Below are 56517 nucleotides of genomic sequence, written 5' to 3'. Positions count from 1 at the left end.
CGGCCGCGGGGCGCTGCGCGAGCTGCGGGGTGCCAGGCGGAGCGCGGCGGACGAGATCCTGGCGCCGCTGACGGATGTGGAGCGGGCGGTGTTGCGGACGTTGCTGGATACGTTGGTGGATGGGGCGGCGGGAGAGCGGGTGGGGGATGGGGAGCACGGGCGGCACGGAGAGCGTGGTGGGCCTGGGGGTCACGGGGAGCACGGGGAGTTCGAGGGGCATGGAGAGCGTGCGGGGCATGAGGGGCGCGCGGGGCGTGAAGCGCGCGAGGGGAATGGGCTTGGGGGGACCTGCTGACGCGGGTGCCTGTGGGACTGCCGAGCCGTTGCCGCGAGGGGCTGCTTGACCGACTGGCCGACCAGTCGACTGGCCTGCCGACCCGCTAACGCGCCGTTCCGCACACCTAGTTGACTCGTTGGCCCACCAACCCACCCACCTGCCTGGCTCCTTCGTCCGCCGACCGGCTACGCCACCGGGCCGATGACCTCTGCGGCCTACCGGGCGGGGGCAACGCGGGTCCGCTGATTCGCGCGGCCCTTAACCCGCCAATCAGCCGATTCGCTGGGCCCCTTGAACGTCGCTTCCTTTGGTTGGCTGAGGCGTTGGACTTGGTGTGGAGGGTCTTGCTGAGCGTCTGGTGCCTGACGAGTTGCGGGAGTTGTCCCGGCGGGTGGTTCCGGAGACGGTCGTCCGGCGCCCTCAGGGAGGTGGTCGGCGTCGTGCCGAGGACCGGGAGACGCTCGCCGCGATCGTCTTCGTAGCCACCTCGGGCTGCACCTGGCGGCAGTTGCCGCCGGTGTCCGGGCCGTGCCGGCAGACCGTGTACCACCGCTTCGCCCAGTGGAGCCAGGGCCGTGTCCGGGCACGGCTGCACCGAGTGATCCTGGACGAGCTCGGCAGTCACGGAGGGCTCGACCGGTCCCGGTGCGCGATCGACTCGGTGAGCATCCGCGCCACCCAAGGGGGCACCTGACCGGACCGAATCCGACCGACCGGGGCAAGAAGGGATCGAAGATCCACCTGATCTGCGACCGTAACGGTCTACCGATCCCGCTCGGCATCCCAGCCGCCAACACCCACGACAGCCTGGCCCTGCCGCTCCTTCGGGGAATCCCACCGGTCCTTTCCCGGCGGGGACCACGCCGGCGACGACCGGGCACGCTGCACGCCGACAAGGGATACGACTACGACTACCTGCGCCGATGGCTCCGAGGCCGAGGGATCCAGCACCGGACAGCGCCGCGGGATCGAGCCCTCCGTTCGCCTGGGCCGCCACCGGTGGGTGGTCGAGCGGACGGTGTCCTGGCCGGCCGGTTGCCGACGGCTCCACCGCCGCTATGAGCGCGAGTCCGAGCATTTCCTCGGCTTCGTAGGCATAGCCTCCGCCGTCATCTGCTTCCGGCGTCTGGCCGCTGCCTGATCAGAGCCGCTCAACGCCCAGCGCACTCGGAACGTCCCGGATCCAGGCGGCACGGTCCCGCTCCGCTGCGGCGACACGCTCAAGCACCTCGAAGAACCACCGGGTCTCCTCCGAGTCCATCTCGCTGAGCTCAAAGCCGATCTCTTCCAGGGCGCTCAAGGCCATCTGCGAGTCCGGTCCGACCTGGACGAGATCCTCCAGGGTCGCCACCGCCGCCAGAAGAGCACGGACTACGCCATCTCCCCGAAGCACGACTTCACCCTTCTCTGACGCCAGCAATGACGACGCGATGCTGCCACTCCGCGTGCTTCCAGGACACCTGCCGCACGACACCAACCGTGATCAGCAGGCCAAGAGAAACAACGTCTTAACCTGCCGACCAGCCGATTGCTGACCAACTGACCAGCCGATCCATCGCTTCGCGGGTCTGCTTGAGCCGCTGAACTCCTTGGTTCACCGGCAAGCTGGCCCAGCAACCCGCTGACCTCCGCGACCTGATGACCGGCTGCCCCACGGGCCCAACGATCCACCGGCCTTCTCGATCCTGGCCTTCTCGATCCGCCGACCGGCCCACACGATGACCAACCAACCCGCCTTCTCGCAGGACCACTTGACCCGCTAGCGAGCGGCCCAGCTGGCCTGTTGACCAGTGAACTCAGTTGACCCCAGGGCGACTTGACCCGCCAGCCGGCTGCCCCTCATGCCTGCCGACCAACCCACTTCCATCAGGCTTACTTGCCCCACCGACCGACCGGCTGATCGCCCCGCTCGTCAACGACCCACCGACCTCCGGTGACCTGCGCACCCGCCAGCCTCCATGACCTGACGGCCAGGTGCCCACCCCGCAGGCCTACCGCTCCCCTGGCCTCCTCGGCCCACCGACCGGCCGACCCGGGATTCATCGACGCGTTGGAGCCCCGACCCGCTGACCTGCCCGACCCGCTGAGCCACCGGCTCGCCGACTTACCGACCCAGTGCCGGGCTGCCCCCCTGCGTCCCATCGCCCGGCCACCCAACCCGGCCACCCAATAGCCACGTCACCCGGCACCCCCGCAGCCCGACGCCTCACCGCACCACCGCACCCCGCACCCCGCACCCCGCACCCCGCACCCCGCACCAAGGCCCACAAACCCCCACCCCTCACTCCCCCCAGGCCGACCCCTTGATCCGCTCAACGAAATCCCCCCGCACAAACCCCGGCACAAAGTGCTCCAGCACATCCGCCTTGATATTGCCGAACGTGGTCTCGGGTCGGTCCTTGATGCCCTCGGTGAACGCGGCGAGGATGCCGTTCTTGAAGTCGGGGCGTGGGTGTGCCGCCACGACGGCCGCGCGCTGTTCGTCGGTGACGGCGTCGTAGCCGATGCCTACGACGTCCAGTCCCACGCCCCGGTTGACGAGGGCGATCTCGGCGGACATGTGCAGCGGGATCTCCTGCGTGGTGTGCAGCGCGATGCTCGCCCAGACCCGGTCGGCCGGTTCGCCTGTGATGCCGTGGGCGTGCAGGAAGCGGCGGGCCTCGTCGGCGCCGTCGATCTCGAAGCGCTGGTCGGTGCGGCGGTACTTCTCGGTGAGCCCGAGGTCGTGGAACATCGCGGCGACGTAGAGCAGTTCGGGGTCGTAGTCGAGGCCCTGATCACGGCCGCGCAGGGCTCCCCAGAGGAACACCCGCCGGGAGTGGTCGAACAGCAACGGCGACGCGGCCTCCCGCACCAGCTCGGTCGCCTCCCGCGCCAGGGCGGTGTCCGGGATCTCCACACCTGCGATCACTTCACTCATCGTTCTTCCTTCTCCTCGGTCTCCTCGGTGCCGCACGACCCGATGCCGTTGCCCACGGCTCGGCGGCGTCGTCCGGCTCGATGTCCTGTCCTTCCACTCTCGTCGTCGGCGTACGCTGGAGCCATGTCCTCACAGCCAGGAAGACCACAGATTCGGACATGCCTCCACCCACGGCTCCCTTCGCAGATCCGCACGCGACCCCACACCCGCCTCCGGACACTCCCCTGCGCGTCACCCCAGGCGACCTGCCTCCCGGCATGACGACACACCGCGTCGCCTTCATCGTCTTCGACGGCGTCACCATGCTCGACGTCAGCGGCCCCGCCGAGGTCCTGCACCAGTCCGGCAAGCTCGGCCACCCCTACGAACTCGTGCTGGTCTCCCCCCACGGCGGCACCGTCACCGCCGCCAACGGACTGACCCTGACCGGCACGGTGACCGCGGCCGACGCCGGTCCGGTCGACACGGTCGTGGTCGCCGGAGGCGACAGTCTGGCCCAACAGCCCCTCGAAGAAGCCCTGTTGACCGCGACCCGCGCCCTCACCGAGCGCGCCACCCGCGTCACGTCCGTCTGCACCGGCGCCTTCGTCCTCGCCGAACTCGGCCTGCTGGACGGCAGGTTGGCCACCACGCACTGGCGGCAGGCCGCGACGCTCGCCCGCCGTTACCCCCTGGTGCGGGTCGAGCCGGACGCCATCCACATCCGGGACGGGCGCTTCGTGACGTCCGCGGGCATCAGCGCCGGCATCGACCTGGCGCTCTTCCTCGTCGAGGAGAACCACGGAGCGGACGTGGCCCGGGACATCGCGCGCGAACTGGTCGTCTTCATGCAACGCCCGGGCGGACAGTCGCAGTTCTCCACCGCGACGACCACTCCACCACCGCGCACCGATCCGCTACGGTCCCTGATCGCATCGGTGCTGGCCGACCCGGCCGCCGATCACAGCCTGCCCACGATGGCGGCGGCCGTCGCCGTCAGCCCCCGGCATCTGACCCGTCTCTTCCGCACCGAACTCGGCACCACACCCGCCCGCTGGGTCGAACGCGTCCGGCTCGACCGCGCCCAGCACCTCCTCCTCGAAGGCCACAGCGTCACCTCCGCCGCCCACCACAGCGGCCTCGGCACCGACGAGACCCTCCGCCGCGCCTTCGCCCGCCACTTGGACACCACACCGACGCACTACCGCAGCCGTTTCGCCAGCACTCGGCACCAGGCTCCAGACACCGGCGCCGTGAGCGGCGCCCCTAGCGATCCGCCGGCGCAGCGCACAGCCCCGTGAGCAACGCGGCCAGGATGCGCGTCAGTTGGGGCTCGACGTCGACCAGCGCGTGCGCCAACTCGGGCCGGGCTTCGTACAGTTCACGGAGTCGCGTACCCGGAGCCGCCATCTGCCACAGCGCTCCGGCCATGCTGGTAGCCGTGGCGATCACATCGACGGCCGCCCGCTCACTGATCGCGAACAGTCGGCACAACTCCGTTGTCAGCGCGGCGACTTCGCCGAGCGCGACGGTCTTGAACGCGTACGCCGCCTCCAGCGAGACATTGCGCTCCAGGTTCAGCGGCGCCTGAGCGAGCAGGTCGCAGAAGAGCGGCCGGGCGACCAGCGAGCGCGCGATGACGGCGGCGACTGCCTCAGGGTCACCGTCGGTGAACTCCCCGGTCCGCGCGCGCAGTTCGGCCGACCACTCGCGCCAGCCCTCGGCGGTCAGCGCGAGGAAAATCTGCTCCCGGGTCTCGAAGTACCGCAGCATGGCGGACTTGTGCATACCCACGGCGGCGGCGATGTCCGTGAGCGTGACCTCGCGCACGCTGCGCTCGGCGCCGAGGGACCGGGCGGCGTCGAGGATCGCCTGCTCGCGCTGCTGCTTGGCCGCCGCACTGCGGGCGCGTTGGGGAACGGGCGTGCTCATGACCCAGAGCATAGCGCAACCCGGTTGCACTAATAACGAAACAGTGTTTTGCTAGCACCATGACTCAGACATGGTTCATCACCGGTTCGTCCCGCGGTTTCGGCCGCAATCTCGCCGTCGCCGCTCTGGAAGCGGGCGACCAGGTCGTCGCCTCGGCCCGCAGGCCGGAGCAGCTGGACGATCTCGTCAAGGAGTACGGCGACCGCGTGCTCCCCGTCGCGCTCGACGTCACCGACCGGTCGGCGGCAACAGCAGCCCTGCAAGCGGGAGTTGACCGCTTCGGCCGGATCGACGTGGTCGTCAACAACGCCGGGTACGGCAACGTCTCGCCGGTCGGGACGACACCCGAGGACGACTTCCGCCGACAGTTCGACACGAACTTCTGGGGCGTCTACAACGTCTCGACGGCCGCGCTCCCGATCCTCAAGGCGCAGGGCGCGGGCACCGTCGTACAGTTCTCGTCCATCGGCGGCCGGGTCGGGGGGACGCCCGGGCTCGGGTCGTACCAGGCGGCGAAGTTCGCGGTCGACGGCTTCACCCGTGTCCTCGCGGCCGAGACCGCGCCGTTCGGCATCAGGTACCTGGTCGTGGAACCGGCCGGGTTCGCCACTGACTGGGCCGGCTCGTCGATGCGGATCCCGGAGGTCCCGGCCGACTACGACGAGACCGTGGGCGCGCTCGTCCGCCTCTTCGACGGCCCCGTGACCGCCGCCGGCGACCCGAAGCGCGCCGGCGAGATCCTGGTCCGCATCGTCAAGGAGCCGAAGCTTCCCTCGCATCTTCTCCTGGGCGCCGACGCCGTCGAGATGGCGCAGGCCTACTCTCGCGGCCAACTCGTGGAGGCGGCCACCTGGGAGGCGGTCAGCCGCTCGGCCGACTTCGGCCAGGAGTACCCGGTCGGCCTCCCGGACATCGACGCGTAGGACACCGTACCGACGGAGAAACGGGGGCGGCTCCCCCGCCGCCGTATCGACGGACAGGCGGGCCGACGGACAGCGGGCCGCCACTCCCCCGCCGTACGGACGGATCAGGAGTCACGGCCCGCCGCGATCAACCTCAACCGGCCTCTGAGGCAGTCTCCTTGACGAGCTGCGCGGGGACCCTCGCCTCGTCCTGGTCGTCGCCCGCGGTCTCCTCCGCCGCGTCCGTGAACTCGCCGTCGAGGACCTTCTTGGCCCGCTCGATGTCCAGGGCGCCCTCCCAGCGGGACACCGCGAAGACGGCGACGCAGTTGCCGAGGAGGTTGGTGACGACGCGCATCGAGTCCATGATGCGGTCCACGCCGAGGAGCAGGGCGACCGCGCCGGCCGGGATCGCGCCCAGCGAGGACGCGGTCGCGGACAGGGCGAGGAAGGCCGAGCCGGGGATGCCTGCCATGCCCTTGCTGGTGAGCATGAGCACCAGGACGACGGTGATCTGCTGGCCGAGGCTGAGGTCGACGCCGACGGCCTGGGCGATGAACAGCGTGCCGATGGAGAGGTAGAGGGAGGCGCCGTCGAGGTTGAAGGAGTAGCCGGTGGGCAGCACCAGGCCCACCGCGTCGTCCCGGGCGCCTGCCTTGCGCAGCTTCTGCATCACGCGCGGCATGACGGACTCGGTGGAGGCGGTGCCGAGCGCGAGGAGCATCTCCTCCCGGATGTACCGGAGGAACTTCCAGAGGCTGAGCCCGGTGACCAGTCGTAGCGCGACGGCGAGCAGCGCGAGGAAGAGCGCGGCGGCGACGTAGCAGAGGATGATCAGTTTGGCGTAGGTCTTCATGACGCCGAGGCCGTACTGGCCGACCAGGACGGCCATCGCGCCGAACACGGCGAGCGGTGCGAGGCGCATGACGAAGCCGACGATCGCGAAGATGATCTCCTGGGCCTGTTCGATCGCGGGCAGCACCTGCGGCACCTTGGTGTGGCCGAGGTGGAGCAGCGCGGCGCCCACCAGGCAGGCCAGGATGAGGACTTGGAGGAGCGAGTTCTCGGCGAAGGCCCCGATGAAGCTGGTGGGCAGCGAGTTGACGATGAACTCGGTCGTCGAGGGCAGCGCGGCGCCGCCCGTCTTCGCGTCCACCGCCGAGGTGTTGAGGGTGGCCGGGTCGACGTGCATCCCGGAACCGGGCCGGACCACGTTGGCGAGGACGAGCCCGATGATCAGCGCGGCGGTGCTCGCGACCTCGAACCAGATCAGCGCCTTGAGGCCGATCCGGCCGAAGGCCTTGAGGTCACCGGCCTTGGCGATGCCGACGACGACCACGCAGAACACGAGCGGCGAGATGATCGTCTTGATGAGCCGGGTGAACCCGTCGCCGAGGGGCTGGAGGTCCGTGGCCACGTCGGGCCAGAGCTTCCCGACGAGGATGCCGAGGACGAGCGCGCAGGCGACCTGCGCGAAGAGTGAGGTACGCAGTATGCGTGCGACGCGTCGCGGCAGGGGCGGGACGGACGGCGGCACGGGCACTCCTTGAGGGGGGACGGTCGCTCGCGGATGTCGAATGAGGGGGCGACTTCTGCGATGCGGAAAGCGGCTTCCGACTGGACACTCTGAAGCCGTTGTTGATCGTCCGGAAAACCTCCGTGTGACGGCCGTGTAAATCACGCACCCGAGTGACGCATCGCACGCACAGCAGGTCAGCAGCCGCTGCGGTCCTCGGTGAGCACCCCCTGCGCGGTCGCCAGCGAACGGTCGTAGCAACCGCCCGAGCCGTACAGCCGATAGCGCTCACTCGACGTCCCGACCGCGTGCCGCTGGTCGCGCGGCACGTTCAGCGTGTACGTCGCGTCCCCGCGGTAGGTGTCGTCGAGCCGCGACCACCCGGTCCGCCGCCCGTCGCGCGTGTCGACGACCGCCGCCCGGTCGCCGAGCGTGAGTACGGTACGCAGCCGGTCGTCCGTCCCGATCGTCGTCGCGCCGTTCATCGTGTACGTCCGGTGCGTGGCCGTCGTCCGCGCCGGCCCCCGCCCGTCTACGGTCACCGACTCGTCGTCCGTCCAGGTCGCGTCGAGGCCGTCCATGTTCTCGCCGTCGATCCAGCGGTGCACGGAGGTGTTCGCGAGCGTCCGGTCGACGGTGGTCCGCACCCGCCCGTGCGAGGTGTCGACGTACCCGGCGGTGGTCAGCCGATGGCCCGCGTCGGTGTCCACGCGCTCCTCCGAACCGGGCGTGTACGTCGAGGAGTTGGCGAGTTCACCGGCCTTGTCGAGGGCGAGCTTCCCGGGGACGTGGGCGCGCCGCGCGTCCTGCCAGACGAGCACGTTCACCGGCGCGCTCCACCCGCTCTGCCCCTCGGGCACGCCGACGACGGAGACGTCGATGTGGTGGGGACGGCCGTCGTTAAGCAGCCCTGCGAAGGGGGTGAGGTCGTATTCGATCGGCTTCACGTCGAAGGCGCGCGGCGCCGGAACGACGTACCAGAGAAAGGGATTTGACCAGCCGCCGGTCCACACGTTCGGGAACGGGGCGGCGATTCCCGCGAGTTGGCCGTCGACCTTGATCTGCACCTCGCGGTAGGGGCCCTTGTCGGCCTGGCAGGAGTACGGCGCCGAGCCGGGCACCGCGAGATACCAGAACTCCTCGCAGCCGCCGCCGGATCCGGTGGCGTAGACCTCGGCGACGATGCGTTCGGTGTTGCGCGGGGTGGTGAGCGTCGCGTCGGTGGCGAGGGTGAGGACGCGGTCGGGAGTTTGTGCGGCCGGGGGTCTGCCCTCGTAGAACGTCAGCGTGGCCTTGACGCCGATGACTCCGGTGTAGGTGCTGTCGACGACGTTGCCGATGAGCATCTCGACGTCCTGCGTGCTGCGGAAGGTGGCGCTGTACCGCGTGACGTCCTTCTCCACGGACCACTTGATGCCGTCGGGCGAGGGCTCGGGGGTGGAAGTACGGAGGATCTCGACACCTCCGACGTGCAGATAGCCGAGCCGGTCGTATTGCCGTCCGGCGACCGTCCCGTCCAGTCTCAGGACGACCTTGCTCCAGCGGTCACCGCAGGCCTTGGGCGGGGTGTACGTCCCCTTGTACGGGGTGAAGTCGCGGAACTCGGTGTCGGCGAGGGTGACTTGGCAGGACTTTGTCGCGGGTCTGGCGATGGGCGGGGCGGCGGTGAGGGGGTCGTGCCAGTCGGTGCCGAACTCGGCCGGTACGTCCGCGACTTGGGGTTCCGCGGTGACCGTGTGCGCCGTCAATGCGGTCAACTGGGCCTGCGAGGAACGCACTTGGGCTTGCACGGCGGGCACGTGGGCTCGCGCGGCCGGCACGTGGGCTTTCGCTATGGCCGCTTGGGCCGGGCTCGCTGCGAGGAGGGTGCTCGCCAGGAGGGTTCCCCCGGCGAGCATGGACATGACTATCCGGCTTCTCATGGGCGGTGTTCTACCCCTTGAGGTCCACCCTGTCCCCCATCAGCACCACGGGATGCCGGGCCGGTTCGAGGGTCCGCAGCAGGTACTCCATCGCGTCCTTGGACATGCTGACGCAGGCCGACGTACCGCCGCCGTGGTCCAGGTGCAGCCAGATCCCGCCACCCTTGTCCTCGCCCATGGGCTGCGCCGCGTCGTCGGGCGGGGTGCCCGGGACGCGGTTGTAGTCGATGGCGATGACGTAGTCGAAGTCGTGCCAGTGCGACTCGTCCCAGTCGCGCGGCGCCTCGAACGACTCGTCCTGGGTGTACGGCAGCGCCGTGCCCGGATCGTCGAGGACACCGCCCGCCGCGGTCAGCGTGAACACGCCGACCGGGCTGCGCTCGTCGCCGAGATGGTGGTCGGTGGTCCAGCCCCGCTTGCCGTTGTGCGTGGGCCAGTCGGCGATCCGCTCCCAGGTCGAGCCGCTCTTGGTGAACAGGACGGCGGTGGAGTTCGGGGAGTCCTTGCCATCGCCGTACACCGCGAGGACCTGGGTCGTGTCGGTGGGAATGGCGCGCTGGAGCCGGTCGCCCACATCCGGGATGCGGGTCGGCGCGGAGGGGGTGACGACCGGTCTCGGGTGGGTCGCCTGAGCGCCGGGTCCTCCTTCCTTGCCGCCGGGGTGTCCGGTGTGCGCGCTGCCGCACGCGGACAGGGTCGTCATCGTCAGGAGGGAACCGAGAGCCGCCATCGCGACCGTCGCACGTCGTGTGCCGCCACTCTGCATCGGGCCATGGTCACACCGCATTCCATGCCATCACGTGAGGTCACGGACATCTCACCCCTGATGGGTGAACGCCGGTTCTGACCCCCGGCAAGGAAAACCGCTTGCTTCCGAGCACGCTGCGACGCGAACCTTTCACGGTTTGTTGCCGTACTCCGCTCGCGGTGTGTCGCCGCGCTCCCCCGTTCCCTCATCCCCTTCCCGCCTGAACAAGATCCACTGGGACGTCATGCAGATTCAAGACCTTCCGTATCCCGACCCGGGTGTGCCCGACGCGCGCTCGGGGCCCCGATTCCTGTGGTGGCTCGGCCGGAATCAGCTCGGTGGACAGTTCAGATCGCTGGCCTGGGGGCTGCTGCACTTCGTGTCGGTCTCCGCGCTGCCGTTCTGTGTGGGGTTCGCCGTGCAGGCCGTGGTCGACCGCTCCGGGAACCGGCTGGCCCTGACCGGCGGCCTCCTGGTGCTGTGCGGGGCGGGCATCGCCGTGGGCGACACCTTCCTGCACCGGGCCGCCGTCACCAACTGGATCACCGCCGCCGCCCGCGTCCAGCAGCTGCTGGCCCGCCAGGCCGCCCACCTCGGCTCGGCCCTGACCCGGCGGGTCGCGGCCGGCGAGGTGGTGGCCGTGTCCACCGGTGACGTCGAGAAGATCGGCTGGTTCGTCGAGGCGCTCTCCCGCTTCCTGGCCGCCGCGCTGACCATCGTCATCGCGTGCGTGGGCCTGTACCTGTACGAGCCCGCGCTCGGTGTCGTCGTCGCCATCGGTGTGCCCGTGCTCGCGGTCTCCGTGCTGCCGCTGCTGCCCCGCGCCACCCGGCGCGCCGACGTGCAGCGCGAGAAGGCGGGCCGCGCCACCGAGCTGGCCTCCGACACCGTCGCCGGACTGCGGGTGCTGCGCGGCATCGGCGGTGAGGAACTGTTCCTCGACCGCTACCGCCGCGCCTCCCAGGAGGTCCGCCACGCGGCCGTGCGCAGCGCCCGGATGTGGGCGGTCATCTCCGCGATCCAGGTGCTGATGCCGGGCCTGCTGCTGATCGCGGTCGTCTGGTACGGGGTGCACCTGGCCCGCCAGGGCCGGATCACCGTGGGCGAACTCGTCACCGTCTACAGCGCGGTGATGATCATGTCCTATCCGCTGCGGCACTTCGAGGAGATCGCCATGGCGTACTCCTTCTCCCGGCCCTCGGCCAGGCGCGCCGCACGCGTGCTGTCCCTGGAACGGGTCACCGACACCGTGGGCACGCGCGCCGCCGAGGTGCCGAGCGGGGATCTGTTCGACCCCGACACCGGGCTGCTCGCCCCCTCCGGCCTGCTCACCGCCGTGGTGTGCGGCGACCCGGACGCGGCCGGCCGGCTGGCGGAACGACTCGGCGGACACCCCGCCGAGGCGGGCACCTCCGTGCTCCTGGACGGCGTACCGCTCGACGAGCTACCCCTCGACTCGGCCCGCACCGCCGTCCTCGTCCAGGACAAGGACCCGGTGCTGCTGTCCGGTTCGCTGCGTGAACTCCTCGACGTGCCCGCATCGGGTGCGGTCGGCGCGGAGGAGGCCCTGGCCGCCGCGCAGTGCGGGGATGTGCTGGTGGCGCTCGCGCAGGGTTCGCTCGGCGCCGACGACCCGATGGACGCCCGCATCACCGAACGCGGACGCTCCCTCTCCGGCGGCCAGCGCCAACGGCTCGCCCTGGCACGGTCGTTGATCACGGACCCGGAGGTCCTCGTCCTGGACGAACCGACCTCCGCCGTCGACTCCCACACCGAGGCCCGGATCGCCGACGGCGTACGGGAGCTGAGGACCGGTCGGACCACCGTGGTGTTCACCTCCTCGCCCCTGCTCCTGGACCACGCGGACCGCGTCGTGCTCGTCCACGAGGGCAAGGCGGTCGCGGTCGGCACACACCGCGACCTGCTCCGGCGCGAACCTCGGTACCGGGTGGTGGTCACGCGCGAGACGGAGGACGAGACGGCTTCGCGTGGCGACCTGGACGGTGAAAAGAGTTCCCTGCGGGGCGAGTCGGACCATGACGAGGCTCCTCTTCGGGGTGCTTCGGGCGACGGGAATGCGCCGCTCCAAGGCGCCTTGGGCGATGGCGAGGGTCCGCGCCGGGGCGTCTCGGGCAACGGCGAGGCTCTGCGGCGCGGCACCTCGGACAACGGCGAGGCTGCTTCTCATCGGGGCGCCTCGGACGACCGTGAAGCTCCGCTCCGCGACGCCCTGGGCGACGACAACGACCTGGACGACGAAGCCGCTCTGCGGAGCGCACTGGAAGAAATCGAGGAAAGCGCATGATCGGCGTGGCGCCCCCGGCCTACGACCCGGCGGCCCCGACCACGGCGAGCACCCTGCCGGTCGGCGCCCCCGCGACCGTACGCGCCTACGTGTCCGAACTGTTCCAACGGCACCGCCGTGCCTTCCTCCTCCTCGTCACCGTGAACACGGTCGCCGTCATCGCCTCGATGGTCGGCCCCTACCTCCTCGGCGACCTCGTCGAGCGGGTGTCGGACGGGGCGCGGGAGCTTCATCTCGGCCTGACCGTCGGGGTGTTCGTGGTCGCGCTCGCCGTCCAGGCCGTGTTCATCCGGCAGGTGCGGCTGCGCGGCGCGATGCTCGGCGAACGGATGCTGGCCGACCTGCGCGAGGACTTCCTCGTACGGTCGGTCGGACTGCCCCCGGGCGTCCTGGAGCGGGCGGGCACCGGTGACCTCCTGTCCCGTATCACCACCGACATCGACCGGCTCGCCAACGCGATGCGCGAGGCCGTACCGCAACTGGCCATCGGCGTGGTGTGGGCGGCGCTGCTGCTCGGTGGACTGGTCGTCACCGTGCCGCCGCTGGCCCCAGCCGTGCTGATCGCGGTGCCGGTGCTGGTGATCGGCTGCCGCTGGTACTTCAAGCGCGCACCGGCCGGCTACCGCTCCGAGGCCGCCGGGTACGCCGCCGTGGCCGCGGCCCTCGCCGAGACCGTGGACGCCGGACGCACCGTCGAGGCGCACCGTCTCGGCGACCGGCGCATCGCCCTCTCCGAGCGCCGCGTCAAGGAGTGGACCGCCTGGGAGAACTACACCCTCTGGCTGCGGTCCGTGCTCTTCCCGGTCATCAACGCCACGCACGTCACCGTGCTCTGCTCGGTGCTGATGCTCGGCGGGGCGTTCGTCCTGAAGGGCTGGATCGGGGTGGGCGAACTGACCACGGGTGCCCTGATCGCGCAGATGCTCGTCGACCCGGTGAACCTGATCCTGCGCTGGTACGACGAGCTCCAGGTCGCCCAGGTCTCGCTGGCCCGGCTGGTCGGCGTCCGCGACATCGAGCCCGACGCCGGGGACGCCGCGCTGTCGCCCGAGGGCCGGGACGTGCACGCGGACCGGGTGCATTTCGGTTACCTGGAGGGCGTCGACGTGCTCCGCAAGGTGTCCCTGGAGGTCGCGCCCGGCACCCGGCTGGCCCTGGTCGGCCCTTCGGGCGCGGGCAAGTCCACCCTGGGCAGGCTGCTCGCGGGCATCTACGCGCCCCGGGACGGCCGGATCACCCTCGGCGGCGCCGAACTCTCCCTGATGACCGCGGAACACGTCCGCTCCCATGTGGCCCTCGTCAACCAGGAGCACCACGTCTTCGTGGGTTCCCTGCGCGACAACCTCCTGCTCGCCCGGACCGACGCGGGGGACGCGGAGCTGTGGGGGGCGCTGGGTGCGGTCGACGCGGACGGGTGGGCGCGGGTGCTGGACGACGGCCTGGACACCGAGGTCGGCTCGGGCGGGCTCGTGCTGACCCCGGCCCAGGCCCAGCAGATCGCGCTGGCCCGGCTGGTGCTGGCCGATCCGCACACGCTGGTCCTCGACGAGGCGACCTCGCTGCTCGATCCGCGTGCGGCTCGTCATCTCGAACGGTCCCTGGCCCGCGTCCTCGACGGCCGCACGGTCGTCGCGATCGCGCACCGGCTGCACACCGCCCATGACGCGGACGTCATCGCCGTCGTCGAGGACGGGCGGATCAGTGAGCTGGGCAGCCATGACGAACTCGTGGCGGCGGAGGGGGCGTATGCGGCGCTTTGGCGGTCGTGGCACGGGTAGCTCCGCTGGTTGAGCGGGAGTGGGGTGCGGGTGGCTCCGCTGGTCGACCGGGAGCGGCGTGCGGGTAGCTCCGCTGGTCGACCGGGACTGGGGTGCGGGCCGGTGAGGGAGCCGGTCGGGGGTTCGGCGGACCTGTGGGCCGGTGGGGGGCTGATCGGAGGGGCTGTGGCTGATCTGTCGGTCGGTGGGGGCCGGTCGGAGAGGTTGTGACTGATCTGCCGGTTGGTGGGGGCCGGGCGCGCCGTTCCCCGCGCCCCTTTTGGGGCGTCTTGGCGTGCCGGGGCGGATGCGTGCCGTTGCGCGGGGGGAAGGAGGGGTGGAAGGGTGGGGGAGAACGGGGCGGTCCCCATCACCTGGAGGTATCCGTGAACAGCGCCGACGGATGGGGAGACGACGTCTACCAGCCCGACGGGTCCGAGGTACAGGACGACGCGGGTCTGCTCGACGGTGAGGACACCCTGGTGGCCGACGGTGTCGAGGACCCCCTCGACCGCGGCTGGTCCCCGCCGGAGCGCCCTTGGGCGGTGGAACGCGACGACGTCACGGCCGCCGGGCGCGAGCACGGGGAGACCCTTGACCAGCGCCTCGCCGAGGAGATCCCGGACCTCGCGATGTCCGACGGCGACGGCATCGGCGACTCCGAGGACACCGATGGCGAACTCCTCGACATCGAGGTCGGCGACACCCGCTCGGGCCGGCTCGTGGCGCCGGACGAAGGTGCGCACGAGGACGAGGAGAGCGCCCTGGTCGCCACCGACGTGGGCATCGACGGTGCCGCCGCGTCCGCCGAGGAGGCCGCGATGCACATCGTCGACGAGGACGAGGACTCCCTCTACGGCTGACCTCGCCGCCCCTTCGCCGTCCATCGCACCACCGCAGGAGGAGCAGCCATGCAGCAGGACAAGCAGCCTGACTACCACCCCGTGGTCTTCCGGGACCGCGCCGCCGGATACGCCTTCCTGACCCGGTCCACCGCGACCAGCGAGCGGACCATCGAGTGGGACGACGGCCAGACCTACCCGGTCGTGGACGTGGAGATCTCCTCGGAGAGCCACCCCTTCTACACCGGCAAGGCGCGGACGGTGGACACGGAGGGCCGCATCGCCCAGTTCGAGCGGCGCTACGGCGGCGGGGCGGGCGAGAGCTCCGACGGTTCCGGTGGCCCCGGTGGTTCCGGCGGGGCGTGAGCCGTCACGGGGACGTGAGCCGGCGCGGGTGGTGTGTGCACGAGCGCCGGCCCCGGGACTGAAGCCGGGCCTCAGATCACGTTGAGCGCCGCCGCGCAGCCCACTCCCCCGAGGAGTATGAACACCGGCATCAGCACCTTCAGCTCGACCCAGCTGCCCGCGCGGAACCGCATCACCTTCGGCGGCCCGATCGGGTACCAGCGCTTGCGTCCCAACGGGATCGGCCACAGGATCGGGCAGCCGGACACGGTCAGCGCGTCCCCGATGTCGTGCACCAGCGCACCCAGCACGATCGGCAGGCCCAGCCACAGGTACTGCTGGTGCGGCTCCGTGAACAGCCAGTTCGAACCGTTGCCCGGCTTGTCCAGCACGCCGGCGAGGATCCACGCGCTGGTCGCTGCCAGCAGCCACACCAGGACGTCGCTGCTGGAGCCGCGGGCCGCTCGCCACAGCAGACCCTCGATGGCCAGCACCATGTGCACGAAGAGGATCGCCAGCACGCCCCAGCGACCGCCCACCAGCGCCACCGCCGAGCTGCCCGCCCCGATCAGGACCGCCCACAGCCAGGTGTGCGTGAGGGTGCGGTGCCCACCGGAGCGACGCGGGTCGCCCTGCTTCCTGGTGCCCTTGTAGACGGCGTAGGAGAGCTTGTCGACGATCTCGCACAGGCCCCGGGAGAGAGGTCCGAAGGCCCGCGAGATGGTGGCCGCCTTGTGGTCGAGGTCCGGGGCGAGCGCGGCACCGGCACAGATCAGGGCACCGACCAGGATCACCGGCCAGGGCATCGGGTGCCCGGCTGCCGCGGTCGCGGCTCCGACGCCTAGCCAGGCCGCCGCTCCCGACAGTGAGTGTGCTGGTCCCATCATGGCCGTTCCCCGCCCCATTCCTCTTACGCCGCCGGTCAGTTGCTCGGGCGCCCTGACACTCCGTCGGCGACACAGCGTAGCGGTAGCGATCTTCGTCCTCGCAGCCGATTCCCCCATCGGCCGGGCGGACAGGCAAGATGGGGTCGTGACCCTCATCGACCAGTTGCCGCCGACCGCAGATCCCGACGCCCTCTACGAAGCCTTCGAGTCGTGGGCCCGGGAGCGCGGTCTCACGCTCTACCCCCATCAGGAGGAGGCGCTGATCGAGGTGGTCTCCGGTGCGAACGTGATCGTGTCGACGCCCACCGGCTCCGGCAAGAGCATGATCGCCGCCGGTGCGCACTTCGCCGCGCTCGCCCGGGACGAGGTCACCTTCTACACCGCCCCGATCAAGGCGCTGGTCTCGGAGAAGTTCTTCGAGCTGTGCAAGATGTTCGGCACCGAGAACGTCGGCATGCTGACCGGCGACGCGTCCGTCAACTCGGACGCGCCCATCATCTGCTGCACCGCCGAGGTCCTCGCGTCGATCGCGCTGCGCGACGGCAAGCACGCGGACGTCGGTCAGGTCGTCATGGACGAGTTCCACTTCTACGCCGAGGCGGACCGCGGCTGGGCCTGGCAGATCCCGATCCTGGAGCTGCCGCAGGCGCAGTTCATCCTGATGTCGGCCACGCTCGGCGACGTCGCGATGTTCGAGAAGGACCTCACCCGGCGCACCGGGCGCCCCACGTCGGTGGTCCGCTCGGCGACCCGGCCGGTGCCGCTGTCCTACGAGTACAAGCTGACCCCGCTCACCGAGACACTGACCGAGTTGCTGGAGACCAGGCAGGCGCCGGTCTACATCGTGCACTTCACACAGGCGCAGGCCGTGGAGCGGGCGCAGGCGCTGATGAGCATCAACATGTGCTCGCGCGAGGAGAAGGACCAGATCGCCGAGCTGATCGGCAACTTCCGCTTCACCACCAAGTTCGGCCGCAATCTGTCCCGCTACGTACGGCACGGCATCGGCGTCCACCACGCCGGCATGCTGCCCAAGTACCGGCGGCTGGTGGAAAAGCTCGCACAGGCGGGCCTGTTGAAGGTGATCTGCGGTACGGACACGCTCGGGGTGGGCGTCAACGTGCCCATCCGCACGGTGCTGTTCACGGCGCTCGCCAAGTACGACGGCATCCGGGTGCGCACGCTGCGTGCCCGTGAGTTCCACCAGATCGCGGGCCGCGCCGGACGCGCCGGCTTCGACACGGCGGGGCTCGTGGTCGCCCAGGCGCCCGAGCACGTGGTCGAGAACGAGAAGGCGCTCGCCAAGGCGGGTGACGACCCGAAGAAGCGCCGGAAGGTCGTCCGCAAGAAGGCGCCCGAGGGCTTCGTGGGGTGGACGGAGGGCACCTTCGAGAAGCTCATCACCTCCGAGCCGGAGCCGCTCACCTCCCGCTTCCGCGTCACGCACACGATGCTGCTGTCGGTGATCGCCCGCCCCGGCAACGCCTTCGACGCGATGCGGCATCTCCTGGAGGACAACCACGAGCCGCGCAAGCAGCAGCTGCGGCACATCCGGCGCGCGATCGCGATCTACCGCTCGCTGCTGGACGGCGGCATCGTCGAGAAACTCGACACCCCGGACGCCGAGGGCCGCATCGTGCGCCTCACGGTCGACCTGCAGCAGGACTTCGCCCTGAACCAGCCGCTGTCGACCTTCGCCCTCGCCGCGTTCGAACTGCTGGACCCCGAGTCCCCGTCGTACGCGCTGGACATGGTGTCCGTCGTCGAGTCCACGCTGGACGACCCGCGCCAGATCCTCGCTGCCCAGCAGAACAAGGCGCGTGGCGAGGCCGTGGCCGCGATGAAGGCGGACGGCGTCGAGTACGAGGACCGCATGGAGCGGCTCCAGGACGTCAGCTACCCCAAGCCGCTGGAGGAGCTGCTCTTCCACGCCTACGACACGTACCGCAAGAGCCACCCGTGGGTCGGTGACCACCCGCTGTCGCCGAAGTCCGTGATCCGCGACATGTACGAACGGGCCATGTCCTTCACGGAGTTGACCTCCTACTACGAGTTGGCCCGCACCGAGGGCATCGTGCTGCGCTACCTCGCCGGCGCCTTCAAGGCCCTCGACCACACCGTCCCGGACGACCTCAAGTCCGAGGACCTGGAGGATCTGATCGCCTGGCTGGGCGAGATGGTGCGCCAGGTCGACTCCAGCCTGCTGGACGAGTGGGAGCAGCTGGCCAACCCGGCGGAGATGACCGCCGAGGAGGCCCAGGAGAAGGCCGACCAGGTCAAGCCGGTCACCGCGAACGCGCGCGCCTTCCGGGTCCTGGTGCGCAACGCCATGTTCCGCCGCGTCGAACTCGCCGCCCTCGACAACGTCGACGAGCTGGGCGAGATGGACGCCGAGTCCGGCTGGGACGCGGACGCCTGGGGTGAGGCCATGGACAAGTACTGGGACGAGTACGAGGACCTCGGCACGGGCCCCGACGCCCGCGGGCCCAAGCTCCTGCTCATCGAGGAGGAGCCGCAGCACGGCCTGTGGCGCGTTCGGCAGATTTTCGCCGACCCGAACGGCGATCATGACTGGGGCATCAGCGCGGAGATCGATCTCGCGGCCTCCGACACGGAGGGCCGTGCGGTCGTCCGTGTCACCGACGTCGGCCAGCTGTGAGCACAGGAGAAAGCCACCCATGACGAACCCGGCAGAGCGGCTCGTCGACCTGCTCGACCTGGAGCAGATCGAGGTCAACATCTTCCGTGGCCGCAGCCCGCACGAGTCCCTGCAGCGGGTCTTCGGCGGCCAGGTCGCGGGCCAGGCGCTGGTCGCCGCGGGGCGCACCACGGAGGGCGACCGGCCGGTGCATTCGCTGCACGCGTACTTCCTGCGCCCGGGCCGGCCCGGTGTGCCGATCGTGTACCAGGTCGAGCGGGTGCGGGACGGCCGGTCGTTCACCACCCGTCGGGTCACCGGCGTGCAGCAGGGCCGCACGATCTTCAATCTCACCGCCTCCTTTCACAAGCCTGAGCAAGGTCCCTTCGAGCACCAGCTGCCGGCCAGGGAAGTGCCGGACCCGGAGTCCCTGCCGACGGTGTCGGAGGAGGTCCGGGCTCATCTGGGCGTGCTGCCCGAGCAGCTGGAGCGGATGGCACGCCGTCAGCCCTTCGACATCCGGTACGCGGACGGGCTGCGCTGGAGCGCCGAGGAGATCAAGGACGCCGAGCCGCGCAGCGCGGTGTGGATGCGCGCGGTCGGGCCGCTCGGCGACGATCCGCTGGTGCACACCTGCGCGCTGACGTACGCCAGCGACATGACGCTCCTGGACGCGGTCCGGATCCCCGTCGAACCCCTCTGGGGACCGCGGAACTTCGACATGGCGTCGCTGGATCACGCCATGTGGTTCCACCGGCCGTTCCGCGCGGACGAGTGGTTCCTGTACGACCAGGAGTCCCCGATCGCGACGGGCGGCCGCGGTCTGGCCCGCGGACGCATCTACGACCTGGAGGGACGCCTGCTCGTCTCGGTCGTCCAGGAAGGGCTGTTCAGAGCGCTGTAGCGGGTACGCGTGCTCCGTAGTTCATGCGTGCCGCTGCCTCTTGGGGCATGCGTGCCGCAGACTCTCGGGGGCGTGTGCGCCGCGGCTCCCGCATGCCGGTCACTGTCGCTGTGGCCGACGTGTCGGCGCTGCACCCCTCACGCGCTTCTGCGGCGCAGCCAGCCCAACATGCCGCGTCCTCGCTCGGGTTCGGGTGTCGGTTCGGCATCCGGCGTCGGGGCGACTTCCGGCATCGGTTCAGGCCGGCGCTCGCTCAGCGAGGGCGACGATGCGGTCGGTTCGATGGTCGGCCGGGGTACGGCCGATTCGCCAGTGGGCCGGGGCGCCGGGCGATGGCTGCGTGCCTCGTCCAGCACGTGCCTCAGATCCGCGCGCAGCCAGCCGATCTCGTCCGGGTCGTCCGCCGTCATGATACGCTCGGCGAGGCGGGCGGCGGCCGAGCCCGGAGCCCCGTGGGCCGGCGGGTCCGGTCGGAACCGGTTCAAGTGGGCGCGGTCGTAGGGGTCCTGGACGATTTCGGCGACCTGGACGGGGTCCAGCAGCGCGGCCAGGGCGCCGGCGCGCTCCCACGGGTCGGCGGCCTGGTGGAGCAGGAACCCGAGATGTCGTCCGCGCCAGTTGCGGGGCCGTAGGTCGAGGCCCTCCTGGAGTTGGTCGCGCAGGCGCTCGGGCGTGCGGCCGTTCAGCAGTGAGGTGTGGTTCTTGTCAGCCGCGAACTGCCGTAGTTCTTCAGCGAGATAGAGCCAGACCACGGTCCGATAGCGGTTGAGATAGAACTTCACCGGCACCACCAGTCCCAGCCGGGCAAGGCGGGTGAACCTGGCCGGGGTGACCTCCATGAGGGCCGCGCCCTCCGTGGTGCCCACCGTCCTGACGCCTTCGAGGAGGGTGTCGGGGAATCCGGCCGCCGAGCGCAGTCGGTCGATCTCGGCGTGAGTTACCCGTCGGCCGCCGCCCTCCTCGTCCGGCACGGTGCGGACGCGTCCGAGATGGACGGCAAGGTCGAAATCACCTCGCTTCAGGCCCAGTTCACGGGCCGCGCGACTCGGCGTGCACGAGAGGTCGGACGGTTTGGTGATCGTGTTTCCTGCCATGGTCGTTCTCCCCCGCGGAGTTCGATGCTCACGCTGTGTGCGTTCGCGATGAACAAAACGTAATCGCTGCGGCGGATCTCGTGGCAAGCCTGTGGATAACTCCGCGATGCTCGATGAACTCGCAGGTCAGAGGTCCGTGATGGGGGTTCGTTCGGGCTGCCGGGCGTCCACGCCGAGGTGTTCGCCGACGCGGTTGACGAGCAGTGTCATCTCGTAGGCGATCTGGCCGATGTCGGCGTCCGCGCCGCTGAGGACGCACAGACAGCTGCCGCTGCCGGCAGCGGTGACGAACAGGACGGCGTCGTCGAACTCGATCATCGTCTGCCGCACCCCGCCCGCGCCGAAGTGGCGGCCCGAGCCCTTGGCGAGGCTGTGCAGTCCCGACGAGACAGCGGCGAGGTGTTCCGCGTCCTCGCGGCGCAGGCCTGTGCTCGCACCCGTCACCAGACCGTCGTTGGACAGGACCAGGGCGTGGCGCACGTGCTCGACACGCTCGGTCAGGTCGTCCAGCAGCCAGCTCAGTCCCTGGTTCTGCGCCATGTCATGGCCTCCCCGTGTGACGTCTCCCTGATCTCCGGTCAGCCTTCCCCACGTCCGTCGCCCGGGCAAGGAGGATGGGGGCATGGCACAGAAGATGACCGACGAGGAATGGCGGGCGTTCGTCTCGCACGGCACCCGCACCGGCAAGCTGTCGACCGTACGCGCCGATGGGAGCCCACATGTGGCGCCGATCTGGTTCCTGCTGGACGGGGACGACGTGGTGTTCAACACCGCGAAGGAAACGGTAAAAGGGCGCAATCTGGCCCGTGACGGGCGAGTCGCCCTGTGTGTGGACGACGATCGCCCGCCCTTCGACTTCGTGATCATCCAGGGGCGCGCCCATCTGTCGGAGGATCCGGCCCAACTCCGGCACTGGGCCGCCCGGATCGGGGCCCGCTACATGGGCGAGGACCGCGCTGAGGAGTTCGGCGCCCGCAACGGGGTGCCGGGCGAACTCCTCGTCCGCGTAACAGTCGAGAAGGTCCTGGCGCAGAAGGACGTCGCAGACTGAGGGCCGCCGCGGGTCAGCCCACGGAGTCGAGCATCCGGGCGGTGTGCATCCGCCCGGCGTACTCCACGAGCCGGATCAGCACCTCCTTCCCGGAGTCGCGGTCACGGGCGTCACAGAGCACGACCGGTGTCCCCGGGTCGAGGTCCAGGGCGCGGGAGACGTCGAGGGCGCCGTAACCGCGGGCGCCCGCGAAGCAGTTGACGGCGACCACGAACGGGATGTGCCGGTGCTCGAAGTAGTCGACCGCGGGGAAGCAGTCCTCGAGTCGCCGGGTGTCCGCGAGGACGACGGCCCCCAAGGCACCCTGCGACAGCTCGTCCCACAGGAACCAGAAGCGGTCCTGACCCGGGGTGCCGAACAGGTAGAGGGAGAGCCCGGACCTGATGGTGATGCGGCCGAAGTCCATGGCGACGGTCGTCGTGACCTTCTGGTCGACGCCGTCGGTGTCGTCCACCAACTGGCCCGCTTCGCTGAGCAGTTCCTCGGTGCGGAGCGGCCTGATCTCACTGACCGCGCCCACCATGGTGGTCTTGCCCACGCCGAACCCACCGGCGACCAGGATCTTCAACGCCAGGGCGGTCGTGTCACCGCTCTCGGCGCCGGAGTGCTCGGAGACCATCGATCACTTCTCTCGGGAGTGCCGGCAACGCTCGACGTCCGTAGGTGTGCATCGTCCCAAGTGCGGCCCGGCTCCGTGTGGTTGGACCGCATTGTTGTCGATGTGACCGCCTCGTACCTGTTCGGTGCGCGAAAAGGTGCACAAGTCGGTGCCGTACGCGTTCGCGTGCTTCTGATGTTTCATCACAGTGCCCGTAGTCCCTCGATCACCTCGCGCAGAATCCGTTCGTCGGGCAGCTGCGCGGGCGGCACCGGACGGCTGACGGTGACGCAGCCGAGCTCCAGGAGGTCGCCCAGGAGCACCCGGACGACTCCCAGGGGGAGGTCGGCTCCGGCGGCGAGTTCGGCGACGGACTGGGTCTCCGGGCGGCACAGGTCGATGAGCGCCCGGTGTTCCGGCCCGAGCCCGGTGTCGTCGTCGAGACCGGGTGCGCCGATGTCCAGCGTGACGAGCGCGATCAGGTCGAAACGCACCCCCGTAGGGCCTGATTTGGTACGTCCTCCCGTCATGGCGTAGGGGCGGACGAGAGGCCCGGCCTCCTGGTCGTACCACTGGCTGCCCGGTTCGAGCCGGTCGCCTGTCGTGTCCTCGGTCATCGGAGCGGATCGCCTTCTCGCCTCATCCGGCGACGGGGGGCTGCGCACCCACGCGCGGCGGCGTGTAGAGGTGCTCACCGACGCGCTTGACCAGCCGTGCCATCTCGTACGCCACCAGGCCTATGTCGGCTGTGACGGCGGTGAGGACGGCGAGGCACGAGCCGTCTCCGGCCGCGGCAACGAACAGGAACCCGTCGTCCATCTCGACCATCGTCTGGCGCACTCCCCCGGCGCCGAAGTGCCGACCCGCACCCTTGGCGAGGCTGTTGAATCCGGAGGCGACGGCGGCGAGGTGTTCCGCGTCCTCGCGCGCGAGGTCGGTCGACGCGCCGACGGCGAGGCCGTCGTTGGACAGCACCACGGCATGCCGTACTTCGCCCACGCGCAGCACCAAGTCGTCCAGCAGCCAGTCGAGTTCGCCGGATCGTTGCGCGGCTCTCATGCTCGGGTCCTGGATCACGCGGGGTCTCCTTCGCTGCTGTCTCTGCCCGTCGCGGGGCTTGGGCTGGCGCCGCGGCCCGGTTGTCTGCCGCCGCCGCGCGTCCAGCCCTCGCGGTAGGCGGCCATCCGGTCCCGTACGACCTCCGGGGTGCGGTGCTCGTCGCGCGGGGTGGCCGGCGGCTGTTCCCGTTCCGTGGTGGGCTGTTCCCGGAGTTGGGGAGCGAGGTGCGCCTGGCGTACGCGGCGTGGAAGGTCGTCGGTCCCTTCGCTGTCCTCCGGCGGGCGGTGCAGTCGCAAGGTGGTGACTCCGGGGGGCGGGGTGTCGTTCGCCGGGGCCGCCGCGGCCCGGGCGGAGCCCGCGAGGGCGGGCCGGTCGGCCGGGGCCGGGACGGACTCCTGGTGCTGGGGCGCGGTGGGCACACGCGCGTACTCGCGTTCCACGGCGCGCTCCCCGTCCTCGGCCGCCGCGCGCGTGGCGCGTTCCAGCGCGCCACCGTGCAGCAGCGCCGTCGGCAGGAGCACGACCGCCGTCGTACCGCCGTAGGGGGAGGTCCGCAGGTGCACCTTGATGCCGTGGCGGGCGGCGAGCCTGCTGACCACGAAGAGGCCGAGCCGGTCGCTGTCGAAGAGGTCGAGGGTCTCGGACTGCTCGATGCGGCGGTTGGCGTCGCTCAGGGACTCCTTGCCCATGCCCAGGCCCCTGTCCTCGACCTCCACGGCGTAGCCGTTGCCGACGGGTTCGCCGGTGACCCGCACGCGCGTGTGCGGCGGCGAGAACTGGGCGGCGTTCTCCACGATCTCGGCGAGCAGGTGCGTGAGGTCGGCGACGGCCGCGCCGACCACGGACGCCTCGGGGAGTTGGCGTACCTCCACGCGCGCGTAGTCCTCGACCTCGGAGACGGCCGCGCGGACGACATTGGTCAGGGAGACCGGCATGCGCCAGGCCCGGCCCGGTGCCGCTCCGGAGAGGATGATCAGGCTTTCGGCGTGCCGTCGCATACGGGTCGTGAGGTGGTCGAGGCGGAAGAGGTCGCTCAGCTCGTTCGGGTCCTCGGAGCGGCGCTCCATGCTGTCCAGCAGGCTGAGTTGACGGTGGACCAGGACCTGGCTGCGGCGGGCGAGGTTGACGAAGACCCCGGAGATGCCGCTGGCGAGTTCGGCGCGTTCGACGGCGGCCCGCAGGGCGGCGCGGTGCACCGTGCCCAGGGCCTCGGCGACCTGTCCGGTCTCGTCCTCGGCGGGTGGCCCGGGCGGGGCCTCCGCGCGGATGTCGATCTCCTCTCCCGCGCGCAGTCTCCGCATGGCCTCGGGGAGCTTGTGGCGGGCGATCCCCAGGGCGTCGTTGCGCAGGCTGACGAGTTCGACGACGAGACCGCGTCCGATGCGCACCGAGATGACGAGCGACGCGACGACGGCGGCGAGACCGAGCAGCACGGCGGCACCGGCCGACGACAGCAGCCCCCGGGTGAACGGATCGGCGCTGTCCGCGCCGCCGCCCGCGTCCGCCTCGGTGGCGCGCATACCGTCCTGCACGCGTGCGTGCGCACTGTTCCAGGTGGATTCGGGCGCTGCAGCGATCGCCCGGGTACCCGAGGTGGCACTGAGGACCTTGTCCTCCACGGCGCCGATCGCGGCGTAGGCGCTGGTGCCGGCGAGGGTCTGCCAGGCGGCGTGTTCGGAGCCGGACAGATCCGCGACGGCGGACTCGGTGAGGGTACGGCGGGTGTCGACGGCGCCGATGAACAACCTCAGCCGCTCCCCGTCGAGGCGCCCGTCGAGACGGGCTCCGGTGAGCATCGCGTCCTCCTGGGACAGCGATTCCCCGGCCCGGGAGAATTCGAGGAGCACGCGCGCGTCGGACCCGAGTTCGGCGTCCTGGACTCCGGAGAGGGCCCCGCCCACGGCGAAGGCCGCCGAGATGGTCTTCGTGTACTGCCCGTATGTCTCGTCCCATCCCGCGCGGTGGGCGAGCACATCGGCCCGCAGTGAGCGCAGTCGCTCGGCTCCGGTGACGAAGGCCTCCAGGCGCCGGCCGACTCCGCGCGGCAGTTCCTCGCCGTCGGCGACGGTGTCGCTGTCGCCGAGCCGCAGTCGGGACACCGCGCGGTCCGTGTTCGCCGCCAGCCCCCTCAGGTCCCCGCTCTGTTCGGCGTGGGGGTCGGTCGCGTAGCGCACGGCGGCCGATCGCTCCGCCTGTAGCGCGACGACGGCAGCCGTGACGGGGCTGCGCACCTCGGCGTCCACGCGCTGCGACTGCCGCAGCCGGGAGACGTCCTGGGCGGTGCTGACGGTGGCGTACGCCCACAGGGCGAGCAGGGAGACGACCGGCACCATCAGGAGGCAGACGATCTTGGCCCGCACGGTGCGTGGACGCATTCGCCATCGTCCCGCGCGCGGGGTTATGTCCTCCGGCGGGGCGTCCAGGGGCTCGTCGAAGAGTTCGTCGGCGGGTGGTCCGGCGTGCGCGCGACGACCGCGCACGGGCGGCGTCTCGGCGCCGGCTTTCGGGGTCCTACGGGGGGTACGCATGGCCTCCTCGCTCGGAAGTGATTCGGGGTCGTGCGGTGCGGGCGACGGGCGGTCAGCGGGCGACGCTCTCGACCGGCCGCTGGGCCGAGGCGGTGGCCTCGCGTTCTCCCGTCGACGGCGACAGAGCGACGAACGCCGAGGTCAGGAAGAGGTACGACCCGAGCCCCACGGCGAGGGGAAAGATGAACTGCATCGCCGTGGCACCGGGCAGGACCGCCCCGGAGGGAGTGACATGCACGCGCACCGCGAACATGCCGGTGTAGTGCATGCTGCTGACGGCCGCTCCCATGACGAGCGAGGCGGCGGTGACCGCCACAGGCGACTTGATGTTGAGGGCAGCCCACAGGGCCGCGGTCGCGGCGACGACGGCGATGAGGACGGAGAGCCCGACCAGCATCGGGTCGTAGCTCACGTGCCCGTGCAGCCGCATCGCCGCCATACCCAGGTAGTGCATGCTCGCGACGCCCAGTCCGGTGGTGAGGCCGCCGAGGATGAGCGCCCGTCCCCGGTCGCGGCCGTAGCCGACCGCGAAGACGCCGGCACAGACGACGACCATGGCGACGAGGAGGCTGAGCATGGTCAACGGCACGTCGTAGCGGATGTCGGTGCCGCCGACGCCGAAGCCGAGCATGGCCACGAAGTGCATGGTCCAGATGCCGGTGCCGAGCGCGGAGGCCGCGGTGATCAGCCAGTTGCGGCGCGAGCGGCCGGTGGCGCCGAGCGCGCGGACGGTGCAGCGCAGCCCGAGTGCGGCTCCCATACAGGCCATCACGTATGACAGCACGGGGGTCAGCCAGCCGAAGGTGGCGTGGTCCAGGTGTCCCATGACCAGGGGACGCTAGTAGGGGCACGGGTGCACAAAGGGGGCGCATTTCGAAAGGCGTCACAATATGACGCGGAGAGGTGTCTGAACGACCGGATGACGCTCGAACGTGTGCGCCGAAGCGTCATCCGTGTCGGTGAGGGATCATGCCGAACATGAGCGACGACCACACACGTGTCCAGGAGTTCTTCGGCGCGCGCGCCGCCGACTGGGACAGCCGCTTCCCCGACGACGGCCCCGCCTACGCCGCCGCGGTCGCCGAACTCGGCCTGCGCGAGGGAAATCGCGTGCTCGACGCGGGCTGCGGCACGGGACGTGCGCTGCCGCCGCTCCGTAAGGCCGTGGGCCGGTCCGGAGTGGTGCTCGGAGCCGATCTCACCCCCGCCATGCTGGAGGCCGCCGTACGGGCCGGACGCGACCGTGAGGGGCAGTTGCTGCTCGCCGACGTGGCCGCGCTGCCGCTGCGGCCGGAGTCACTCGACGCCGTGTTCGGAGCGGGTCTCATCGCGCATCTGCCCCGACCCGAGGCGAATCTACGGGAGTTGGCACGCGTGGTGCGCCCCGGCGGCACGCTGGCGCTGTTCCACCCGATCGGCCGGGCCGCGCTGGCCGCCCGTCAGGGACGGCAGATCACACCGGACGACCTCCGCGCGGAGCCCAATCTCCGCCCCCTGCTGGCCGGTTCGGGGTGGCGCATGACCTCGTACGCCGACGAGGACGCCCGCTTCCTGGCACTGGCCGTACGCGAGGACTGACCCACGCGCGGGTCACGCGCCGTCCGCCAGCTCCTTCGACGGTGACCGGCCGCTGCGCGCCGAAGAGGTGTGTGATTCCTTCCGGCGCGGCGTCCTCACGATCACCCGAGCCGCGAGCCGGGCGGAACCGACCTGGCTGCGGACCACGTCGGACGCGCTCGACGGCCGCCGCGTCTCGCGTCCCCGCGCGGGGCGTCCGACGCGCTTCACCGTGCCGTCCCTCTTCTGTCGCCGCAACTCCAACTCTACGTTGGGTGGCGGTAGATGAACGGTCAGCGACAGAACAGCACGCAGGGGAAGGTGGTCAGCATGTTCGACAGGCCCCGCAAGACCTTCGCCAGATTTCTCACCTCCACGCGCACGGAAGCGAGCACCGGCCCGCAGCAACGCCCGCACAATCTGTTCGAGGCCGCCGCCGTCTACGTCTCGGCCCGCGTGGAGGACGACCAGGAACGCATCGACGAGGCCGCGGGATGGGTGTCACCGGAGGCGCTGTCCTTCGGGGTCAGCGAGTTGGCATGCCGGGCCGTCGTGGCACTCGCGAGGGAGCGTGACGAGTCGCCGCGGGCGGTGGCTCGTGCGCTTCTCGGGCTCCCCGCGGCCTGACAGTTCGGGTTACCGGCGGTCATTTCGCCCCGTCCAGACGGAAAACTGCAGCTCCGGGTGTACTTGGGAGTCGTGACAAGCGGCTTCCGCGCACACTAGGGTGCGCGCGGTTGGACGAACGATGGGGAGGCTGGGATGGCCGACACGGATGAAGAGGCCGTCGCCGCCGAGGACGATGCGCTTTATGTGCTCACGGCGGTGCTGCTGACACCGGCGAAGTTCCCGAGCGTGCTGGGCGACGACTACCCGGAGGCCTGTGCGGCGCTCGGGTTGGCACCGCTCGCCGACGGGTACGGCCTGGTGCTCGGCCAGGACGGCGACGGGTCGCGATGGACGGTCGTCATCGACGACGTGTCCCTGGTCGCGGTCGCCATCGCGTCCTGGGACTGCGGCATGGAGTACGACCTGTCGCCGAGCGAGCGCACGGTGGTCGCCGCCCTGCCGGGCTGGCCGCTCGCCGTCGCCGTCGCGGCACCCAACGTGCCCGCGCCGCACGACCCTGACCCCGACCTCGTGGACCGGCCACCGCTGGCCCCGCCAGACACCACCACCTGGGGTCCGGCACAACGACGCCTGGGTGCCGACGAGATCGCGCTCCAGTGGGCCACCTGGCGGGAACAGATCGACGACTCGACCTTCTCGACGCAGGACGAGGCTGCCGAGGCGCCGAAGACGGACAAGGCCGCGCCCTCCGAAACCGCCTCGGCCACCGCTTCCAAGACGAACGGGTCGGATTCCAAGACGAACAGGTCGGAGCAGACGAACGCGTCGGAGGAGACGGACGCGGCGCGGACAGCGGACGAGTCGGAGAAGGCGGCCGGGCGGCGGGAAGCGCACGAGCCCGGGAAAGCGGATCGGACGGATACGGATCAGGCGGACGGGACGCCGTCGACCGGCGCCGGGGCGGACAGCAGCCCCACGGAAGGCCCTCAGCCGAGCCACAGTGGAATCCGCCGCGTACTGACGGAGATCCGCGCCTACATCGACGCCCCACCGCCCCTGGGCCGCGTCAGATCCTCCTTCGCCCCGGGCGATGCACGCACACTGCGCGCCGACGGTCCCGGCTGGTCGCTGGTGGCCCGGACCGACGACATAGCGTTCGTCCTGCTCGACGACGAACCCGGCGAGGTCCTGCCGGTGGGCCGGGGTCCCGAACTCCCGGGTCTGCTGGAAGCGCTCGACAAGCTTGCCGTACGCCCGAGTTGAGCCTTTGCGCGCGGGGCCTCGATCGAGCAGGCCCCGCGGGGTCCGACGAGCTCCAGGTCACGCCCGCCCGTAGCGAAGACGACCGTCAGCCGTCCCGGGACCGCGCGAAAAGGGCGCTCTCCTCAGCCTGAGGCCAGCCCTTGTCAGCCTGAGGCCAGCCCTCGGCCGAGCACCGCCCACGAGGCTGCTCTCGGCAGTCCCGCGGGCGGCATCGTGCTCCGCTCCCGTGCCCCGGGCGGCGACGCCGTGGGGCATCGGTGGTGCGTCAGCGCCCGATCTCCTTGCCTGCCACGCGACGCAGCCTGCGCCGCTGCGAGGGGTCGAGCGTCAGATATGCGGCCGTCGGCACTCCCACGACGATCAGGAATGAGACCCACCAGGGCAGCCAGATCAACAGGATCAGTCCGACCGCCACACCCCCTACGGCGATCTTCGCGTTCTTCGACATGTGTCGCCTCCTCCGCGGCCGCAGCCGCTCTCTGATCTGAAAACGGGTTCGCGCTCCGTACAGTTCCGGATCGCGACCCTGATACATCCCTGAGGCGCTTCCCCTACTGGTACCGGGCTGTCGGCGTCTCCGTCACTCCGTCCGCTCCCTCCGCAGCGGCTCTCCCACCTCGTGGAGGTGGCGCAGGGCCTGCCGGTAGGAGTCGACGAGCCCCGTCTCCACGTAGGGGATACCCACATCCTGACAGTGAGCGCGCACCAGGGGCTGTGCCCGGCGCAGATGGGGACGCGGCATGCTCGGGAAGAGGTGGTGCTCGACCTGGTAGTTGAGCCCGCCGAGGAGCCAGTCGGTGAGGACGCTGCCGCGGATGTTCCGTGAGGTGAGCACCTGACGGCGGAGATGCCCCCATCGCTCACCGTCCGGGTCCGGCATCTCCATGCCCTTGTGGTTGGGCGCGAAGGCCAGGCCCAGGTGCAGCCCGAAGAGAGCCTGGTGCAGCGCGGCGAACGCGAGTGCCTTCCCCGGGGACATCGATATGAGCAGCAGGGTCGCGTAGGCCACGACATGGCCCACCAGAAGGGCGCCCTCGACGGCCCGCTCCTGTCGGGGCTGGCGCCGCAGATCCTGGAAGCCGTGGACCTTGAGGGCGATGCCTTCGAGCAGGGTTAGCGGGAAGAAAAGCCAGGCCTGGTTGCTGGTGAGCCAGCGCCGGAATCCGGAACGGTGCCTGGCCTGCTCGCCGGTGAAGACGAGGATGTCGGCGACGACGTCCGGGTCCTTGTCGATGTGGTTCGGGTTCGCATGGTGGCGGTTGTGTTTGTCGTTCCACCAGGAGTAGCTCATCCCCAGCAGCAGGTTGCCGTGGATCAGTCCGATGACCCGGTTGACGGTCCTGCCGCCGGCGATCTGCGAGTGGCCGGCGTCATGGCCTATGAAGGCCGTACGGGCGCCGAACACCGCGAGCAGCGGTGCCAGGAGCAGCGTCAGCCAGGAGTCGCCGATCAGGACGATGCCGGTGGCGATCCCGGCCAGTGCGAGGGCGTTGGCGGCGATGCAGCGTGCGTACCAGGCGTATCGCCGTTCCAGTAGTCCCCGGCCCTTGACCATGCGCAGAAGGGGCGCGAACTCGCTCCCTGGGGGCGCCGCCACGGCATTCCCGGGATCGTGCGCTTCGACTACTGCGGTGGTCTGGGACATGTCCGGTCTCCGGGTCACTCAGGCAACGGGCTGACCTGAGCAAACGTACGAATCGGTGACCGTTCGCGACCATGGCGGCACCACCCGTGTCCCTACGGGGGAAAGCCTGATCCACCCAGGGGGGTTGACGACACCCTCACCGGCCAGATCGCCGGCCATCGAGCCTGCGGAGAACCACTCGGAAAACACGAAGGCGAGGAGTTCACGCACTCCTCGCCACACCCAAGGTATAGCTCACCCAGGGGCTTGCGGCAAGGCCCCGGTCGTGCCACAAAATGGCCGACCGAGGCCAGGACCTGCGGAAACGAAAGATCGTGATGTGCAGGTCCACGAAGTGGCCCACCGGAGACCGATCTCGTGGGATGGGCGTTCTTGATGATTGACGTGATCGTGGTCGGCGGCGGACCGACCGGCCTGATGCTGGCCTGTGAGTTGCGGCTGCACGGCGTGCACGTGGTGGTGCTGGAGAAGTTGACCGAGCCGACCGGGGAGTCCCGTGGGCAGGGGCTGCACGCGCGGAGTGTCGAGATCATGGACCAGCGCGGTCTTCTCGACCGGTTCCTCGCGGTGAGTGAGAAGTTCCAGGCGGGCGGTCTCTTCGGGGGCATCATCAAGCCGTGGCCCGAGCGGTTGGACACGGCTCATCCCTACGGCGTCGCGACCCCCCAGCCGGTCACCGAGCGGCTGCTCGCCGAGCGCGCCGTTGAACTCGGTACCGACATCAGGCGCGGCTTCGAAGTGGCCGGGTTGAGTCAGACCGAGGACGGAGTCACCGTCGGCCTGGCGGACGGCTCGCAGCTGCGTGCGCGCTACGTGGTCGGCTGTGACGGCGGCCGGAGCACCGTACGCAAGCTGCTCGGCGTCGGCTTCCCCGGCGAGCCCGCGACGGTCGAGACGCTGCTGGGCGAGATGGAGGCGACCGAGGACCCGGCCACGATCGCCGCCGTCGTCGAGGAGGTCCGCAAGACCCAGCTGCGGTTCGGGGTCAGTCCGGGCGAGAACGGCGTGTACCGCGTCGTCGTGCCCGCCGACGGCGTCGCCGAGGATCGCGCGGCCACCCCGACCCTCGACGAGTTCAGGCGGCAGCTACGGGCCGTCGCGGGCACCGACTTCGGTGTGCACACGCCCCGTTGGATGTCCCGGTTCGGCGACGCCACCCGGCAGGCCGAGCACTACCGGGTCGACCGGGTCCTGCTGGCGGGCGACGCGGCGCACATCCATCCGCCGGCCGGCGGGCAAGGGCTCAACCTCGGGGTGCAGGACGCTTTCAACCTCGGTTGGAAGCTCGCCGCCGCGGTCAACGGCTGGGCCCCGGAAGGGCTGTTGGACAGCTACCACTCGGAGCGACACCTGGTGGGCGCCCGCGTCATCGCCAACACGCGCGCGCAGATCACGCTCCTGGGGACCGATCCGGGTGCGACGGCACTACGGGAGCTGTTCTCCACGCTCATGGACTTCGAGGAGGTGAACACGTACGTGACCGAGATGATCACCGCCGTAGGAGTCCGCTACGACTTCGGCGACGGTCACGACCTGCTCGGCCGACGCCTACGGGACATGCAGCTGAAGCAGGGCCGCCTCTACGAGTTGATGCACACCGGCCGAGGACTCCTGCTCGACCGGACAGGCCGTCTCTCGGTCGCGGATTGGGCGGATCGCGTCGACCACGTGGTCGACACCGTCGAGGAACTGAACGCACCCGCGGTCCTTCTACGGCCGGACGGTCACGTGGCGTGGGTCGGCGATGACCAGGAGGACCTGCTCGGCACGCTCCCCAGGTGGTTCGGCACAGCCCGTCCCGACGCGGCCAACCCGCTTGACTCTCAGGTCGCTTGAGATCCCGGAGTGGCGGCTGTGAACGGTCCTCAGCTCTAACCCATAGGCGACGTCGCCCACCGCACCGGCCTGAGCGCGAGCGCGATCAGGTTCTACGCCGACGAGGGCGTCGTGCCGTACCGCGGACCATCACGCGCCGGCAGACCACGGCACAGCGGCTGAGCCTGATGCACACGCTCGTGTCGATGTCGGATGACGACCGCGAGTGCCGCGTTCGCCCGACAAACGGTCGACACCCCTGATTCACCTCACCGTCGAACACCGTTCCGCATGAGGACCAACTCTGGCCGCTGTCAGCGAACTTGTCCTCAGGAGGCCCGATGTCCCCGCACGCCATCGTCCGGCGCCGCGTCCGCCGTCCCGTCGCGGCGGGTGTCCCGCTCGCCGTGGCAGTCGCCCTCGTGGCGGCCGGTACGGCCGTGGCGGCCCCCGGAAAGGCCGAGGCCGCCCATGTCACGCGTACGGCGACGCTGGGCGACATCCCGCTCGGCGCGTTCAGCAACGCGCTGCTGCCCGGGACGGTGGCCGACGACCGGGGCGTGGACCTCGGCGGCATCGGCAGCGACATCTACCCCGCCGGCCGCAAGGGCGAGTACTGGACGGTCACCGACCGCGGGCCCAACGGTCAGATCAAGGTGAGCGGGACGAAGCGCCGCACCTTCCCCGTGCCCGGTTTCGACCCGGCGATCGTGAAGATCCGTGTCTCCGGGAGCACCGTCAAGGTCCTGGACGCCCTCCCGATCACCACGTCCTCAGGGAAGGCCGTCACCGGGCTGCCGAACCAGCAGGGACGCGACGAGGCGCCGTACTCCTATGACGCTCAGACGGCACTGTCGTACAACCCGAAGGGTCTCGACACGGAAGGCATCGTGCGGGCCGGGGACGGCTCCTTCTGGCTCGTCGACGAGTACGGGCCTTCCCTGGTGCATGTCTCCGCGCGCGGGAAGGTGCTCACGCGGTACGTGCCCAAGGGGCTGCGTCTGACGGGGACCGACTACCCGGTGGTGGAGTCGCTTCCGGCGGTGCTGCTGCACCGGAAGACCAACCGCGGTTTCGAGGGGCTGGCCCAACTGCCGGGCGGTGACCTGGTGATGGCCCTGCAGAGCCCGCTGTCGCTGCCGGACGGGGATGCCGGGGACGCGTCGCTCAACACCCGTCTGCTGCGCTTCTCCACGAAGAAGAAGGCGGTCACGGCGGAGTACGCGTACCGCTTCGACCCGGTGAACGTGGTCGACCCCGGCGAGGACGACACCTCCGAGCTCAAGATCTCCTCCGTGGTCGCGTTGGGCGGGGACCGACTCCTGGTCGAGGAGCGCACCGACAAGGCGGCCCGGTTGCAGGTGGTGAAGCTGGACCGGCGGTCGAACATCCTGGGCGGTCGCTACGACGACGACACGACGTCCCCGTCCCTGGAGCAGCTCGACGACCCCGCCGCCGCGGGTGTCCCGGTGCTGGCCAAGAAGCTGGCCGTCGACCTGGGGACCGTCTCCGGGATACCGCAGAAGATCGAGGGCATCGCGCGCGTGGATCACGACACGCTGGCCCTCGTGAACGACAACGACTTCGGGATGACGGATGGCGCGGGCGCGTTCGACGCGCAGGGGCGGTTGGTCGACAGCGGTATCGAGACGACCGTGGTGTACCTGAAGCTGCCGCACGGCATCTGACCGTCCGTCGGCCTCAGGGGCGGTTAGCCGAACAGGGACGGGAGCAGTGACTCGATGTCGCTGGGGACCTCGCTCGGCAGTTCCGAGGGGAAGTTCGACGGGAGCGCGGTCGGGAGCCTGGTCGGCAGGCTGGTGGGAAGTTTTGTCGGCAAGGTGAGGGACGGCCCGCGGCTTGTGCTCGAACTGCTCGCCGCGGGCGCCTTCTTGTCCGGCGAATCGTGTCCTCCGGAGGTCATCAGCACGACGGTGACGACCGCTCCGGCGGCCACGATCACGGCGAGCAGGACGGACAGCGGCCGGGGACGCCGGCGCGGAGGCGGGTCGTAGCCCCCGTAGTCCCCTCCTGGCGTATGCCCGAAGTCTCCGGGAGGTGGTGGTCCGAAGCCGCCTCCCGGAGGCGGGGCGGCGCCGGGTGGCCCGGGCGGTCGAGGCGGTACGGGCGGCATGGCCATACCGACCAGAGTCGCCTCACAGAGGTCATGACGCGACCCCCGCGCGGTGGTTGATACGGGCTCATGCCGTGGATCGCATGATTCCGGAGCATTCCGCGCAGGGGTCGGTCACGAACGGCCCTTCACGTGCACCAGCGGGCTCGTGAGTGACGCACGCGTGCGTGCGGTCAGCCGCGTGCTCCCAGGAGGTGATCCATGGCGAGCTGGTCGAGCTGTTCGAAGGCCATCCCACGCTGGGCGGCGGCCTCCACGTCGAAGTCCTCGAACGCGGAGCGGTCCGCGAGCAGTGCCTTGAGGCCGTCCGCCGCGGTCTGCTGCGCCAGTTCGTCCAGACGCGAGGCGCGCAGCGCTTCCTGGACCACCGGGTCGGCCCGGAACGCGGCCGAACGCTCCTTGAGGATCAGGTAGTTGCGCATGCAGCCGGCGGCCGAGGCCCACACACCGTCGAGGTCCTCGGTGCGCGGCGGCTTGAAGTCGAAGTGCTTGGGGCCTGCGTAACCGGCACTCTCCAGGAGGTCGACCAGCCAGAAGGCGGCACGCAGGTCACCGTTGCCGAAGCGCAGGTCCTGGTCGTACTTGATGCCGGACTGGCCGTTGAGGTCGATGTGGAAGAGCTTGCCCGCCCACAGGGCCTGGGCGATGCCGTGCGGGAAGTTGAGCCCGGCCATCTGCTCGTGGCCGACCTCCGGGTTGACGCCGTAGAGCTCCGGGCGCTCCAGGCGCTCGATGAAGGCCAGGGCGTGGCCGACGGTGGGGAGCAGGATGTCGCCGCGGGGCTCGTTCGGCTTGGGCTCGATCGCGAACTTCAGGTTGTAGCCCTGTTCGGTGACGTACTCGCCGAGGAGGTCGAAGGCCTCCTTCATGCGGTCGAGGGCGACGCGCACGTCCTTGGCGGCGCCGGACTCGGCGCCCTCACGGCCGCCCCAGGCGACGTAGGTCTCGGCGCCCAGCTCGGCGGCGAGGTCGATGTTGCGGATCGTCTTACGGAGGGCGTAGCGGCGCACGTCGCGGTCGTTGGCGGTGAACGCGCCGTCCTTGAAGACCGGGTGCGTGAAGAGGTTCGTGGTCGCCATCGGCACCTTCATGCCGGTCGCGTCGAGAGCCTCGCGGAAGCGCTTGATGTGCGACTCGCGCTCGGTGTCCGAGGACCCGAAGGGGATCAGGTCGTCGTCGTGGAAGGTCACACCGTGGGCGCCGAGCTCGGACAGGCGCTGCACCGTCTCGACGGGGTCGAGGGCGCGGCGGGTGGCATCGCCGAACGGGTCCCTTCCCTGCCAGCCGACGGTCCACAGGCCGAAGGTGAACCTGTCCTCGGGGGTGGGCTGGTAGTTCATGACGCGGCTCCTTGTTGCTTCGCTGCGACTATTTCGTCATGGCGGTTTACAAATTAGTATGCACACGCAGCTCTGGGAAGGGACAACATGTCCCTGAAGGAGTGGGGTACGGGCCACCGCACCCCGGACAGCCTTGAAAACAGCAGGTCAGAGCCCGCAGAGCCGCGGAAAAAACAGGGAGAGCCCGATGTCAGCAGCCGAGGGTCCGCTCGTCGTCGGCGTGGACACGTCCACCCAGTCCACGAAGGCACTGGTCGTCGACGTGTCCACCGGACGGATCGTCGCGAGCGGCCAGGCGCCGCACACCGTCTCCTCGGGTGCGGGCCGCGAGAGCGACCCGCGCCAGTGGTGGGACGCCCTGGGCGAGGCGCTGCGCCAGTGCGGGGACGCGGCCCGTGAGGCGGCGGCCGTGTCGATCGGCGGCCAGCAGCACGGGCTGGTCACCCTGGACGCCCAGGGCGAGCCGGTACGCCCGGCGATGCTGTGGAACGACGTGCGCTCCGCGCCGCAGGCCACCCGGCTGATCGAGGAACTGGGCGGTCCGAAGGCCTGGGCGGAGCGCACCGGCAGCGTGCCCGGAGCCTCCTTCACGGTCACGAAGTGGGCGTGGCTCGCCGAGCACGAGCCGGAGTCGGTGCGCGCCACGGCAGCCGTGCGCCTCCCCCACGACTACCTCACCGAGCGGCTCACCGGGCAGGGCACCACCGACCGGGGCGATGCCTCCGGCACGGGCTGGTGGGCGTCGGGGACCGAGTCGTACGACGAGGAGATCCTCCGGCACGTCGGGCTCGACCCGGCGATGCTGCCCCGGGTGGTGCGGCCGGGCGAGGTGGCGGGGACGGTGCGCGACTGCCATGACCTGCCGTTCTCCAAGGGCACCCTGGTCGCCCCCGGCACCGGTGACAACGCGGCCGCCGCGCTCGGTCTCGGGCTGCGCCCGGGTCACCCCGTGCTCAGCCTCGGCACCTCGGGCACCGTGTACGCGGTGTCGAAGCACCGCCCCGCCGACCCGTCCGGCACGGTCGCGGGCTTCGCCGACGCGCATGGCGACTGGCTGCCCCTGGCCTGCACCCTGAACTGCACCCTCGCCGTCGACCGGGTCGCGGCCCTGCTGGGCCTGGACCGGGAGGCCGTGGAGCCCGGCACCGCGGTGACCCTGTTGCCCTACCTGGACGGCGAGCGCACCCCGAACCTCCCCAACGCCTCGGGGCTGCTGCACGGCCTGCGTCACGACACCACCGGCGGCCAGCTCCTCCAGGCGGCCTACGACGGCGCCGTGCACGCCCTGCTGGGGGCGCTCGACCTGGTCCTCGACGAGGACGCGGACCGCACCGCCCCCCTCCTGCTGATCGGCGGGGGCGCCCGGGGCACGGCCTGGCAGGACACCGTACGACGGCTGTCGGGGCGTCCGGTGCAGGTGCCGGAGGCGAAGGAACTGGTCGCGCTCGGCGCCGCCGCACAGGCCGCCGGCCTGCTGACCGGTGAGGACCCGGCCGCGGTGGCGCGGCGCTGGAACACGGCCGCCGGGCCGGTGCTGGACGCCGTGGACCGTGACGAGGCGACGCTGGCCAGGATCTCCGGGGTACTCTCCGACGCGGCTCCGCTGCTCGAACGGGGGACGGACGCTCGCTGACCCGCAATCGACCGAGGACTGACGGAGGCATGACCGCACCGCTGCACGAGGCGCATCCGGCCGGGCCCGGCCGCGCGCTGCCCGACACCCAGCAGGGCATGCGCCGCCGCAACCTCGCGCGCGTGATGCACACCGTGCGCGCCGAGGGCCCGCTCTCCCGCGCGGCCGTGGCCTCGCGCATCGGGCTGACCCGTGCGGCCGTGTCGACGCTGGTGGACGAGCTGATCCGGTCGGGGCTCCTTGAAGAGCTGGGCCCCGAGCGGCCCGGCCGGGTGGGCCGCCCCGGCTCCGCGCTCGCCGTCAGCGGGCGCGGTCCCGCCGGGATAGGCGCGGAGATCGGCGTCGACCATCTCGCGGTCTGCGCGGTCGATCTGCGCGGCGAGATACGCGCGCGTGCCGTCCGGCACGGCGTGAACCGCGGCCGCCCCCCCGAGCCGGTCCTCGCCGAACTCACCGCGCTGGTACGGCAGGTCGTGGCCGAGGCGGACGCGGAAGGTCTGTGGCCGGCCGGGCTCGCGGTCGCCGTGCCCGGCCTGGTGGCACGCGACGGCCATACGGTCGTCCGCGCCCCGAACCTCGACTGGCACGACACGGACCTCGGCGCCCTGCTGCCCGCCGAACTGCCGCCCACGGTGGACAACGAGGCCAACTTCGGCGGCCTCGCCGAACTCTGGCTGGGCGGGGCCACTCCGCGCGACTTCCTGCACGTCTCGGCCGAGATCGGCATCGGCGCCGCCGTCGTGGTGGACGGCGGGCTGCTGCGCGGAACTCGGGGATTCGCGGGCGAGTTGGGGCATGTACCGGTGCGTCCCGACGGGCCGGCATGCGCGTGCGGCGGGCGCGGCTGCCTCGAACAGTACGCCGGCGAGGAGGCCGTGCTGCGTGCCGCGGGACTGGAGCCCGGCGCGGACCGGGTCGGTCTGCTCGCGTCCCGTGCCGCCGACGGCGACGAAGCGGTGCGAGGCGCCCTGCACGAGGCCGGTACGGCGCTCGGCATCGCGCTGACCGGCGCGGTCAACCTCCTCGATCCACAGCTGGTGGTGCTGGGCGGCGCGCTGTCCGGGCTCGCACCATGGCTGTTGCCGTCGCTGGAGGCGGAGTTGGCGCGCCGCACGGCGGGGCCCGCGTGTCCGGTGTCGGTGTCGCGGCTGGGACCCGAGGGTCCGCTGCTGGGCGCCGCGCACTCGATCGTGCGGGCCGTCCTCGACGACCCGGCCTCGGTGGCCGAACGGGCTGGGGACAACCTGGCCGAACAGGCCTGAAACGAGGCCGACTTCATCCGTCCGAGTGATCGGGTTATCCACAGATCCGCCGTCGTCCACGGAACCACGCCACGCCCTACTGCCCAACCCGCAAGCGCCGTACCGTGATTCACGCGAGGCGCAGCCGTCGAGTCGTGACGAGGGCGTGCGGATGCCGGTGGACGAGGGGGGATTCACGTGTCGGGGGAGACAGTACGAGGGCAGGAGACGGTTCCGGGGCTGCGACGGGATGCCGTCGGGCTGCGCGAGGTCCTTTTCCAGAGCGTCACGGCGATGGCGCCGGCCGCGGCGGTCGCCGCGTCGATCCCGTCGGGCGCGGCCTTCGCGGGCGGAAGCCTCCCCCTGTCGGTACTGATCGCGCTGGTGGCCTGCCTGTTCACCGCGTCCTGCGTCGCCGAGCTGGCCCGCGAAATGCCCGCCGCGGGGTCGGTGGCCACCTATGCGGCACAGGGACTGCATCCGGCCGTCTGCTTCCTGGCCGGCTGGGGCTATGTCTTCGTGGAGGCGCTGATCCCACCCCTGCTGCTCCTCCAGCTCGGCTTCACCACGGCGGGCACCCTGCACCAGGAGTGGAACTCGTATCCGGAGAGCCTGTGGTGGCCGTGGGCGCTCGCGGGTGCCGTGGTCATCGCGGCGGCGGGCTGGTTCGGAGTGCGGGCCTCCGCCCGCTTCGGGACCGTCCTCGGGGTCTTCGAGATCCTCGTCTTCCTGGTGTTCGCCGTCTGGCTGATCGCCAAGGCCGGCAGCGCCAACACCCTGTCCGTGTTCGGTACTTCGCACACAGGCAAGGACTACTCGGGCCTCGGCGGGGTCTTCGCGGGTTCGGTCTACACCGTGCTCGCCTTCGCCGGATTCGAGGCCGCGGCACCGCTCGCCGAGGAGACACGCGACCCACGCCGGACGATGCACCGCGCGGTGCTCGGCGCGGCCCTCGGGATCGGCCTGTTCTACGTGCTGACCACCTACGCCATGACCGTGTACTTCGGGCCGGACCGCTTCAGCGGATTCGGCGCCGACGGAGCGGCCTCCTGGGAGGGCGTGGCCCGCACGTCCTTCGGACTGTTCTGGGTGCTGGTGTTCCTGGCCGTGGTCAACTCGACGATCGCCAACGCCAACGCGTGCGCCACCGTCTCGACCCGCACCGCCTTCGCCCTGGCCCGCATCCGGGTACTCCCCCGCGTCCTGGCCATCCTGCACCCACGCCATCGCTCCCCCGTCGCCGGCATCGCCGTCCAGAGTGTCGTCGCGGTGGGAGCCGTACTGGGCCTCGGTCTCGGCTACGACCCGGTGACCGCGTTCCTCCTCCTGGCCACGGTGATCGTCACGGTCGTGATCGCCGTCTACATCGTCGTGAACCTGGCGTGCGCGGGCTACTTCCTGCGCCGCAGACGCGAGTTGCTCAAGCCGCTGCGGCACCTGCTGGTCCCGCTCCTCGGAATCATCGCGTTCGTCCCGGCCCTGCTCACCGCCGCGGGCATCCCGGCCTTCGACTTCGTGACCGAGCTGACCGCGCCCGTGTCCTATGCCGGACCCGTCGTCGGCGTCTGGATGGCGGCGGGGGTCGTGGTCCTGCTCGTCCTGCTACGACGCCACCCCGAGCGAATAGCCGAAACCGCCCGTGTCCATCTCGACGAACCGGCCCCCACCGGTCATCCGCAGAACGGAGCAGTACAGCCATGAACGACCCCCGGATCCTGACGGTGCGGCCCGAACCGGGCGAGTACGCCTGGACGTTCGGCGGCGCCCCGCCCGTGGCCCGTATCGCGCCCGGCACGGTCCTCGACCTGTACACGGAGGACTGCTTCGCGGGACGGGTGCGGTCCGAGAAGGACCTGGTGTCGGAGGTGTGCGAGTTCCCGTTCCTCAACCCGCAGACCGGCCCCTTCCATGTGGAGGGCGCCGAGCCGGGCGACACCGTCGCCGTGCACTTCGTGTCGATCGAACCGGCGCGGGACTGGGCGGCCTCGACCACGGTCCCCCTCTTCGGGGCGCTCACCTCGACGCACACCACGGCCACGTTGCAGCCGCCGCTTCCGGAGACCGTCTGGATCTGGCAGTTGGACCGGACCCGCCGTACGGCGCTGTTCCGCGCGCGGGACAGTGACATCGAGGTCGAGCTGCCCCTCGACCCGATGCACGGCACGGTGGGTGTGGCCCCCGCCAATCTGGAGGTGCGTTCGGCGCTGGTTCCGGACGCGCACGGCGGAAACATGGACACCCCGGAGATGCGGGCCGGGGTCACCTGCTACCTCGGGGTGAACGTGGAGGGAGCGCTGCTCAGTCTCGGTGACGGGCATGCCCGGCAGGGCGAGGGCGAGACCTGCGGAGTCGCCGTCGAGTGCGCGATGAACACCGTGGTGATCGTGGAACTGCTCAAGGGGGTCGCCACGCCCTGGCCGCGCATCGAGTCGGACACGCACATCATCTCAACGGGTTCGGCACGCCCGCTGGAGGACGCGTTCCGGATCTCCCAGCTCGACCTGGTGCGCTGGCTGGTCCGCGACTACGGCTTCAGCGAACTGGACGCCTACCAATTCGCAACCCAGGCGGTCGAGTCGCCGTTGGCCAACGTGTGCGACACCAACTACACCTGTGTGGCGAAGATCCGTAAGGAATGGCTGCCCGCGCGCGAGACTCACCGCGGACTGCACGCACGGCTGCGGGAGACCGCGGCGGCACTCCAGGGCTGAACGGCACTCCCACGCCTCGGCGCTGAAGGGCACTCCAGCACTGACGGCACCGCACCCCGGCACCTCGGCACTGACCAGAAAGGCACCCGACCATGGAACGGGCCCGACCGCTCCCCAGCAGGCGATGGCTGCTGAAGGGCGCCGCCCTCGCCGCCATTCCCTACGCGTTACTTCCCGACGCGGAGGCCGGCGCGCAGACCCAGGCCGTCGACTACCCGTCGGCCGAATGGCAGCCGGCGAGCACCTCCAACTACACGGCCTCCAAGCGCCCCAGCACCTATCCCCTGGATTACGTGGTCATCCACGTCACCCAGGAGACGTATCCCAACACCCTCTCCATCTTCCAGAACCCGCAGAAGAAGGTGTCCGCGCACTACCTCGTGCGCTCGGCCGACGGACATGTGGCGCAGTGTGTCCGCGAGGCCGACATCGCCTGGCACGCGGGGAACTGGGACTACAACACCCGCAGCATCGGCATCGAGCACGAGGGCTGGGTGGACCAACCCCAGTGGTTCACCGACGCGTTGTACGAGCAGTCGGCCAAGCTGACGGCGGCGATCTGCACGAAGTACGGGCTTCCGAAGGACCGGGCGCACATCATCGGGCACTACGAGGTGCCGGGCACCGACCACACCGATCCGGGGCCGAACTGGGATTGGACGCGGTACATAAGGCTGGTCAATTTCGCGTGAGCGGAGGCGGATCCGGGCCGGTTCGGAGAGTGACGCGGTTCGTTCGGGGCGTACCTGGTCGAAACGGTTGTCCGGATCGGTCTGCGGAGTAACGATGTCCGCATCCGTTGCGGCGCCGTGTCGCGGTCGTGTCGCCGCGGTGTCGCCGACCGCATCACCGCAGGGTCAGCGCGATATCACCACGGTATCGCTGTCGTATCGACTTCAGGGGAGGCCGAGTTGACCGATCCATGGGTGGCCCTGGAGCCGGGGGCCGACCCTGCCGAGCGGGTACGGGTGCTGCGCCGGGCGCACGAGACGTTCGCCGCGGCCGGCACGGTGCCGCAGCCGGTGCGGTCGGTGGTGGCCGAGTCCTGGCGGCGTTCCGCGCGGGCCGGAGTCGGCACCGAGGGCACGGCGAGCGTGGAGCTGACGGACGGTGACCTGGGCGCCTATCGCGCGGAACATCCGCTGGCGAGGGTGATGCCGCTGATCCGGGAGCTGATGGGCACGTTCGCGGCGGACGGGGAGCATCTGCTCGCGGTGTGCGACGCGCAGGGCAGGCTGTTGTGGGTCGAGGGGCATCCGGCGACCCATCGGAAGGCGGGCGGGATGAACTTCGTGCCGGGTGCGCGCTGGGCGGAGAGCGCGGTCGGGACGAACGCACCGGGTACGGCGGTCGCCCTGGACCGGCCGGTACAGGTGTTCGCGGCCGAGCACTTCATCCGGCGAGTGCAGCCGTGGACGTGCGCGGCGGCTCCGGTGCACGATCCGCGCACAGGGCGGGTGCTCGGTGCCGTGGACATCACCGGCGGGGACGGCCTGGCTCATCCGCACAGCCTCGGCTTCGTGCAGGCGGTGGCGCGGGCCGCGGAGTCCCACCTGGCGCTGCTCGCACCGGAACAGACACCCGTCGACGGACCCGAGCTGACTGCGCTCGGCCGGGACGAGGCCCAACTCTGCGTCGACGGCCGCAAGGTGAAGCTGAGCCGCCGGCACAGCGAGATCCTGGTACTGCTGGCCCGGCACCCCGAGGGGCTGACCGGCGACGAGTTGCTGTGCGCGCTGTACGAGGACGAGTCGGTGCCGCCGGTGACGTTGCGGGCCGAACTGGCGCGGCTGCGACGGCTGTTGGGGCCAGGACTGCTCGCCTCGCGTCCGTACCGGCTCACGGTGCCGGTCGAGTCCGATGTGACGATCATCGAACGGCGGCTGGAAGGGGGCGCGGTGACGGGAGCGGCGTCGGCGTACACCGGTCCGTTGCTGCCGGGTTCGCAGGCCCCGGCGGTGGTCCGGCTCAGGGACCGGCTCGCGGACGGTCTCCGCACCGCGCTGATCGCCCGCCGAGATCCCGACCTGCTGGCGGACTGGGCGCACGCGCCGTGGGGCGAGGACGACCTGGACGTCTGGCGGGCGCTCGCGGCGATACGCCCGACGGCACCGGTGCGTTCCCGACTCGCCGCACTGGAGTCCGAGCTGGCGGCACCGGCCGCGTGGCCGCACCGGGCGGGGCACTGACGTAGCGCGGCATGTCGGTAACACGCGGTCGGCGTAGGTCACTTGGCGCTGGCGCTGGGCGCAAGCCGCTTTACGCCCCGCGCCAATCGCTCGAATTCCGCCCGCCCTCTCCACCGCAGCTCTCTCCCGATCCGACCTCGAACGCCAACCCCACCCCGCCCTCTTCCGTCCGCTCCCGCCCACCGCCCACCGCCCACCGCCCTCCGCTCCCGCACCCCGCCCCGCCCCGCCCCGCCACGTTCCGGCTCCGGCTCCGGCTCCGGCTCCGGCTCCGGCTCCGGCTCCGGCTCCCGCTCCCGCGCAACGTACATGCAACGTCCCGCCTCCTAGCCTCGCGCCGAGAGCTGCCCAACGGCGGGCAGCGCTGTTCCGGGAGGCAGACCAGGATGACCCGTTACACGGCACCCGGCACCGAGGGCGCGATCGTCTCCTACCAGGCGCGCTACGACCACTTCATCGGCGGCGAGTACGTGCCGCCGGCCCGCGGGCAGTACTTCGAGAACCCGTCACCGGTGAACGGGCAGCCGTTCACGGAGATCGCGCGCGGCACCGCGGAGGACGTGGAGCGGGCGTTGGACGCGGCGCACGCGGCGGCGCCTGGCTGGGGCCGGACCTCGGTGACCGAGCGTTCCGACATCCTGCTCAAGATCGCCGACCGGATGGAGGCGAACCTGGAGCCGCTCGCGGTCGCGGAGAGCTGGGAGAACGGCAAGCCGGTCCGCGAGACCCTCGCCGCCGACATCCCGCTCGCCATCGACCACTTCCGCTACTTCGCGGGGGCGATCCGGGCGCAGGAGGGTTCGCTGGGCGAGGTCGACGACGACACCGTGGCGTACCACTTCCATGAGCCGCTCGGGGTCGTGGCGCAGATCATCCCGTGGAACTTCCCGATCCTGATGGCGACATGGAAGCTGGCGCCGGCGCTCGCGGCGGGCAACGCGGTGGTCATCAAGCCGGCCGAGCAGACCCCGGCGTCCATCCACTACTGGATGAGCCTGATCGCGGACCTGTTGCCGCCGGGCGTGGTGAACATCGTCAACGGCTTCGGCGTGGAGGCGGGCAAGCCGCTCGCGTCCAGCCCGCGCGTGGCAAAGGTCGCGTTCACCGGTGAGACCACGACGGGGCGGCTGATCATGCAGTACGCCTCCGAGAACATCAAGCCGGTCACGCTGGAACTCGGCGGCAAGTCGCCGAACATCTTCTTCGACGACGTGTCCTCGGCGAACGACGACTTCCTGGACAAGGCGCTCGAGGGCTTCACGATGTTCGCGCTCAACCAGGGCGAGGTGTGCACCTGCCCGTCGCGGGCGCTCATCCAGCGCGGGCACTACGCGGACTTCCTCCAAGCGGCCGTCGCCCGCACCGAGTTGATCAAGCCGGGCCACCCGCTCGACACGGACACGATGATCGGCGCGCAGGCCTCCAACGACCAGTTGGAGAAGATCCTCTCCTACCTGGACATCGGTCGGCAGGAGGGCGCGAAGGTCCTCACGGGCGGCGAACGCATCGACTACGACGGTGAGTTGAAGGGCGGCTACTACGTCCAGCCTACGATCTTCGAGGGCGACAACCGCATGCGGATCTTCCAGGAGGAGATCTTCGGACCGGTGGTCTCGGTGACGTCCTTCGACGACTTCGACGACGCGATCAAAGTCGCCAACGACACGCTCTACGGCCTCGGCGCCGGCGTGTGGACCCGGGACATCAACACGGCGTACCGCGCGGGCCGGGCGATCCAGGCGGGCCGGGTGTGGACGAACTGCTACCACGCGTACCCCGCGCACGCGGCGTTCGGCGGCTACAAGCAGTCCGGCATCGGGCGCGAGAACCACAAGATGATGCTGGACCACTACCAGCAGACCAAGAACCTCCTCGTGAGCTACTCGCCGAAGAAGCTGGGTTTCTTCTAGAGCAGCAAAAAGGGTGCCTGAACTGGGATAACTCCCGTCAGGCACCCTTCGCTGCGGCCACTCAAGTGGCGAGGAAAAATATCCCTCTACTCCCACGGTTCATGGAGCTCTCGATGAGCTGATGGGCGTGGTCGCGTGTTCCGGAAAGAACTTCGCGTAGTACCCGAACAGGACCTGGATGCTCTGCCCAGCCCTGCGCGCGCATTCCGCTGGGTCCACGCCCGAGGCGAGCCAGAAAGAGATCCCGCCATGCCGGAAGGTCGTACGGCCGCTTCGCCAGGTTCAGCGCATGTTCATCCACCGTGAGCACCGCCTCTCGCGCACGCCCCCAAGTGATGGTGTGAGCCGAGCAATCGATGTAGTTCATCGCGTCTTGTCCCCCTCCGCACGGTCCCCCCTGTCCTCTGCCGCGTGGATGCCCGGCTCCCGTCGCCCCTCCTGGTTGTCGCCGAAGGTGCTGCGCACCGAGGTGCTGGCCGGTCTGGTGGTCGGCCTCGCGCTGATCCCGGAGGCGATCCCGTTCTCGGTCATCGCCAGGGCATCGCGAACAGCGTCACCGGCTTCTTCGGCGGGATGGGCGGCTGCGCCATGATCGGCCAGACCGTGATCGACGTACAGGTCTCAGGGGCCCGCACGCGGTCGTCCACCCTGTCACCGGCGAACTGTTCTTCGCCGCCTCCAACGACCTCGTCGGCCGGTTCGACTACGCCACCGACGCCGACAAGGTCGTCATCGGCCTCTCCGCCGCCCACATCTGGGACGCCTCCTCAGTGGCCGCGCTCGACGCTGTCGAGGCGGAGTACGCCCAGCGCGGCAGGACCGTCGAGATCATCGGTCTGAACGAGCCCAGCGCCCGCATCCACCAGACCCTCAGCGGGCAGCTCCGCTGAGAAATCCGACGACCGCCTCGTTCACGGCGTCGGGCCGTTCCAGGTAGCCGTAGTGGCCGCAGCCGGGTATCTCGGTGTACGCGGCCGCCGGGATGGCCGCGGCGAGTTCGCGTGAGAGGTGTGGGCGGACGACCAGGTCGTCCTGGAAGGCGATGACGAGGCAGGGGCGGGTGATGCGGCGGTAGTGCGTAAGCCGGTTCGGGACGACTTCCAGGCCGAGTTGCGCGCGGATCGTCGACGGGTCGGGGCCGGAGAGCTCCAGGATGCCGAGCCAGTCCCGGAGTCGGTCCTCGTCGTTGAGGGTCCGTGGTGAGAGGTTCTGCAGGGCCTGCCGGTACGCGGACACGGCGGGAGGGATCTTGACACCGCTGTCGGCCAGCTCGATGTCGGCGGCCGACATGGCGGTGATCAGCGCGTCCGCGCGTCCGCAGCTGGCCATCAGCACGGCCCGCGTGACGAGTTCGGGCCGGGCCAGGAGGAGTTCCTGCGTGATGAGACCGCCCAGCGAGTGGCCCACGACCTGGCAGGGCCCCGCACCCAGGTGCTCGATCAGACCGGCGACGTCCGCGGCCATGTCGTCGAGGGTGAATCCGGCGGGGGAAGGACCGGTAGGCGGGATACCTCGGTTGTCGAGTGTGATCACCCGGTGGCCGGCCGCCTTGAGGGCGGGAACCTGGTGGGCCCGCCAGACCCGTCCCGGGCTGCCGGTGCCGGCGATCAGCACGACGGGCTCTCCCGGGCCGCCGTGGTCGTCGTAGCTGAGAGCTGTTCCGTTGACGCGTGCGAACGGCATCGTCCTGTCCTTCCGCCGCCCGCTGTGAGGCGGCCCCTGGCGGACGGAACGGTCCGCCGCGCTGCTCGGAAGCCCAACCGCCCGGGTCCGCCGACGAGTTCACCCCCGTCGGCGGACCCGGATCACCTCACCGGCCGGACCACACGGGATCACGTTTCTCCGCGAAGGCCCGGGGTCCCTCCACGGCGTCCCGGCTGTGCATACGCCGTTCCTCCCACGCGTACCTCGTGGCGAACGCCTCCGGGAGCGGCTGGTCCAGCGAGCACATCACGGCCTCCTTGATGGCCCGCACCGACAAGGGCGCGCTGCGGATCAGGTCGGCCGTCCAGGCGTCGACCCGGCGGTCCAGGTCTCCGTCCTTGGCGACCTCGTTGACCAGTCCGAAGTGCAGCGCCGTCGCCGCGTCGATCGGGCGCCCGGTGAGCAGATGTCCCATGGCCGTCTTCAGGGGCAACTGACGGGCGAGCCGGAAGGCGCCGCCCGCGCCCGGGATCAGCCCGAGCCGCGCCTCCGGCAGGGCGAACACAGCGTCGTGCGAGGCGATGACGAGGTCGCAGGCGAGCGCCAGCTCGAAGCCGCCGCCGAGGGCGTAGCCGTTGACCCGTGCCACGACCGGTTTGGACAGGGTGAAACGCTCGGTGAGCCGGGGCCAGCCGGGCAGGCCCCTGCTGCCGAACGTCGTGCGAGGGGTCCCTTCGGCGTCCAGGCGGCTGCGTTCCTTCAGGTCCTGTCCGACGGAGAAGGCCCGGTCGCCCGCGCCGGTGAGGACCACGACGCGGATGTCGTCGTCGGCCTCCACGTCGTCCCAGACATCGGCGAGTTCCTCGTGCGTGCGCAGGTCCATCGCGTTCAGCACCTCGGGACGGTCGAGGGTGACGCGGACGACGTGGTCCTTCTTCTCGTACCGCACCCGAGCGCGGCCGTCGGAGGTCATGACGACCTCGCCGCGAACCGGCCGACTTTGTGGATCACGTCCTCGCCGTACAGCCGCAGCGCCTGCTGGAGGGCGAACTCCGCCATGTACGCGCGGAACGCCTCGACGGGCTCCTCGGCGAGGTTGAGCATCCGCCGGTTGGCGAGCACCGCCTCGCCGTCGAGGCGCTCCAGGCTCCGCTCGACGGCGGCGTCCAGCTCCCCCGGGTCCACGACCTCGTCCACCAGCAGCCGCGCCTGCGGCTCCGAGGCCCAGATCCTGCGCCCCTCCAGGATCACCTGGCGGGACAACCGGGGCCCGGCGTACCGGCTGAAGCGGAAGTTGGCCACCCCGGGGATGATCCCTTCCTTGGCGGCCGGGAGGCTCAAGTAGGCGTCGGACGCGGCGAGCACATGGTCGAACACCAGCAGCAGCTGGGCACCGCCGCCGATCGCGAAGCCGTCGACGGCGGCGACCCACGGCTTCTCGGCGTACGGCGCGTGCCACCGGTCCGGGTCCTCGACGAGCAGGCCCCGGACGAGTTTGTGGATGTAGCCGAGTTCACGGCGCAGCAGGAAGTCGACCAGGGAGATGTCACCCGAGCTCAGGTTCTTGAGGTTGATGCCCGCGCTGAACACCCGCCTGCCGCGGTAGCGGGGATGGCTCATCTCCCCTCCGCGCAGCAGGCCGACCCGGACGCCCGGGTCGAGCAGGGCCAGGTCCACGGCCGTCTCCATGTCGTCGACCTGCTGGTTGTCCTCGGCGTTGAGCCGGTCGTGCCGGCACATCGTCAACCGTGCGACTCCGTCGCGGCGTTCGAGTCGCACGGCGTCCATCTCGACGACACCGGTCCGCAGGAACTCCGGCAGCAGCCGTCGGGCCCGGGCCGTCGGCCGGAGCATGGCGTCGAGGAGGTGCGGGCCGGCCGAGGGGGACCGCAGGACGGCCCGCAGGAAGATGCCCTGGTCGATCTCGTGGCCTTCCTTGTCGGCCTGTGGGCGGCTCCGTTCCTGCGCGAGCCGGCCGGCGTCCGGCACCAGGCCGGGGAAGGCGGTCGCCGCGGCCGCGACCAGTTCGTCGATCCGCAGGCCGCGGGTACGCCCCTCGGTGACCCGGTCGTACACGGCGTCGCCGTACCCGTCCAGGAACCGGGCGCGCAGGGCGCGGGCCCGGTTCTTCACCGCCTCGGCGAGGTCCCGCTGTTCTGGTGTGCGGCGCGTCGGATACGGCAGCGACGCCAGCGTCTTGTCCACGCGCTCGACGGCCTCGGTCAGCGCCGACCACTCCGCTCGCGCGGTCTCCTGCTCCAGCAGGGCGGTCGTCATGCCACCGCCCCGCCTTCCGCACCGGCGAGTCCATGGCTGGGCCGCGTCATCACGCGGCCTCCTCGACACCGCGCCGCAGAGCCCGGTCGCAGGCCGCCAGGTGCGGGCCGAGGGCGTCCTCGAAGCTGACCGTCATCGCGTCGAGGAGCAGCTGGCGCCGTAGGGCGAGTTCCTTGCCGGAGAGGCCCTCGCAGCGCTGGACGGCGGCGGCCGCCGCGGTGTCCGGTGCTTCGGTCAGCTCGTCGGCTATGCCCCACCTCAGCGCCTCGGGCGCCGGGATCGGGTCCCCGAACAGGACGGCACGGCGGGCGCGCGCGGCGCCGGCCAGGCGGGCGAGCCGGAACGCGGCCATGCCGGGCCAGGTGGCCTCCCCGTCGAAGGACAGCAGGAGACGGCTGTCGCGCGTCGCGATCCGGATGTCGGCGGTGAGGAAGGCATCGAGGGCGGCTCCGCCGCAGTCGCCGGCCGCGATCGCGACGGTCGCCCCGGGCAGCCGTTCGAACCTCCGCAGCCCCCGTTCCCACTTGGTGACGAGCGCGACGTCCAGCCCCTCGGCCCAGCCCGGTGCGGGTGCGCCGGTGACCCGCAGGAACGCGGCCCCGCCCCGGTCCTCCACCTCGTCGCACAGGGCGGTGAGGTCCTTGACGGTTCTGATCGACAGCGGCCTGGATCCGTCAACGGCCAGTGTCGGCACGGCACTTACGTCACTCACTGCGCTCTCTCCTGTCGTCACCACTGGACCAGCGCCGTCTCGAGCGTGGACCCCGGGCCCATGGTCATGAGCACGCCGTAGTCGCCGGGTCGTGTCACCTGCTCGTCGAGGAGGCGTTCGTACGAGAAAAGGAACGATCCGCTCGACACGTTGCCGTAGTCCCGCAGGACGCCGACGGTGTGGCGCAGGTCGTGGCGGGTCAGGCCGAGGTTCACGACGACCGCGTCGATCACCTTCTTGCCGCCGGAGTGCACGAGCCAGTGGCGGATGTCGCTCCTGCGCAGGCCTGTGTCCTGGAGCAGACGGTCGACCACGATCTCGGCGTGCGCACCGACGACGTAGGGGATCTGCGGGTCGAGGTAGAAGCTGAAGCGGTCCAGGTCGCGGTCCCAGTCGTAGCGCATCGCGCCGATCGCCTCGGGGATGATGCAGCTGGCGAACTTCAGGAGGGTCGGTCCCTCGGCCGTGCCGGACGCCTCGTCGCCGGGGCCGGACCTCAGGGCGATCGCTCCGGCGCCGTCTCCGAAGAGGCTGTTGACGACCGCGGTCCGCATCGAGGAGTCCATCGCGTACGCCGCTGAGCAGGCCTCCGTGCAGAGGACGACGGCGAGTTCGCCCGGGTGGGCGGCGGACCAGCCGGCCACGACGTTCAGCGCGTTGAGCCCCGCGTTGCAGCCCATGCCGACGATGTCGCTGCGACTGCAGTGCCGGTCGATGCCCAGTTCGCGGATCATCAGGGCGCTCAGGCCGGGGGTGAGGAAGCCGGTGGAGGACACGCAGCACAGGTGGCGCAGATCGGAGAGTTCGGCGCCGGCCCGCTTCAGACAGGCGCGCAGTGCCTCGGCGCCCATCTCCGTCGCCATGGCCTTGTGCTTGTCGAGGAGGTCGCCCTGCGGCTCGGGGGCGCGGACACCGTCGGCGTCCGGTTCCGGCAGGGTCAGGTGGCGCCGGTCGATGGCGCTGTTGGCGAAGACCGACTGGATCTTCGGGTCGGTGATGCGGAAGGCGTCGAGCACCTCCTGCTGGGAGTAGGCGGCGGCCGACGTGGCGGTCCCCACCCCGACGATCCGCGGCCGGTACGGCGTCTTCAGGGCGCCGTCACCGGTCAGGACGACGGGCCGCGGGAAATCGTCCGCCAGGACGTCGGTCTCCAGTCCTTCCGGCAGGTCCAGATTGATGGTCATCGAAAAGTCCACCCCCACATGCGCGGCTTCGACCGCGGTATCCGTGCATTGCTGTTCCCGATCACGTGCTTCGCCTTTCCCGGAGAATTCACGACGCCGAGGACTGCGCCTCGATGAACCGCGCGAGCCGAGCGGTGCCCTCTTCGATTTCGGCCGTTGTCAGATAGCTGGTGGAGAGACGGAGGGCCTGATGGCCGCCGCCCTGCGGATAGAAGTAGTTCATCGGGGTCCAGATGACGCCGAATTCCTGGGCGGACCGGGTCAACGCCGCGTTGTCCGCCCGGAAGGGGACCTGGACCGTGAGGAAGAAACCTCCGGTCGGTTCGTTCCAGCGCACGCCCAGAGCGGCACGCCGGGCCGCCGGGAGACGGGCGTCGAGATTGCGCAGCGTGGTCCGCATGGCGTTGCCGTAATAGGCCGCCGGTTCCGCGTTCATCTCGGAGATCCGGCCCTCGCCAGCCAGCAGGGCTCCCGCCACCGCGGCCTGGCTCAGGGACGAGGTGTTGACCGTCACCATGCTCTTGATCTTGGCGAGTTCGTCGGCCAGGAGGCCGGTCGGGCCCGACGCGTCGACCACCTGCTGGTCGGCGACCGCGAAGCCGACCCGGGCGCCGGGGAAGACCGTCTTGGCGAACGAGCCCAGGTGGACGACGCTCCGCGAACGGTCCATGGACTTGAGCGTGGGCAGCGGCATCCCGGGGCTCACCCTGCGGTAGGGGCTGTCCTCGATGAGGAGGATGCCGTGGCGCTCCGCCGTCTCCAGCAGCGCGGCGCGCGTCGGCGCGTCCATCGTGGTGCCCGACGGGTTGGAGTGGTCGGGAATCACGTAGAGGGCCCGCGGCCGCCGTCCCCGGGCGCGCTCCCGCACGATCGCGGCCTCCAGATCGGCGCAGGAGAACCCGTCCTCCCGCTCCTCCACGGCCGTCACCGGCACGCCCAGCAGGCGGGCCGCGCCGGTGATGCCGACGTAGCAGGGGCTCGCCGCGAGGAGCACGTCGTCGGGGCCGGCGGTGAGGGCCCGCACCACCAGGAGCATGGCCTCCTGCGCGCCGACCGTGATGACGATCGACTCCGCCGGAACGTCGATGCCCTCGTCCGCGCGCAGCGAGTCGGCGACGATCTCACGGATCTGGCCGGCGGTGGGCCCGTACTGGTACATCGCGGTGCGGATGTCCTGCTCGCTGTGCCCCTGCGCGGCCAGATGGTCCAGGTAGCGGCGCAGGTACGTGAAGATCTGCTCGGTGTCGAAGAACCCGTCGTAGGGCCGCCCGGGCGCGAAGGACACGGCGTCCGGGTAGCGGTGGGTGACCTCGTTGAGGAAGGTCATGGTGTCCAGGACGGGGTCGGAGAGGCTGGGGTGGAGGTCGTCCTTGCGCAGGGTGCCCGCGGCACCGATCGGGGTGCCCGTCGGGCGTACGGGGGCCGGCAGACCGTGTCCGTTACGGAGGCTGTCGGCGCGGGTCTCGGCGATCGAGGCGGTTCCGGTGAACGTCATCGCCTCCTCCAGCTCGCGCACGAGAGCGCCCAGCACCTCGGTGACGCCTGCCTCCCCGTCGACGATCAGCCCCTCCAGCACCAGCCGTCCCACGAGGACCGCGTCGGCCCCCGCGGCCAGGGAGACCAGGATGTCGGCGCCCCGGCGGATGCCGCCGCCGAGCAGAACGGGCCGGTGCGTGCCCGCGACCGCGGCCAGGTCGGGCAGCGCGTCCAGCGCGTCGGTGACGATGCCGTCGGCCCCGGTATCGAACGCGCGGGAGGCGTCGGCGGCGGTGCGTACACCTGCGACGAGCAGCGGCAGCGTGGACGTGGCGCGCAGCCGCTCCACGTCGGCCCAGTCCGCGTGGGGAGCATCGGGGCGCGCGAGTCGGTCGCGTCCCTGGGACCCCAGAGAGAGTCCCGGGGACCCCAGAGAGAGAAGGAGTGCGGCGAACCCGGCACGCTCCGCGTCGGCCACCGACCGCTCGATGTCACCGGGCTCCCGGTGGCCGTAGGTGCGGAGCCACCGCGGCCCGTCGTCGGCCGGCACCGGGTACGCGAGGTCGTCCGGGGCGACCATGTCGACCACCACGGGGAGTCCCGCCGCGTCGGCCGCCCGCAGCACGGCGGGCTCGTCCGCCGGCCGGGCGAGTCCGGTGAGCGGGCCGACGGCGATCGGCGCGGCCCAGGGGCGGTCCAGGATCTTGGTGGTGGTGTCGGGTGGCCCGGGCCGGGTGGACCTGGTCGGCCGCAGACCGGTCAGGTCGAAGGCCGCCCTGTTCGCCTCGGACGCCCGGTCGGCGGCTTCCAGGGATTCCGCGAGAAGGTGATCGAATCCTTTCCGGGCCAGTCGCGCATAGTCGTCGAGGCTCCGTCCGGCCATGGAATTCCTCCCGGCGAAATCGGTTATTGGAAGGCTGATTCGGCATTCAGGATCACACGGTCGTAATCCTCACCACAACACTGTCCAACGGTCCGAAACCGCCACTTGGACGGGGAGTTGACTTGGACGGGGAACCGACCGACGGATGCGAGGCCGTTTCTTTTCACCGTCCGTGCGGAGGGCAAGCGACCTCGGAAAAACGCACGAGTGACATCGGAAGATCCGCTCTGCCGCGCACCTTCAATTTCCGATATATTTTCGTGAGATGCTGTTCCACCGTACTGACCGTTATGGAGAGCAAGTCGGCGATCTCGCGGTTCGTGCGGCCGGACGCAGCGAGGGCTCCGACCCGGCGTTCCGCCTCGGTGAGTTCGGCCAGCGCCGGAGGCACCGCGTCCGTGTCGGCGGCGCCCGCCGGGACCGCGCCCCGTACCGGCGGGGACGGAGCGTCCCACAGCGCGCCCAGCGGGTGCTCGCGCCCGAGCTCTGTGGTCTGCTCCTCCGCCCGCCGCGCGGCTTCCTCCTCGGCCCGGGCGCGCTTCGACTCCAGCCCGTCGCCGCAGGTTTCGAGGATCTGTACCGCCTCCTGGAGCAGCCGCAGCCGGTTCCGGGACGGGCCAACCGCCGCGAGGTGGCGCAGCGCGATGCCTCGGGCGCGGGTGGGCCGCTCACCGAGCCGGGCGAGATGTTCCTCGACCCGCTCCCGGGCCCGCCGGTGATCGCCCATGGCGATGAGGGCGGCGACCGCGTCGTTGCGCCAGTCCACGAGTTCCGGTGCGTCGAGCCGCCACTTCGTCATCAGCTCGCCGCACGACTCGAAGTCCCGCAGGGCGGCGCGCGGCCGGCCCAGCGCGAGGTGGAAGCGGCCGAGGGCCTGGAGGTAGGGCAGCGCGAAGGGGGTGCCGAACATGACCATGGGCACGGGCAGGTCGAGGTAGGTCCTGGCCGTGTCGACATCGCCGCTCTCGGTCGCCGCGCGGATCGCCAGGGCCAGCGGCAGACCGATCGCGATGCCCCAGGCCTCCGGGCCGACCAGGCTCAGCGCGGTACCGGCGGCCTCGCCCGCGTGGGCGGCGTCGCCCCGGCTCAGGGCCGCGGCCGCTCGGATCGTCTCCAGGAACGCCCGCCGCATGGGGGCGCGCCGGTTGCGGGGCTCGTCCAGCAGCCGCTCCGACCAGAGCAGCGCCTCGTCCAGCCGCTGGGCCCCGATCAGGAAGATCAGCGCCACCAGCGTGTCCGCGAACGGCCCGGCCCGGCCGGTGCCGCGCAGCAGTTCGTCGGGGGCCGGGTCCTTGCCGAGTTCGACGAGGTCGGCCGAGAGCCTGACGAAGGTGCGTGGTGACATCGTGGTGCCGCGCCGCAGGCCGGGGCAGCAGAAGGACAGCCACACCCGGACGAGGGTGTGGTCCGAGCGGATGACGGCCCGCGAGTAGCCCGCTCCGTCCCAGGCGTTCCCCTCGCCGGCGCCCTCCCGTGCCTCGATGATCCGCAGCAGGTCCTCGGCCTGGGCGAACTCGCCGCGCCACACCTTCTGCTTCACCACGACCAGGGCGTCGGACCCGGTGAGCAACCCGGCGCGCACCATGCGGCTGAGCTGCGGGAGGTAGCGGGACGCCTTCGCGGGGTCGATGAGCCACTGCGCCTCCGCGAGGGCAGCGATCACCTCCGCCTCCTGGTTGGCGTCCGTGCAGAGTCCGGAGGCGTGCCGCAGATAGTCGACGCCGGCATCCATGTCTCCCAACGCCAGGGCCTCGCGCGCGGCCTCCCGGAGGATGTCGGGGTGCCAGCCGGCCTGCGCCGAGTCGTGGCCGGCCAGCAGTTGTTCGGCCACCACCCCGGCGGGCGCACCGCTCTCGCGGAGCAGTTCGGCGGCCCGGGCGCGCAGGGCCGGGAGGTCCTTGCCGGGAATGTCCGCGAGGACGGTCAGCCGGGCGCGCTCGTGGCCGAACCACGAGCCGGAGAACAGCCCGGCCGCGCGCAGGTCGGTGACGCTCCGGCGTACGGAGGTCGCGTCCGCCCCGAGGAGGTCGCCGATGAGGGCGGGTGTCACGGATCTGCCGAGGACGGCGGCGGCGCGCGCGACGGCGAGCAGGGTCGGCTCGCAGCGGTGGAGGCAGCGCAGAAAGGCG

At 70.8% G+C, this 56517-nt stretch carries 48 protein-coding genes and 4 pseudogenes (2 of these 52 only partly in view); 26 read left to right on the top strand and 26 right to left on the bottom strand.

Annotated elements, in window-relative coordinates; all coding sequences use genetic code 11:
* Together ACIRB1_RS26515 and ACIRB1_RS26510 are read left to right on the top strand one after the other, a co-directional pair.
* A pseudogene (locus tag ACIRB1_RS26515) lies at positions 1 to 145 on the top strand (MarR family winged helix-turn-helix transcriptional regulator) (its annotated part extends 305 nt beyond the left edge of the window); the annotation flags it as partial.
* Between the two features lie 466 nt (positions 146 to 611).
* A pseudogene (locus ACIRB1_RS26510) lies at positions 612 to 1418 on the top strand (IS5 family transposase).
* On the opposite strand, the gene ACIRB1_RS26505 reads toward ACIRB1_RS26510, so the two are convergent.
* Together ACIRB1_RS26505 and ACIRB1_RS26500 are read right to left on the bottom strand one after the other, a co-directional pair.
* A complete protein-coding gene (locus tag ACIRB1_RS26505; protein WP_352179330.1) occupies positions 1419 to 1628 on the bottom strand; it encodes a hypothetical protein in 210 nt (69 codons plus the stop codon).
* A 930-nt stretch (positions 1629 to 2558) separates the two neighbouring features.
* Positions 2559 to 3197, bottom strand: coding sequence for an HD domain-containing protein (locus ACIRB1_RS26500; protein ID WP_352179331.1), 639 nt, complete (start codon positions 3195 to 3197; stop codon positions 2559 to 2561).
* A gap of 257 nt (positions 3198 to 3454) precedes the next feature.
* On the opposite strand from ACIRB1_RS26500, the gene ACIRB1_RS26495 reads away from it, so the two are divergent.
* Positions 3455 to 4477, top strand: a complete 1023-nt coding sequence (locus ACIRB1_RS26495) for a DJ-1/PfpI family protein (protein WP_352179332.1) — start codon at positions 3455 to 3457, stop codon at positions 4475 to 4477.
* On the opposite strand, the gene ACIRB1_RS26490 is transcribed toward ACIRB1_RS26495, so the two are convergent.
* Positions 4443 to 5108 carry a TetR/AcrR family transcriptional regulator gene (locus ACIRB1_RS26490; protein WP_403467227.1) on the bottom strand — a complete coding sequence of 222 codons (666 nt, stop codon included), beginning with the start codon at positions 5106 to 5108 and terminating at the stop codon, positions 4443 to 4445. The genes ACIRB1_RS26495 and ACIRB1_RS26490 overlap by 35 nt on opposite strands.
* A 59-nt stretch (positions 5109 to 5167) precedes the next feature.
* On the opposite strand from ACIRB1_RS26490, the gene ACIRB1_RS26485 reads away from it, so the two are divergent.
* Complete coding sequence (locus tag ACIRB1_RS26485; RefSeq protein ID WP_403467226.1) at positions 5168 to 6031, top strand: SDR family NAD(P)-dependent oxidoreductase; 864 nt, start codon at positions 5168 to 5170, stop codon at positions 6029 to 6031.
* A gap of 133 nt (positions 6032 to 6164) precedes the next feature.
* Here the strand turns inward: ACIRB1_RS26485 and ACIRB1_RS26480 are convergent, their stop codons facing one another.
* The 3 genes from ACIRB1_RS26480 to ACIRB1_RS26470 all read right to left on the bottom strand — a co-directional run bounded on the left by ACIRB1_RS26480 (position 6165) and on the right by ACIRB1_RS26470 (position 10214).
* Complete coding sequence (locus tag ACIRB1_RS26480) at positions 6165 to 7547, bottom strand: cation:dicarboxylate symporter family transporter (RefSeq protein WP_403467225.1); 1383 nt, start codon at positions 7545 to 7547, stop codon at positions 6165 to 6167.
* Between the two features lie 176 nt (positions 7548 to 7723).
* Positions 7724 to 9448 (bottom strand): peptide-N4-asparagine amidase, encoded by a 1725-nt coding sequence (locus tag ACIRB1_RS26475; RefSeq protein ID WP_403467224.1) that lies wholly within the window; start codon positions 9446 to 9448, stop codon positions 7724 to 7726.
* A 10-nt stretch (positions 9449 to 9458) separates the two neighbouring features.
* A complete protein-coding gene (locus ACIRB1_RS26470; protein WP_403467223.1) occupies positions 9459 to 10214 on the bottom strand; it encodes a L,D-transpeptidase family protein in 756 nt (251 codons plus the stop codon).
* A 226-nt stretch (positions 10215 to 10440) separates the two neighbouring features.
* On the opposite strand from ACIRB1_RS26470, the gene ACIRB1_RS26465 reads away from it, so the two are divergent.
* The 4 genes from ACIRB1_RS26465 (at position 10441) to ACIRB1_RS26450 (ending at position 15466) form a co-directional block, all read left to right on the top strand.
* Positions 10441 to 12501: an ABC transporter ATP-binding protein gene (locus ACIRB1_RS26465; protein ID WP_352179338.1), complete on the top strand. Its 2061-nt coding sequence runs from the start codon at positions 10441 to 10443 to the stop codon at positions 12499 to 12501.
* Entirely contained in the window at positions 12498 to 14279 is a 1782-nt protein-coding gene (locus ACIRB1_RS26460) for an ABC transporter ATP-binding protein (RefSeq protein WP_403467222.1), read from the top strand. Before ACIRB1_RS26465 ends, ACIRB1_RS26460 begins: the two co-directional genes overlap by 4 nt.
* Positions 14280 to 14644: 365 nt before the next feature.
* On the top strand, positions 14645 to 15121 hold the full coding sequence (locus tag ACIRB1_RS26455; RefSeq protein WP_352179340.1) for a DUF5709 domain-containing protein: 477 nt from the start codon (positions 14645 to 14647) through the stop codon (positions 15119 to 15121).
* 48 nt (positions 15122 to 15169) lie between these two features.
* A complete protein-coding gene (locus ACIRB1_RS26450) occupies positions 15170 to 15466 on the top strand; it encodes a type B 50S ribosomal protein L31 (RefSeq protein ID WP_403467221.1) in 297 nt (98 codons plus the stop codon).
* A gap of 71 nt (positions 15467 to 15537) precedes the next feature.
* Here ACIRB1_RS26450 and ACIRB1_RS26445 read toward each other — a convergent pair whose 3' ends face one another.
* Positions 15538 to 16332, bottom strand: a complete 795-nt coding sequence (locus ACIRB1_RS26445) for a metal-dependent hydrolase (RefSeq protein WP_352179342.1) — start codon at positions 16330 to 16332, stop codon at positions 15538 to 15540.
* Positions 16333 to 16477: 145 nt separating this feature from the next.
* On the opposite strand from ACIRB1_RS26445, the gene ACIRB1_RS26440 reads away from it, so the two are divergent.
* The gene (locus ACIRB1_RS26440; protein ID WP_352179343.1) at positions 16478 to 18991 is read left to right on the top strand and encodes a DUF3516 domain-containing protein; all 2514 of its coding nucleotides are present in this window, start codon (positions 16478 to 16480) and stop codon (positions 18989 to 18991) included.
* 19 nt (positions 18992 to 19010) lie between these two features.
* Positions 19011 to 19874 (top strand): acyl-CoA thioesterase II, encoded by an 864-nt coding sequence (locus ACIRB1_RS26435; protein WP_327405782.1) that lies wholly within the window; start codon positions 19011 to 19013, stop codon positions 19872 to 19874.
* A gap of 137 nt (positions 19875 to 20011) precedes the next feature.
* Here the strand turns inward: ACIRB1_RS26435 and ACIRB1_RS26430 are convergent, their stop codons facing one another.
* Both ACIRB1_RS26430 and ACIRB1_RS26425 read right to left on the bottom strand, forming a co-directional pair.
* Positions 20012 to 20968, bottom strand: a complete 957-nt coding sequence (locus ACIRB1_RS26430) for a DUF6397 family protein (protein ID WP_352179344.1) — start codon at positions 20966 to 20968, stop codon at positions 20012 to 20014.
* 126 nt (positions 20969 to 21094) lie between these two features.
* Complete coding sequence (locus ACIRB1_RS26425; protein ID WP_352179345.1) at positions 21095 to 21508, bottom strand: roadblock/LC7 domain-containing protein; 414 nt, start codon at positions 21506 to 21508, stop codon at positions 21095 to 21097.
* Between the two features lie 82 nt (positions 21509 to 21590).
* Here ACIRB1_RS26425 and ACIRB1_RS26420 point away from each other — a divergent pair, with 82 nt between their 5' ends.
* Positions 21591 to 22019 carry a PPOX class F420-dependent oxidoreductase gene (locus tag ACIRB1_RS26420; protein ID WP_266774385.1) on the top strand — a complete coding sequence of 143 codons (429 nt, stop codon included), beginning with the start codon at positions 21591 to 21593 and terminating at the stop codon, positions 22017 to 22019.
* Positions 22020 to 22032: 13 nt separating this feature from the next.
* Here ACIRB1_RS26420 and ACIRB1_RS26415 read toward each other — a convergent pair whose 3' ends face one another.
* From ACIRB1_RS26415 to ACIRB1_RS26395, 5 genes are all read right to left on the bottom strand, one after another.
* Positions 22033 to 22638, bottom strand: coding sequence for an ATP/GTP-binding protein (locus tag ACIRB1_RS26415; protein WP_352179346.1), 606 nt, complete (start codon positions 22636 to 22638; stop codon positions 22033 to 22035).
* A 182-nt stretch (positions 22639 to 22820) separates the two neighbouring features.
* Positions 22821 to 23234 carry a DUF742 domain-containing protein gene (locus ACIRB1_RS26410; RefSeq protein WP_352179347.1) on the bottom strand — a complete coding sequence of 138 codons (414 nt, stop codon included), beginning with the start codon at positions 23232 to 23234 and terminating at the stop codon, positions 22821 to 22823.
* A 22-nt stretch (positions 23235 to 23256) separates the two neighbouring features.
* The gene (locus ACIRB1_RS26405; RefSeq protein ID WP_328832954.1) at positions 23257 to 23694 is read right to left on the bottom strand and encodes a roadblock/LC7 domain-containing protein; all 438 of its coding nucleotides are present in this window, start codon (positions 23692 to 23694) and stop codon (positions 23257 to 23259) included.
* The gene (locus ACIRB1_RS26400) at positions 23691 to 26204 is read right to left on the bottom strand and encodes a nitrate- and nitrite sensing domain-containing protein (protein WP_403467220.1); all 2514 of its coding nucleotides are present in this window, start codon (positions 26202 to 26204) and stop codon (positions 23691 to 23693) included. The genes ACIRB1_RS26405 and ACIRB1_RS26400 overlap by 4 nt, the downstream gene beginning before the upstream one ends.
* Before the next feature lie 52 nt (positions 26205 to 26256).
* A complete protein-coding gene (locus ACIRB1_RS26395; RefSeq protein ID WP_352179349.1) occupies positions 26257 to 27030 on the bottom strand; it encodes an MHYT domain-containing protein in 774 nt (257 codons plus the stop codon).
* 152 nt (positions 27031 to 27182) lie between these two features.
* On the opposite strand from ACIRB1_RS26395, the gene ACIRB1_RS26390 reads away from it, so the two are divergent.
* The 4 genes and pseudogenes from ACIRB1_RS26390 (at position 27183) to ACIRB1_RS26375 (ending at position 29594) form a co-directional block, all read left to right on the top strand.
* Positions 27183 to 27782 (top strand): class I SAM-dependent methyltransferase, encoded by a 600-nt coding sequence (locus ACIRB1_RS26390; RefSeq protein ID WP_352179350.1) that lies wholly within the window; start codon positions 27183 to 27185, stop codon positions 27780 to 27782.
* A 37-nt stretch (positions 27783 to 27819) separates the two neighbouring features.
* Positions 27820 to 27948 (top strand): annotated as a pseudogene (locus ACIRB1_RS26385) (PadR family transcriptional regulator); the annotation flags it as partial.
* Positions 27949 to 28091: 143 nt separating this feature from the next.
* Entirely contained in the window at positions 28092 to 28388 is a 297-nt protein-coding gene (locus ACIRB1_RS26380; protein ID WP_352179351.1) for a hypothetical protein, read from the top strand.
* 135 nt (positions 28389 to 28523) lie between these two features.
* A complete protein-coding gene (locus tag ACIRB1_RS26375) occupies positions 28524 to 29594 on the top strand; it encodes a hypothetical protein (RefSeq protein ID WP_403467219.1) in 1071 nt (356 codons plus the stop codon).
* 265 nt (positions 29595 to 29859) lie between these two features.
* Here the strand turns inward: ACIRB1_RS26375 and ACIRB1_RS26370 are convergent, their stop codons facing one another.
* Positions 29860 to 30042: a hypothetical protein gene (locus ACIRB1_RS26370; RefSeq protein ID WP_043668661.1), complete on the bottom strand. Its 183-nt coding sequence runs from the start codon at positions 30040 to 30042 to the stop codon at positions 29860 to 29862.
* A 132-nt stretch (positions 30043 to 30174) separates the two neighbouring features.
* Positions 30175 to 31239, bottom strand: a complete 1065-nt coding sequence (locus ACIRB1_RS26365) for a fatty acid desaturase family protein (RefSeq protein ID WP_403467218.1) — start codon at positions 31237 to 31239, stop codon at positions 30175 to 30177.
* Between the two features lie 375 nt (positions 31240 to 31614).
* Here ACIRB1_RS26365 and rox point away from each other — a divergent pair, with 375 nt between their 5' ends.
* From rox to ACIRB1_RS26350, 3 genes are all read left to right on the top strand, one after another.
* Entirely contained in the window at positions 31615 to 33075 is a 1461-nt protein-coding gene (gene rox / locus ACIRB1_RS26360) for a rifampin monooxygenase (protein WP_403467217.1), read from the top strand.
* A gap of 42 nt (positions 33076 to 33117) precedes the next feature.
* On the top strand, positions 33118 to 33237 hold the full coding sequence (locus ACIRB1_RS26355) for a MerR family DNA-binding transcriptional regulator (protein ID WP_403467392.1): 120 nt from the start codon (positions 33118 to 33120) through the stop codon (positions 33235 to 33237).
* 158 nt (positions 33238 to 33395) lie between these two features.
* Positions 33396 to 34742, top strand: coding sequence for an esterase-like activity of phytase family protein (locus tag ACIRB1_RS26350; protein ID WP_403467216.1), 1347 nt, complete (start codon positions 33396 to 33398; stop codon positions 34740 to 34742).
* A 23-nt stretch (positions 34743 to 34765) separates the two neighbouring features.
* On the opposite strand, the gene ACIRB1_RS26345 is transcribed toward ACIRB1_RS26350, so the two are convergent.
* Positions 34766 to 35017 (bottom strand): hypothetical protein, encoded by a 252-nt coding sequence (locus tag ACIRB1_RS26345; RefSeq protein ID WP_403467215.1) that lies wholly within the window; start codon positions 35015 to 35017, stop codon positions 34766 to 34768.
* A 344-nt stretch (positions 35018 to 35361) separates the two neighbouring features.
* Positions 35362 to 36528: a xylose isomerase gene (gene xylA, locus ACIRB1_RS26340; RefSeq protein ID WP_328935145.1), complete on the bottom strand. Its 1167-nt coding sequence runs from the start codon at positions 36526 to 36528 to the stop codon at positions 35362 to 35364.
* 187 nt (positions 36529 to 36715) lie between these two features.
* Between xylA and xylB the strand changes: the two genes are divergently transcribed.
* The 7 genes from xylB (at position 36716) to adh (ending at position 46212) form a co-directional block, all read left to right on the top strand.
* Positions 36716 to 38161: a xylulokinase gene (xylB, locus tag ACIRB1_RS26335; RefSeq protein WP_403467214.1), complete on the top strand. Its 1446-nt coding sequence runs from the start codon at positions 36716 to 36718 to the stop codon at positions 38159 to 38161.
* Positions 38162 to 38190: 29 nt separating this feature from the next.
* Complete coding sequence (locus ACIRB1_RS26330; RefSeq protein ID WP_352179359.1) at positions 38191 to 39423, top strand: ROK family transcriptional regulator; 1233 nt, start codon at positions 38191 to 38193, stop codon at positions 39421 to 39423.
* Between the two features lie 177 nt (positions 39424 to 39600).
* The gene (locus ACIRB1_RS26325; protein ID WP_403467213.1) at positions 39601 to 41103 is read left to right on the top strand and encodes an APC family permease; all 1503 of its coding nucleotides are present in this window, start codon (positions 39601 to 39603) and stop codon (positions 41101 to 41103) included.
* A complete protein-coding gene (locus ACIRB1_RS26320) occupies positions 41100 to 42113 on the top strand; it encodes an acetamidase/formamidase family protein (protein ID WP_352179361.1) in 1014 nt (337 codons plus the stop codon). Before ACIRB1_RS26325 ends, ACIRB1_RS26320 begins: the two co-directional genes overlap by 4 nt.
* A gap of 92 nt (positions 42114 to 42205) precedes the next feature.
* Entirely contained in the window at positions 42206 to 42805 is a 600-nt protein-coding gene (locus ACIRB1_RS26315; RefSeq protein ID WP_403467212.1) for an N-acetylmuramoyl-L-alanine amidase, read from the top strand.
* 219 nt (positions 42806 to 43024) lie between these two features.
* Positions 43025 to 44302, top strand: a complete 1278-nt coding sequence (locus ACIRB1_RS26310; RefSeq protein WP_403467211.1) for a GAF domain-containing protein — start codon at positions 43025 to 43027, stop codon at positions 44300 to 44302.
* A 386-nt stretch (positions 44303 to 44688) separates the two neighbouring features.
* Positions 44689 to 46212, top strand: coding sequence for an aldehyde dehydrogenase (gene adh, locus ACIRB1_RS26305; RefSeq protein WP_352179364.1), 1524 nt, complete (start codon positions 44689 to 44691; stop codon positions 46210 to 46212).
* 363 nt (positions 46213 to 46575) lie between these two features.
* Here adh and ACIRB1_RS26300 read toward each other — a convergent pair whose 3' ends face one another.
* The gene (locus tag ACIRB1_RS26300) at positions 46576 to 46743 is read right to left on the bottom strand and encodes a hypothetical protein (protein WP_403467399.1); all 168 of its coding nucleotides are present in this window, start codon (positions 46741 to 46743) and stop codon (positions 46576 to 46578) included.
* A 3-nt stretch (positions 46744 to 46746) separates the two neighbouring features.
* On the opposite strand from ACIRB1_RS26300, the pseudogene ACIRB1_RS26295 reads away from it, so the two are divergent.
* Positions 46747 to 47102, top strand: a pseudogene (locus ACIRB1_RS26295) (STAS domain-containing protein); the annotation flags it as partial.
* On the opposite strand, the gene ACIRB1_RS26290 reads toward ACIRB1_RS26295, so the two are convergent.
* The 7 genes from ACIRB1_RS26290 to ACIRB1_RS26260 form a co-directional block, all read right to left on the bottom strand.
* Positions 47083 to 47895: an alpha/beta fold hydrolase gene (locus ACIRB1_RS26290; protein ID WP_403467210.1), complete on the bottom strand. Its 813-nt coding sequence runs from the start codon at positions 47893 to 47895 to the stop codon at positions 47083 to 47085. The pseudogene ACIRB1_RS26295 and the gene ACIRB1_RS26290 overlap by 20 nt on opposite strands.
* A gap of 127 nt (positions 47896 to 48022) precedes the next feature.
* On the bottom strand, positions 48023 to 48829 hold the full coding sequence (gene dpgD / locus ACIRB1_RS26285; RefSeq protein WP_403467209.1) for an enoyl-CoA-hydratase DpgD: 807 nt from the start codon (positions 48827 to 48829) through the stop codon (positions 48023 to 48025).
* Entirely contained in the window at positions 48826 to 50133 is a 1308-nt protein-coding gene (dpgC, locus tag ACIRB1_RS26280; protein ID WP_403467208.1) for a (3,5-dihydroxyphenyl)acetyl-CoA 1,2-dioxygenase DpgC, read from the bottom strand. Before dpgC ends, dpgD begins: the two co-directional genes overlap by 4 nt.
* A 49-nt stretch (positions 50134 to 50182) precedes the next feature.
* Positions 50183 to 50845, bottom strand: a complete 663-nt coding sequence (gene dpgB / locus ACIRB1_RS26275) for an enoyl-CoA-hydratase DpgB (RefSeq protein WP_403467207.1) — start codon at positions 50843 to 50845, stop codon at positions 50183 to 50185.
* 17 nt (positions 50846 to 50862) lie between these two features.
* Entirely contained in the window at positions 50863 to 52011 is a 1149-nt protein-coding gene (dpgA, locus tag ACIRB1_RS26270) for a 3,5-dihydroxyphenylacetyl-CoA synthase DpgA (protein ID WP_403467391.1), read from the bottom strand.
* 106 nt (positions 52012 to 52117) lie between these two features.
* Complete coding sequence (locus ACIRB1_RS26265) at positions 52118 to 54388, bottom strand: aminotransferase class I/II-fold pyridoxal phosphate-dependent enzyme (RefSeq protein ID WP_403467206.1); 2271 nt, start codon at positions 54386 to 54388, stop codon at positions 52118 to 52120.
* A gap of 163 nt (positions 54389 to 54551) precedes the next feature.
* Positions 54552 to 56517, bottom strand: partial view of an AAA family ATPase gene (locus ACIRB1_RS26260; protein ID WP_403467205.1) — the 3' portion only. The gene runs 749 nt beyond the window's last position; only the last 1966 of its 2715 coding nucleotides appear in the window; its start codon lies beyond the right edge, outside the window — the gene reads right to left on this strand; the stop codon is at positions 54552 to 54554.

Origin of the sequence: Streptomyces sp. NPDC096013 (assembly GCF_044763565.1) — a bacterium.
Classification (GTDB): domain Bacteria; phylum Actinomycetota; class Actinomycetes; order Streptomycetales; family Streptomycetaceae; genus Streptomyces.
The sequence above is the reverse complement of the archived record's forward strand: the minus strand, read 5'-3'. Positions and strand labels throughout refer to the sequence as shown.

Excerpts from the sequence above, each read along its gene's own strand:
- ACIRB1_RS26500 (WP_352179331.1), bottom strand. The coding sequence starts at position 3,197 with ATGAGTGAAGTGATCGCAGGTGTGGAGATCCCGGACACCGCCCTGGCG.
- ACIRB1_RS26495 (WP_352179332.1), top strand. The coding sequence starts at position 3,455 with ATGACGACACACCGCGTCGCCTTCATCGTCTTCGACGGCGTCACCATG.
- ACIRB1_RS26490 (WP_403467227.1), bottom strand. The coding sequence starts at position 5,108 with ATGAGCACGCCCGTTCCCCAACGCGCCCGCAGTGCGGCGGCCAAGCAG.
- ACIRB1_RS26485 (WP_403467226.1), top strand. The coding sequence starts at position 5,168 with ATGACTCAGACATGGTTCATCACCGGTTCGTCCCGCGGTTTCGGCCGC.
- ACIRB1_RS26475 (WP_403467224.1), bottom strand. The coding sequence starts at position 9,448 with ATGAGAAGCCGGATAGTCATGTCCATGCTCGCCGGGGGAACCCTCCTG.
- ACIRB1_RS26470 (WP_403467223.1), bottom strand. The coding sequence starts at position 10,214 with ATGCAGAGTGGCGGCACACGACGTGCGACGGTCGCGATGGCGGCTCTC.
- ACIRB1_RS26465 (WP_352179338.1), top strand. The coding sequence starts at position 10,441 with ATGCAGATTCAAGACCTTCCGTATCCCGACCCGGGTGTGCCCGACGCG.
- ACIRB1_RS26460 (WP_403467222.1), top strand. The coding sequence starts at position 12,498 with ATGATCGGCGTGGCGCCCCCGGCCTACGACCCGGCGGCCCCGACCACG.
- ACIRB1_RS26450 (WP_403467221.1), top strand. The coding sequence starts at position 15,170 with ATGCAGCAGGACAAGCAGCCTGACTACCACCCCGTGGTCTTCCGGGAC.
- ACIRB1_RS26445 (WP_352179342.1), bottom strand. The coding sequence starts at position 16,332 with ATGATGGGACCAGCACACTCACTGTCGGGAGCGGCGGCCTGGCTAGGC.
- ACIRB1_RS26435 (WP_327405782.1), top strand. The coding sequence starts at position 19,011 with ATGACGAACCCGGCAGAGCGGCTCGTCGACCTGCTCGACCTGGAGCAG.
- ACIRB1_RS26430 (WP_352179344.1), bottom strand. The coding sequence starts at position 20,968 with ATGGCAGGAAACACGATCACCAAACCGTCCGACCTCTCGTGCACGCCG.
- ACIRB1_RS26425 (WP_352179345.1), bottom strand. The coding sequence starts at position 21,508 with ATGGCGCAGAACCAGGGACTGAGCTGGCTGCTGGACGACCTGACCGAG.
- ACIRB1_RS26420 (WP_266774385.1), top strand. The coding sequence starts at position 21,591 with ATGGCACAGAAGATGACCGACGAGGAATGGCGGGCGTTCGTCTCGCAC.
- ACIRB1_RS26415 (WP_352179346.1), bottom strand. The coding sequence starts at position 22,638 with ATGGTCTCCGAGCACTCCGGCGCCGAGAGCGGTGACACGACCGCCCTG.
- ACIRB1_RS26410 (WP_352179347.1), bottom strand. The coding sequence starts at position 23,234 with ATGACCGAGGACACGACAGGCGACCGGCTCGAACCGGGCAGCCAGTGG.
- ACIRB1_RS26400 (WP_403467220.1), bottom strand. The coding sequence starts at position 26,204 with ATGCGTACCCCCCGTAGGACCCCGAAAGCCGGCGCCGAGACGCCGCCC.
- ACIRB1_RS26395 (WP_352179349.1), bottom strand. The coding sequence starts at position 27,030 with ATGGGACACCTGGACCACGCCACCTTCGGCTGGCTGACCCCCGTGCTG.
- ACIRB1_RS26390 (WP_352179350.1), top strand. The coding sequence starts at position 27,183 with ATGAGCGACGACCACACACGTGTCCAGGAGTTCTTCGGCGCGCGCGCC.
- ACIRB1_RS26380 (WP_352179351.1), top strand. The coding sequence starts at position 28,092 with ATGTTCGACAGGCCCCGCAAGACCTTCGCCAGATTTCTCACCTCCACG.
- ACIRB1_RS26375 (WP_403467219.1), top strand. The coding sequence starts at position 28,524 with ATGGCCGACACGGATGAAGAGGCCGTCGCCGCCGAGGACGATGCGCTT.
- ACIRB1_RS26370 (WP_043668661.1), bottom strand. The coding sequence starts at position 30,042 with ATGTCGAAGAACGCGAAGATCGCCGTAGGGGGTGTGGCGGTCGGACTG.
- ACIRB1_RS26365 (WP_403467218.1), bottom strand. The coding sequence starts at position 31,239 with ATGTCCCAGACCACCGCAGTAGTCGAAGCGCACGATCCCGGGAATGCC.
- rox (WP_403467217.1), top strand. The coding sequence starts at position 31,615 with ATGATTGACGTGATCGTGGTCGGCGGCGGACCGACCGGCCTGATGCTG.
- ACIRB1_RS26350 (WP_403467216.1), top strand. The coding sequence starts at position 33,396 with ATGTCCCCGCACGCCATCGTCCGGCGCCGCGTCCGCCGTCCCGTCGCG.
- xylA (WP_328935145.1), bottom strand. The coding sequence starts at position 36,528 with ATGAACTACCAGCCCACCCCCGAGGACAGGTTCACCTTCGGCCTGTGG.
- xylB (WP_403467214.1), top strand. The coding sequence starts at position 36,716 with ATGTCAGCAGCCGAGGGTCCGCTCGTCGTCGGCGTGGACACGTCCACC.
- ACIRB1_RS26330 (WP_352179359.1), top strand. The coding sequence starts at position 38,191 with ATGACCGCACCGCTGCACGAGGCGCATCCGGCCGGGCCCGGCCGCGCG.
- ACIRB1_RS26320 (WP_352179361.1), top strand. The coding sequence starts at position 41,100 with ATGAACGACCCCCGGATCCTGACGGTGCGGCCCGAACCGGGCGAGTAC.
- ACIRB1_RS26315 (WP_403467212.1), top strand. The coding sequence starts at position 42,206 with ATGGAACGGGCCCGACCGCTCCCCAGCAGGCGATGGCTGCTGAAGGGC.
- adh (WP_352179364.1), top strand. The coding sequence starts at position 44,689 with ATGACCCGTTACACGGCACCCGGCACCGAGGGCGCGATCGTCTCCTAC.
- ACIRB1_RS26300 (WP_403467399.1), bottom strand. The coding sequence starts at position 46,743 with ATGACCGAGAACGGGATCGCCTCCGGGATCAGCGCGAGGCCGACCACC.
- ACIRB1_RS26290 (WP_403467210.1), bottom strand. The coding sequence starts at position 47,895 with ATGCCGTTCGCACGCGTCAACGGAACAGCTCTCAGCTACGACGACCAC.
- dpgD (WP_403467209.1), bottom strand. The coding sequence starts at position 48,829 with ATGACCTCCGACGGCCGCGCTCGGGTGCGGTACGAGAAGAAGGACCAC.
- dpgC (WP_403467208.1), bottom strand. The coding sequence starts at position 50,133 with ATGACGACCGCCCTGCTGGAGCAGGAGACCGCGCGAGCGGAGTGGTCG.
- ACIRB1_RS26265 (WP_403467206.1), bottom strand. The coding sequence starts at position 54,388 with ATGGCCGGACGGAGCCTCGACGACTATGCGCGACTGGCCCGGAAAGGA.